The sequence below is a fragment of the Brevundimonas sp. AJA228-03 genome (assembly GCF_017795885.1).
In the GTDB taxonomy this organism is placed as follows: domain Bacteria; phylum Pseudomonadota; class Alphaproteobacteria; order Caulobacterales; family Caulobacteraceae; genus Brevundimonas.
This window is the reverse complement of sequence record NZ_CP059297.1, coordinates 951517-1007562: the sequence shown is the minus strand read 5'-3', so window position 1 is coordinate 1007562 and position 56046 is coordinate 951517. Positions and strand designations below refer to the sequence as shown.

Sequence of the window (56046 nt, the reverse complement as noted above, 5' to 3'; positions counted from 1 at the left end):
ATCGGCATCCGTTCGGCGATGAAGGTCTCAAGCTCGCCCGACAGCTCATGCGGCTTCATGGCCCGCACGCGCCGCAGCCAGGGCCGCCACTTCGCCGCGCCGGCATCGGCGGCCAGCGCCGCCTCGATCTCGGCCTCCTCCAGCTGGTTGATCTCCAGCGTCAGCCAGACGGTCGGGGTGGCGATTGTGGTGATCTTCTCGCGCAGGTCCGCCTCGAATCCCTGCGCCCCGGCATCGTCGCGCGCGGTCGAGGCGGCCAGGAACGCATAAGCCCCGAGGGCTCCGAGACGCTCACTGGCCTGTTCATAAAGGGTGATCGCCCGGTTCAGGGTCGCCCCCAGCGCCCCCGGATCGCCGCGATTTTCGACGAACCGCCCTTGCAGCGCATTCATCTCGGCCACGCCCTGTCGTGCGGTCTCCAGATCGGCCGCGATCTTCGCGTCGGTGCGCGAGCCATAGAGGTCGGACAGGTCCCACAGCGGGGGCTCGGCGGGATCGGAAGGGGGCGGGGCTTTGAAGGGCGCGTTCATGCCCCTCGTTGTGGGGTCACGGGCGGCGCGGCGCAACGGCCGAAAGCCGCCAGACGAACGGCATGGATCGTCGCACGCTGGGCCATTCCCTCAGGAGTTTGCCCATGACCTATCGAATCGAAGCCCTGCCCGTCGCGCCGTTCGCGCCCTATTTCACCATGACGGAGGCCGATCTGGCCGCCGTCGGCGCGCGGCGCTGGATCGCCGACGCACCCGGCCGCGCCCCCTGCCGCGTCAGCCTGCGCGACGCCGCGGTCGGGGAACGGCTGGTTCTGGTCCATCACGCCCATATGACCGATCCGTCCTCGCCCTATCGCGCGTCCGGCCCCATCTTCGTTCGCGAGGCTGCCGTCCAGGCCGAGCCCGTCGAGGGGCCCGCGCCCGAGATGTTACGCAGACGCCCGTTGTCGCTACGCATCTACGATCGCCGGAACATGATGCTGGAAGGTCTCGTCATCGACGGCACCGAGCTGGATGCCCGTCTCGAGGAATGGTTCGGCCATCCGGCGACCGAACAGGTCCATATCCATTTCGCGCCCCGCGGCTGCTACCTCGCCCGGGCCGTTCGTCAGGAACCATCGCTTCCCTGACGGCCGCGCTTGAGGTCAGATAGGCCGCCCGGATGGGCAGGGGGCGAACCATGACGACAGAGACCACGGAACAACACGGCGCAGGCCGCGACACACTGGGCCAGACCGGAGATCGCCGGACCATCGGGCTGGCGCGACTGGTCATCGGGCTGATCCAGGGCGTGTTGCTCTACTGGCTGTTCCAGTCGACCGAGGGCGGCCCGCCCACCTGGCCCGCGACCGAGCCGGCCGTGTTCGGTCCATTGCTGATCGTGTCCCTCTACCTGCCGCTGGTCCTGCTCGCCGGCGTGGGTCGCCTGAGGCTGCGGACCCTCGGGATCTGGGCTGCCGTCGCCGCCATCATCCTGGCGCTGCTGGCGTTGCACGACATTTCCCGACAGACCGCCGGCCAGGGCACACAGCTGACCTTCGGCCTGATGGCCTTCGGGGCAACGGCCCTGTTCATCGCCCACCATCTGATCGTCCCGGCCGACCGTGAGCGGCGTCTGTTCGCCACCTATGCCACCTATTTCGACGTCGCCTGGATGGCCGGGGTCCAGCTGGCCCTGTCGGTCGCCTTCGCGGGGGCCTTCTGGTTGCTGCTGTTCCTCGGGGCGGCTCTGTTCAACATCATCGGCCTGAGCTTCCTCGGCGATCTTCTGAAAGAGGCCTGGTTCTCGCTGCCGCTGACGGGCCTCGCCTTCGCCATGGCCGTCCAGCTGACGGATGTCCGCGACGGCCTGATCCGGGGCGTGCGCACCGTCGCCCTGATGCTGCTGTCCTGGCTGCTGCTGGTCCTGACCGTGCTGGTCGGGGGATTCCTGGCTGCCCTGCCCTTCACCGGCCTGGACGGCCTCTGGGAGACCGGCAGCGCCACGGCCCTGGTCCTGGCCGCCGCCGGTGCCCTGATCATCCTGATCAACGCCGCCTATCAGGATGGCCGTGCGGATAACCTGCCGCCGTCCGTGCTCCGGATCGCCGTCCGCGTCGCCTCGGTCCTGCTGACGCCGCTGATCCTGATCGCCTTCTGGGGCCTGTCCTTGCGTATCGGTCAGCATGGCCTGACGCCCGACCGGATCATCGCCGTGGCCTGCGCCCTGGTCGGTCTGGCCTATGCGAGCGGTTACGGCTTCGCCGCGCTCAGGACCTTCTGGTCAAGGGGCGACTGGATGCAGCCGCTGGAGCGCACCAACATCGCCACCGCCGTGCTGGAGGTCGCCATCATACTGGCCCTGTTCAGCCCGCTGGCAGACCCCGCCCGGCTGTCGGTCGCCGATCAGGTCGCACGGCTGCAGGCGGGCAAGGTCACGCCTCAGGCTTTCGACTACGCGTTTCTTGCCTTCAGCAGCGGTCGCGTCGGCACCGCAGCGCTGGATCGCCTGATCGCCTCACCGGATGCAGAGATCGCCAAACGCGCCCGTGCGGCGAAGGACGGACTTACGTCCGATGATCTGGCGACTGAGACCTTCACCCCTTCCATCGAGACCCTGCCGGGCGAGGCCCGCCTGCCGGACGCCTTCCTGGCGACGCCGGCGTTGGACGACCCCAGACGCGCCTGTACCCTCCCCGGCCTTTGTCTCGCCACCCAGCGCGACATGAATGGACAGCCACCGCTGGAAATCCTGCTCGTGCAGGTGGACCGCATCACGCTGTTCGCGCGCCAGGACGGCGATGCCTTCGTGCCTGTCGGCGACTACCCCATCCCGACCTGCGCCGGGTCGCCACCCGGCGATGCCCGGCAGCTGCTCCGGGACGGCCACCTGGTCCCGGTTGCGCCGGGCGGCTGGAAGGATCTGGCGGTCAAGGGACGCGGGTCATCGACCCTGTCGACCAACGCATTCCCGCCACCCTGTTAACCGCCCGCACACCACGCCCTCTCACCCGATCTTCACCGCGCAGGACCTAAATCCGTGCCGAAACGAGCCAGTCGCGCTTGCCTGTGCGACGGCCGATCCGGTTGATGAGGGTGCCCAATGGCCAAGACCGTTCTGGTGGTCGATGACGATCCGACCCAGCGCCGCCTGGTTCAGGCTGTGCTGGACCGCGAAGGCTATGTCGTCGTGCACGCCGAGTCCGGCGGCGAGGCCATCGACCGCCTGACAAAGGGCGGCGGGGCCGACGTCGTCCTGCTGGACCTCGTCATGCCGGGCATGAGCGGCATGGAGGCCCTGGCAGAGATCCGCACCGCCGGCGTGACTGCGCCCGTCATCGTCCTGACCGCCAATGGCGGGATTGAAACCGTGGTCAAGGCGATGCAGGCCGGGGCCCAGGACTTCTTCATCAAGCCAGCCAGCCCGGAACGCATTCTGGTCGGCATCAGGAACGCGCTTCAGCTGACCCAGCTGACCGCCGAGGTCGGTCGGCTGAAAAAACACGTGGCCGGCCGCGTCACCTTCGCCGATCTGGTCGGCGACAGCCGTCCAATGCAGATCGTCAAGCAGCTCGGTGCGCGCGCCGCCAGATCGTCCATCCCCGTGCTGATCACGGGCGAAAGCGGTGTCGGTAAAGAAGTCATCGCCCGCGCCCTGCACGGTGCCTCCGAACGCGCCGGCAAGCCGTTCGTGGCCGTCAACTGTGGTGCCCTGCCCGCCAACCTGGTCGAGTCGATCCTGTTCGGCCACGAGAAGGGCGCGTTCACCGGGGCCTCGGACAAGCACCTCGGCAAGTTCATGGAGGCCAACGGCGGCACCCTGTTCCTGGACGAGATCGGCGAACTGCCGCTGGATATGCAGGTGAAACTGCTGCGTGCGCTGCAGGAAGGCGAGATCGACCCGGTCGGCGCCAAGCGTTCGGTCAAGGTCGATGTCAGAATCGTCTCGGCCACCAACCGCGACCTCTCGACGGCCGTGGCCGAGGGCCATTTTCGCGAGGACCTCTTCTATCGCCTGAACGTCTTCCCCATCGAGGCCCCGGCCCTGCGCGAACGCCGCGAGGACATCCCGGCCCTGATCGATCACTTCATCGGGCGTTTCAACGTCGAGGAGGGCAAGCGGATCGCCGGCGCCGCGCCCGAGACCCTCGCCCTGCTGACCGCCTTCGACTGGCCCGGCAATGTACGCCAGCTGGAGAACACCATTTATCGCGCCATCGTCCTCGCCGATGCGCCGTTCCTGCAACCGCATGACTTCCCGGCCATCTCGGGGATCGCCATGCCGCTGGAACCACCGTCCCGGCCCTCGGCCGCGATCGCAGCGAGCTACGCCGACCTGCCCCCTCTGCCTGAACAGCCCATCCGGATCCTCGACGAACGGGGACATCTGCGCACGCTGGAAGACATCGAGCGCGACCTGATCCAACACGCCATCGAGGTCTATGCGGGCCATATGTCCGAGATCGCGCGTCGTCTCGGCATCGGCCGCTCGACCCTGTATCGAAAGGTTCGCGAGCAGGGGCTGGAAGGCGGGCTGAAGGAAGCCTCCTGAACGCACTGTGGCTTCAAAGCCGCACGCTTCAACCCGGACGTGTCGCCGACACAATCGGCCTCATTGACGCCGCGACGGATACAGATAGCAGAGTCGTGTAACAACGACCGCCGGACAGGGCCGCATCGCGCAGGCCTCAAAACGTCGGGCCATTTCCTCGTTCTGTCCGGACCGTTTCATGACAATCTCTTCAGCCCTGCTTTACGCGCTTGCCTCCGGCACCCTTCAGACGGCGCCCGTGCAGACCGTTCCGCCCCGGACCGCGCCGGCGACCGAGGCGCGGGACGAACAGGACGCTCAGCCCACAGGCGCGCCGGTCTCCAGCGCGGATGGGGACGTCGTGGACGACGTCCTCGTGTCGGGACCCAGGCCGCGCGGCAGCGTCCGCGGCGATATCGAACCTGACATCACCCTGACCTCCGAACAGCTGGCGGCCTATGGCGCGACGAACGTCGCAGAGCTGTTGGCGGCGGTCGAACCCTTGACCCGCAGCGGGCGCGGACGCGGCGACGGCGGTCCTATCGTGCTGCTGAACGGGCGCCGCACCTCGGGCTTCCAGGAGATTCGGGGCATCCCGTTCGAGGCGATCGAGCGGTTCGAGATCCTGCCGGAAGAGGTTGCCCTGACCTATGGCTTCGCGGCTGACCAGCGAGTCGTCAACATCATCCTGAAGTCCGACTTCCGCCAGGGCTCGCTGCAAGGCCGCGCCAGCGGACCGGCGCAGGGTGGCAGGACAACCACCGGCGCCCAGCTCAGCGCGTTTCAGGTCAACGTCCGCAACCGCTGGAACTTCGAGCTGGAGCAGACCCACAATACCGCCCTGTGGGAAGACGAGCGCGACATCACCCGCTCGCCGGGCTCGCAACCTTTCGATCTTATCGGCAACGTCGCGGGTATTCCCTACGGCAGCCAGATTGATCCGGCCCTGACGACGCTGGCGGGCACGCCGGTCACGGTCGCCGCCAACCCCGGCGTATCCAACCCGACGCTGGCACAGTTCGCGGCCGGAGCGAACGCGCCTCGCACAGGCGATCTCGGTGCCTATCGCACCCTGCTGCCGCGCGGAGACGCCACCCGTCTGACCACATCCTGGGCCCGCGACCTGAACGAGACCATCAAGGGCACCGTCAGCCTGACCCTGAACGACACCGCCAGCTTCAGCTACCTGGGCCTGCCGGGTGTGACGCTTCAGGCCCCCGCAGGGCGGAACGGGTCGCCCTTCTCGCGTGACGTGAACGTCTATCGCTACATCGCCGACCCGGGTGCCGTGACCCGCGATAACGAGACCCTGACCGGCAATCTGGGTCTGCTTCTGGACGGATACGTCGGCGACTATCGCTGGACCCTGTCCGGTGCCTATGACCGGGTCGAGACCGACACCGTCACGGGTCGCGGGCTCGACGCCACCGCCGCCCGGGCCGCAGTGACCGCCGGAACGCTGAACCCCTTCGGAGCCCTGGCCGCCTCCAGCTTCACCCGCCGGGTGGACACTGCCAACGCCGTTGCCAGCGGCGGCAACCTTGAGGCCGTCCTCACCGGCGACCTGTTCGACGCCCCCGCGGGTGGCGTGAACGCGACCATCAAGCTGGGCGGCGACACCCGCACCCTGGACGCCGAAAGCTCGCGCTATAACGACGCCACCAGGACCAGCGTCTTCAGCAGCCGCTCGATCGGCCGCGACCGCGCCTATGGCACTGTCAACTTCACCCTGCCGGTCTCGGACCCCAGCCGCGAGATCCTGGGCTTTCTCGGTGACCTGTCGGTCAACGTCAACGCCGGTTACGATCACGCCTCCGACTTCGGAGGCCTGACGACCCTGGGGGCCGGGTTCAATTGGGTGCCGGCCGATCCCTTCAGCGTCATCGTCAGCTATACGGACGAAGAGGGCGCGCCTACGATCCAGCAGCTGAACGACCCGGTCATCACCACGCCCAATTCTCCTGTGTTCGACTACCGCACCAACAAATCGGTGCTGATCAACCGGATCGACGGCGGCAATGCCGGGCTCAGCGCCGACAATCGCCACGTCTGGAAGGTCGGTCTGAACTTCAAGCCCTGGTCGGCCACGGACTTCAGCGTCAGCACCAACTACACCAACACCGTGATCGAGAATGCCATCAGTGCCTTCCCGACGATCACGGCCGATCTGGAGGCCGCCCTGCCGTCGCGCTTTACGCGGGTCGCCGGAGAGCTGGTTTCGATCGATGCCCGCCCGCTGAACTATGCGGAGACACGGCGCGAGGAACTGCGCACCGGTTTCAACTACTCGCGCGCCTTTGGAACGCCGACACCTCCGGCCGCCGGCGCGCCGGGAGCGCCCGGCGCGGGCGGCATGCCCGGTCTGGGCGGAGGTCGTCCCGGTGGCGCGGGCGGCCCGCCTCCGGGAGCCGGTGGCGGCCAGGGACGGGCCGGCTTCGGTGCGATGATGTTCGGCGGAGGCGGCCGTGGCGGCTTCGGCGGCGGACAGCCGGGCCAGGGGCGTTTCATCTTTTCCGTCTATCACACCTACCGGTTCGCAGATCAGATCACGATCGCGGACACCCTGCCGGTCCTCGACCTGCTGGACGGTGCCGCGACCGGCGCGCGCGGCGGCTCCCCGCGTAACGAGATCCAGGTCCAGGGCGGGGTGTTCAAGAGCGGTCTGGGTGCCTTCATGAACGCCAACTGGCTGGAGGGGACCGAGGTCGACGGCGGCGTCGGTGGATCGGACCTGACCTTCGGGTCGCAGACCACCGTAAACCTGAACATGTTCGCCGACCTGGCGTCGCGCCCGACCTGGGTGGCCAAATTCCCCTGGCTGAAGGGATCGCGGATCAATCTGGGCATCCAGAACCTGTTCGACAGCCGCCAGGACGTCCGGTCCTCGACCGGCGACATCGCCCTGAACTACCAGCCCGACTACCTCGACCCGCAGGGCCGGATCATCAGCCTGACGTTCCGCAAGATCCTGTACTGATCAGTCGGTCGGGGGCGGCTTGCGCTGCCCCCACCGGCGCTTCGGGGCCTCGCCGTTCGCCTTCAGGGTGATTTCCTTCAGCTTGCGGCCCTGCATGGCCGACAGGGCCTGGCCCGGCGCGCCCTTTTCCGGGTCACCGAAGGCCCGGCCATAGGTCTTGATGCGGTCCGTGACGCCCTCGATGAACTCGCCCTCCCATTCCGAGAGCGCGATCCCGGCCTTGTCGGCCGCTCGCTTCGCGCGCTTGAGGGCATTCAGGGCCTTGCGGCGCGCCGCCTCGCGCTCGGCCTCGAACGAGCTGGGCGCGGGCTTGTCCTTCTTTTGAAATCCGGAGCCGGGCTTGAGGCCGGTCGAACGCTTCAGGGACCCGCCCCCCGTGTTTCGGGGCTGGGTCTTCGGACCGCCCGATAGGGGCGTCCGCTTCAGGATCAGATCTCGCCGAGCGCCGACAGATACAGGTCCAGGATCGCGTCCTCTTCCTGGCGCTTGGCCTTGTCCTGCTTGCGGATGCGGATGACCTTGCGCAGGATCTTGACGTCATAGCCTTCGCCCTTGGCCTCGGCGAAGACCTCCTTCTGGTCGGCCATGATCGCGGCCTTGTCCTCTTCCAGGCGCTCGATCCGCTCGATGATGCTGCGCAGCCGACCCTGGGCGGCCGAGTTCAGAACGTCGGGCGATGCGTCGAACGAGGCGTCGTCGGCCATAGGCAAAGGTCCTTCGGGCGCTATCGCTCGGTGCGCGGCACCTCGCTGCTTGAGCGCGTTGTGAAAACGAGCCGCGACGCTAACCATGGACCGGCCACGGGCTCAACGCCGGACACGAAAAAGGCCGCGGACAAGGTCCGCAGCCTGTGGATAGACCATCCGGCGCTCAAGCAGCGCGCGACCGTGTCGCACGCGTTGGCAACAGGGCGTCAGCCCTGCTTCGCCTTGAAGCGCGGGTCGGTCTTGTTGATCACGAAGACGACGCCCTTGCGGCGCACGACCTTGCAGTCACGGTGGCGGGTCTTGAGCGACTTGAGCGAGCTGCGGACCTTCATGGTCGGAAATCCTTGGTGGCGCCAACGCTCGCCCCTCGTCCCCGCCTGCGCGGGGATGACGTGGCTCGCTGCTTCAGCGCAGGCTAGAAGCGAATGCGAAAACAGAAAAGCCGCAAGGAAGCCCCGGCGGCGGAGGCGTGCGTATACCCACGCCCCCCCGTTGCGTCAACCCGGTGTCCGGAGTCGCTGCCCATGAGACGGAGCGCGCGCTTCGGCCATGGGTCGGCAGGCAGCGAGGACAGGAACGACGGTCAGTCGCCGACGAAGTCCTGGGCAAACTCGGGGGCATCTCCCTCCTCGACAGGATCCTCGTCCTCCGAACCGGACCGCGACGGATCCGGCACCTCGAACCCGGTCGGCAGCGACAGGTCCAGCAGACCCGCCGCCTTCATCTCGGCCACGCCCGGCAGATCGTACAGGCTGGACAGACCGAAATGCTCCATGAAGCGGTCGGCGGTGGCATAGGTGACCGGTCGCCCCGGGGTCCGCCTGCGTCCCCGCAGCCGCACGAACCCCATCTCTAGCAGCAGGTCCAGCGTTCCACGAGAGATCGACACCCCCCGCACGCTCTCGATCTCGGCCCGGGTGATCGGCTGATGATAGGCGATGATGGCCAGGGTCTCGAACGCGGCCTTGGACAGGCGGCGCGGCTCCTCGCGCTCTTCCGTCATCAGGAACGACAGGTCGGCCGCCGTTCGGAAGGCCCAGCGATCGGCGACGCAGGCCAGCTCGACGCCCCGGCCCTCGTAGCGCGCCCTCAGCGCCGAGATGGCCCGCCCGGCATCTGCGCCATCCGGCAGGCGGCGCGCGATGTCGGCGGCGGACAGCGGGCCGGCGGCGGCGAACAGCAGGGCCTCGACCCGTCGCTCGATCTCGGCCTCATCGGGGGCAAAGGTCAGGTCAGTCACGGCGTCAGCTCCAGACCATGGCCGAGGCCTCGCTGCTTCAGCCACACCTCGTCGAAAGCCTTCTGCTGGCGGAATTCCATGGCCCCCTCCTTGACCAGCTCCAGGCCGGCGGAGAGGGTGGAGGCGGTCAACGACGCCTGCGACGGACCCACCCCGTCGCGGACGGGGGCCACCCACGCCAGCGGAGTCCAGTCTGACAGCCGGGGCAGGATGTCACGCAGCCAGTCGCGGGCCTCCTCAAGCGGATAGGCCTCGACCCTCTGGCCGGGATTGTAGTGACGCGCCTGTTCCCGGCGGCGTTGCCCCACATAGGCGGCCATCAGCTCGTACAGGCTGGCATCGATCCGGTCGGAGGGCACGATCACCGTCGCCTGGGGATCGCCGCGCATGAAGACGTCGCGCTTCAGCTGCGGCCGGGCCTGCAGGGCCTCCGCGGCCTTGCGCATGGCCTCCAGCTTCTGCAGCCGGAAGGCCAGGGCCGCCGCCATCTCCTCGGCGGGCGGTTCGTCGCCCTTGCCCTTTTCGGTGCGGGGCAGCAGCAGGCGCGACTTCAGATAGGCCAGCCACGACGCCATCACCAGATAATCGGCCGCCAGCGAGAAATTCCGCCGCCGCGCCTCGTGGACGAAGGCCAGATACTGTTCCGCCAGCCGGGTGATCGACAGTTTCAGCAGGTCGACCTTCTGGTTCCGCGCCAGGGCCAGCAGGACGTGCAGAGGCCCTTCATAGCCGTCCAGATCGACCACGAAGGCGTCGCGGTCATCGACCTCGGCCACGGCCGTGAAATCCAGATTGGGCTGGAAGGTCTCAGGCATCCCGGTGCAGCCTGACGCGCAGTCGCGTTCCTTGAGGCGGGTTCATGCCTGGGCCTCGCCGACGTCCGGACCCTTCGCCGCGGTCAACCGTCCGGCCAGCAGGGCGTCGAACCGGCCGCGCGCCTCGGACACGTCCAGCGGCTCGGGCGTGTGAACGATCCGGGCCAGGGCCGCCGCCGCACGCCGGGCTGCCTCGCCCTTCAGCCGACCCACGCCCTCCGCCACCTCACGCATCTGGGCCATGTCCCCGTTCCAGTGGATGACCAGATCGCATCCGGCCTTCAGCGACTTTTCCGCCCGCTCCTTCAGGGTACCGGACAGGGCGTTCATCACCAGATCGTCCGACAGCAAAAGGCCGCTGAAGCCCAGATGCTCGCGGATCATCCGGATCGCCTTGCGGGACTGGGTCGCGGGGCGCTTCCTGTCGATGGCGGTGAAGACGATGTGGGCCGTCATCCCGATGGGCATGTCCGACATCGCCTTGAACGGCGCGAAGTCCCAGGCATCCAGCGCCTCCAGCCCGGCGTTGACCGTGGGCAGCTCCTTGTGGCTGTCGGCGAAGGCGCGGCCGTGGCCGGGCATATGTTTGATGACGGGCAGGACGCCGCCCGCCAGCAGACCCTCGGCCACAGCGCGGCCCAGCCGGGTCACCGTGGCCGGATCCTGGGCATAGGCGCGGTCGCCGATGATGTCGTGGGCACCCGCCGTCGGGACGTCCAGAACAGGCGCGCAGTCTATATTGATGCCGACCGCCTTCAGGTCATGGGCCATAAGCCGCCCGCCCAGCCGGGCCAGTTCGCGGGCTGTCAGGGGATCGTTGGTGGCCTTCAGATAGGCATCGCCCGGCGGATATTTCGGCCAGTGCGGCGGGCCCAGACGCTGGACCCGTCCGCCCTCCTGATCGACCAGAACGGGCGCGTCCCAGCCGACGCTGTGGCGCAGGGCATCTGTCAGTCGCAGGACCTGTTCGGGGCTGTCCACATTGCGTCGGAACAGAATGAAGCCCCACGGCCTGGCGTCGGCGAAGAAGGCGCGTTCTTCCCCGGTCAGCACCAGCCCGGAACAGCCGTAGATCGCGGCGGTGGTCAACGCCCTATCGCACCAGGCAGTCGCCGCCGCCGGCCTTGATCGCCGAGCAGAGGCTGCGGGCATCCTCGGCGCTCAGGCCAGTGAAGGTGGTGCGATAGACGGTCGAGCCGTTGGACGCCGTCACCTCCTGCACCCGCTTGGTGGCGTTCCGCGCGAACTGCGGGAAGCGCGCGGCCATGGCGGCGTACTCGCGGTCAGCGATGACCGTCGAGGAAAACGCTCCGATCTGCACGGCGGCCGATCCACCCGCGCCATCGACGGCGGCGGGCGGGGTCGTCGTGGTCGTCGGGACGCGGCGGGTCGGGGCGGGGCTGGTGGCCGGGCGCGTCACAGGCGGGGTCACGGACCCGGCCGCCTCGATCGGGCGCGGCAGTGGACGGGGACGGGGCGTCTCGGGCGGCGGAACGAAGGCGGGAGCGGTGGTCGGGTCCTCGGCCTGGTCGTACAGGCCGACGCCCGCTTCCGGGTCGATAGGCTGGGCGTCCTCGGTCGGGGCGATCCGGATCTGGGCCACCGGCGTGCCGATCGCGGGCGGGGCATCGTTCGAGGACCGCAAGCCCGAGCGATAGAACAGCACGACCGCGATGATCAGAACCAGCAGAACCCCGGCGCTTACGATCAGGGTGACGGGAGGAGCCTTGGCCGGCGGACCACGGCGTGCATCAAAGCCACCCCGGTTGAACGGCAGGTCGTCGTCGGTGGGGGGCGTATAGGCCCCGCGTTCCCGCGGGCGGTGATCGTCGTCGTGGGACATGGGGTTTCGTCTCCGTCGGACCGGGCGCGAATCGTTGCGGCGGACACCCAGTCTAGCCCGTCCCGATCCCTCGTAGAATCAGAGATCGAGGCCGATGTCGAGGTTGAACAGCCTGGAATGTTCCTCGATCGCATAGCGGTCCGTCATACCCGCGATGTAGTCGCAGACGGCACGGGCGCGGCGGGCCTCCGGACCCTCGGCGGCGAAGGCCCATTCGGTCGGCAGGACGTCCGGCTCGGCCATGAACAGGGTGAACATCTCCGCCAGGATGCGCCTGGCCTGGCTGCGGGTCCGGTTGACGCGGTAGTGGCGATACATCCGCTCGTACAGGAACCGTCGAAGCACCCCCAGGTCGGCCATCATGCCGGGCGAGAATTGCACCAGGGCACGCGGCGCGGTCCGCACATCCTGAACCGAGCCGATGCGGTACTCGGCCAGTAGCCGGGTGGTCTCGGCCAGCACGTCGTCAACCATCACGCCGATCATCCGCCGCACGGCTTCCAGCCGGATCATCCGCTCGTCGACATAGGGCCAGTCGCGGCGGGTGTGGTGCAGCACCGGTCCGATGAGGGGCACATCGGCCAGGTCGGCCAGGGTGAACAGGCCGGCCTGAACCCCGTCGTCCACATCGTGGTTGTTGTAGGCGATGTCATCGGCGATGGCGGCGCACTGGGCCTCCAGCGAGGCGAAGCCGTCCAGCGACAGGTCCCAGCCCCGGCCGTAGTCGGCGATGGCCTTCCATGCCGGATCGTCCAGCCGTTGGGAGACGGGGCCGTTGTGCTTGATGACGCCCTCCAGCGTCTCCCAGGTCAGGTTAAGGCCGCGCCAGGCCGGATAGCGGACCTCCAGGTCGGTGACGACGCGGAAGGTCTGGACGTTGTGATCGAATCCGCCCCAGGCCACCATCCGGGCCTGCAGTTCGTCCTCGCCCGCATGGCCGAACGGCGGATGCCCCAGGTCGTGGGCCAGGGCGATGGTCTCGGCCAGATCCTGATCCAGCCCGAGCGCATGGGCGAGGGACCGGGCGATCTGGCTGACCTCCAGACTGTGGGTCAGGCGGGTCCGGTAGTGGTCGCCCTCGTGCGCCACGAAGACCTGGGTCTTCTCCTTCAGCCGACGAAAGGCGGTGCAGTGGATGATCCGGTCGCGATCGCGGGCGAAGGCGCTGCGCGTCCGGCTGGGGGTCTCGGGGATCAGCCGCCCGCGCGAGGCCTCGGGCGTCTCGGCATAGGGGCTGGGCAGGCGATTGTGGCTCACGGTGTCAGGCTTCATCCGTCCGGCCTTTGCGAACCGGCCTTTGCGGTCTCATATAGGGCACCATGACCAGCGTCCAATCCGAGGCCCCGACCTTTACCCTGTCGACACGCGCGCCCGAGGGCATCGTGCTGGCCGACAGCGCGGCCAGGCGTCTGGCCAGACTGGCCGAGGTCGAGGGCCACCCCGTCCTGCTCCGTGTCGCGGTCGAGGGCGGCGGCTGTTCAGGCTTCCAGTACCGGCTCGATCTGGTGGAAACGGGCGAGGCCGACGACATCCGCATCGAGACCGCGGGTCAGGCAGCCCTGGTCGATCCGGTCTCGGTGCCATTCCTGAAGGGTTCGGAGATCGCCTGGGTCGACGAACTGGCCGGTGCCCAGTTCGTGATCCGAAATCCGAATGCGGCCACCAGCTGTGGCTGCGGGGTCAGCTTCTCGATCTAGCCGCGGTCGGCCCTAGATCGGCATCCGCATGATTTCCTGATAGGCTTGGATCACCTGGTCGCGGACGGCGATGACGGTTTCCAGCGATGCCTCGGCGCTCGAGACGGCTGTAACCATGTCGATCATCGATCCCTGGCCCTGAACCGCCTGGGTCATCTGGGTCTCGGCCGCCCGGGTCTGGTTCGTCAGGTCGCCCATGACCCCCTTGAGCATCTGCGAGAAGTCGGGGCCGCCCGTGACGGCAGCCCCGGCGCTGGTTTCGCCGGCGCCCTGGGTGGCCGCATAGGCCCGCGCCGCCATCAAGGGATTCATCGTTCAGCCTCGCCTAGCGTTTCAGGATATCGAGGGTGCGGCTTGCCATCGTCCGCGCCGTCTCGATGACGTTCAGATTGGCTTCGTAGGCCCGCTGGGCCTCGCGCATGTCCATGCCCTCGATCAGGGTGTCGACATTGGGTCGCAGCACATAGCCGTCGGCGTCGGCGGCCGGGTGCGAGGGGTCGTATTCGCGGCGGAAGTCGCTCTGGTCGGGGCGGACCTCGGCCAGGGAGACGCCGGTCGCGCCGTCGATCTGGCGCGCCTCGAACACGGGAATTTGGCGGCGATAGGGCTGGCCGCCTGCCGTGCGGGCAGTGGATTCGGCGTTGGCGATGTTCTCGGCGATGATCCGCATGCGCGACTGCTGCGCCGTGAGGGCGGAGGCCGCAACGGCCATGGCGCTGTTGCGGGACGCATCGTTCCGGCCGTTGACAGGATCGCTCATCTACCGGGCACCTTGGCGGCGAGGCGCATCATCGACATCGACTTCTGATACAGACTGATGGCGGCGTCATAGGCCATCCGGCTCTCGGCCATCTTCAGCATCTGCTCCTCGACCACGACCGAGTTGCCATCCAGCGTCGTCTCCGAGTCGGGAGACGCCGATGAGGTGAACCGGGGGACCGGCGTTCCGCTCGTCAGGTGGGCGGCATTGGTCCGCGACATGCTCAGACCACCACCGTTCCGCAGCGCCGCCGCGAAATCGGTCGGGACCTTCAGGTCTTTTGCAACGTAGCCGGGGGTGTCGGAGTTGGCGACGTTCTGGGCGACGACCCGCTGACGCTCGTCGAGCCACGACATTCGGCCCTTGAGCTGGCCCAGAAGAGGTATGTCGGCGACGCCCATCGGGATCGTCCTCGTGTTCGATAGGCAATAAATGCCGTCTGTGTGGTTAACGGAGGGTTATCTAAACGCGGCGTTAACCCTGATCGTTAAATCTCGGCGAGGTTTCCGGGGCCGCACAGCATGAACTTCCTCGATCTCGCGCGCGCCATCTTTGGTCTCGCCTTCACTCTCGGCCTGATCGGCCTCGCCGCCTGGGCGGCGCGCCGCTATGCGCCCCAGATCATGGCCAGGTTGAGCGCCGAGCGCGGCGAGCGGCGGATGACTGTGGTCGAGACCCTGGTTCTGGATCCGGCGCGACGGCTGGTCCTGGTCAAGATCGACGAGGAGGAACGGCTGATCCTGCTGGGCGAAGGTCGCGAGCTGATCGAGCCGCGGGGCCCGGGAGCCGCGTCGTGAAACTCAAGGACATCTTCACCGTTCCTACCCGCGCCGAGCTGAAGAACGCGCTCAAGCTTTCCCTGCTGACCACCCTGATCTGCCTGGCCTGGCCCATCGCCGCCTTCGCCCAGGATGCGGCAGCGGCGGCGCAGTCCGGCGCGGCGATCAACCTGGACCTCGGCACCGGTGCCGGCCTGACCGAACGGGTCGTTCAGCTGATCGGGCTGATGACCGTCCTGTCGCTGGCCCCGTCGATCGTCATCATGACCACCAGCTTCGTGCGAATCATCATCGTGCTTTCGTTGCTACGGACCGCTCTGGGCATGCAGCAGTCGCCGCCGAACTCGGTTCTGGTGGCCCTGGCCCTGTTCCTGAGCGCCATTGTCATGGCCCCGACCTGGCAGGACGCCTATGATTCGGGCATCCGGCCGCTGATGGATCAGCAGATGGAACTGCCCCAGGCGTTCGATCTGGCGTCGGAACCAGTGAAGACTTTCATGCTGGCCCAGGTGGACCAGGGAGACCTGGCGCTGTTCACCCGATTGAGCCGGATCGAGGTTCCCACCCAGGCCGCCGACCTGCCCCTGCGCGTGGTCACCCCCGCCTTCATGATCTCGGAGCTGAAGAAGGCCTTCCAAATCGGATTTCTCCTTTTCGTTCCGTTCCTTGTGATCGATCTGGTGGTCGCCAGCGTGCTGATGTCCATGGGCATGATGATGCTGCCGCCAGTGGTGATTTCCCTGCCGTTCAAACTGATCTTCTTCGTGCTTGTGGACGGGTGGAGACTGGTCGCCGGAAGCCTGGTGGAAAGCTTCCGACAGGCCTCCGGGGCGGGGTGAATCCCCACCCTCAAAGGCTTTCCGCTCCGATGGCGCTTGCAAAGTCGCGCAAAAGGCGTGTTGATCCCCCCGTCATCGCTCGGGAATCGAGCGAGCTTTTCGGGAAACGACCCTTATGACCACCCAAGCTGAACTCATCGCCGCCGTCGCCAAGGACGCTGGTGTCTCGCAGGCCGACGCCGGCCGCGTTCTGGAAGCCATCGTCAAGAACATCCATTCGTCGCTGATCGGCGGCGGCGACGTTCGCATCTCCAACCTGGGTGTGTTCGACACCGCGGCCCGCGCTGCCCGCGAAGGCCGCAACCCGGCCACCGGCGCGACCATCAAGATCGCCGCCTCCAAGGCCGTCCGTTTCCGCGTGTCGAAGCCGCTGAAGGATGCGGTCAACAAGTAAGGATTGATCCTCCCAGGGCATGATTCACGCTTTCGGCCGGACCTGCGACGTGGGTCCACCTCAAACGATCAGGCCCTGGGGGGAGAATTTTTCCCGCCGGCTCTTTCCTTGAGCTGTGCCTTCATCTGGGTGACCCAGCCGGTGAAGGTGTCGGCCGCAGCGGTCAATCCGGCGAAATCCTGGGCGCTCGCCACGCCCTCCATTCCATCCAGTCCATCCAGCGCGATACGCAGCGCCGGCCCCGATCGTGACCCGGCCTCGAACGGCCCATAGTTGCGCGACAGCCGGGCCAGAGAGGCCGCGTCACGCGCCAGGGAATAGCCGACGCCCGCCCGGATCACCCGGCTTTCCTCATCGGCGGTCAGGGCTGTGGCTGTGTCCCTGAACCGTTCGCCGAGGCGGGCCTCGTACAGGGCGGCGGCCCCTGCCCAGTTTTCCTGCTTCCAGAAAATCTCGGCGCGAACATCCCTGGCCGCCGGGCTCTGGTCGTCGGCCAGGGTCTCCAGCGCGTGATCATAGCGTCCCAGATCCATCAGGGCGCGCGCCTCCAGCGCCCGCCGCTCGGCGTTGAGGGCCGTCGGCAAAAGCGTTGTGCGCGAGGCCCAGATGGCCTGCAGCGCCTTCTCGGCCTGGCGGTCCATCAAATAGACGGTGGCCAGGTTTGTGGCCACCTGGGCCTTGGCCACGCCCTCCAGCCGTTCGTCGACCTGGTGCTTCAGAAGCTCGGCCGCCTGGTCCAGAAGGTCGACATCGATCAGGCGTCGCGCCAGACGCCGAACCATTTCGTCGCCGTCGGCACCGACCGGCGTCAGGTCGCGGAAGTCGTAAAAGAGCGCCAGGGCCTGAATCGGTTGAAGGCCGTCGGCGGCCCCGTCGAGGAACATGGCCCGGAAGGCGTTCTGCAAGTCGGACTGCAGCTCAACCGCACCCGGCAGGTTGCCCAGCCGCTTGCCCGCGCCGCGCAGTGTGTCCAGCGCTTCGCGGTAATGTCCCTGGGACAGGTAGAGGTCACCCAGGGTGCGGATGACCGCCAGTTCGGTTGAGTCGCCGCGCCAGCGCCACTTCAGCTGTTCCAGCTGGGCCGCCGCATCGACCGGCGTCATCGTGCCCTTGGCCAGTTCGATCTTGATGACACCCAGCTTGGCCGGGGTAGCGATGCCGTCCAGCGGCGCGCGGCCGATGGCGCGATACACGGCCAGCGCGCGGTCGGTCTGACCGTCCAGTTCGAACAGCCGCGCCTGGACCAACCTGGCCGTCAGCTGGTCGGCAGCGGGGGCGTTCTGGGAGAAACTGTAATCCAGAAGCGCACGTGCGGCGGCTAGGTCGCCGGTCTCGAGCGCGGCCATCGCATGGGCGGCACCGAACCGGGCACGCCACACGGGCGGGAACTGATCGATCACCGGAGCCCCGGCTGCGAAGGCCGTGCGCGCGGCTGCCCAGTCGCCCTGTTCGGAGGCCAGATACCCCTGCCAGACCCGGGTCGCGGGATCGCCAGCCAGGGATCCGGCGGAAAAATCGATGATCGCCTCTTCCACACGACCGATGGAAGCGCGGGCCGCACCGCGCAGACCGCGCACCTCGGGCTCGCCTTGCATCGCCGGGGTCCGGGCGATCAGGGCATTGACCACGCCGATGGCCTCGAAGCCCAGACCGTTCCCGACCAGGAACCGCGTCAGGGCCATCCGCGCCTCAATGGGCGTGCGCGGATTGTCGGTGGAGGCTATGGTTTCCCGAGCCGCCGCATCCTGCAGCTTGCGATAACGGACAGCGAAGCCTTCTGGCCCTGCATCGCCCCAGTCGGCCAGAATCAGAGACGGGAACGGTGCCTTGACGGGTCCGGGGTCCTCGGCGGGCGCTGCGGGGTCCAGCACGTTGGACGGCGGCGACAGCAACAGGCCGCCGGGCCGGGTCAGGGTGACCAGATCGCCCTCGACACCGATCGTCAGGTCGTCGGTGGGCGTCTCGACCGCGAGCCCCTGGGCTGTGGGCAACAGGGTGACGTCGATGCTGGACCGGCGGTCGCCGACGCCCTTGCCTGGAGCCAGGGCCGTGACGGCCGCGAACCGGTCGCCGACCATCGGATCGGTCAGCCAGATGGACTTGGTCGCCCCGGCCATGCGGGCGACGATCGAGGCGTCGGTGGCGTCATCGCGGCTCACGTCCACGCCGGTCGCGGCACCCGGCGCGCCGCCGATGGTGACGCTCCAGCCGACCCCTGCACCTGCCGCCGTGACGGCCTGGCCCTCGGGGACCGAGATCCGCATGGCAGTATAGTCCGGCCCGACCGCCCAGCGCACCTCGCGGCCGGTGCCCAGATCGGTGGCCTTGCGCAGGTCCATACGCGCGGCTGTGTCGAACACGATCCAGACCGCCGTACCCCTCCGGAAGATCGCAGCGCCAACGGGGGCCGCCCAGTCGAACTTCAGCGTGACCTGCTGGTCGGTCCTGGTCGCCGTCACGGGGACCGCACCACCGGCGGGAACAGGACTGACCTGGGTCACGGCGGCGGCCGTCGAACCGGCCGGATACAGATTCAGCCAGACCGCCCCGTCGGCCGAGCCGGACCGTGCCTCCGCCCCCTCGGCCAGGGTGACGACGAGCTCGGTGGCGTCGAGGGCAGAGCGGGTCTCGACCTTCTCGACCCCGGGTGGGGGGTCGACTTTCAGACGGCTGACATCCGGGGCGGCGGTGGAGCCGATGCGGACGATGACGCTCTGTCCCTCGCGGCGCACCCGGGCGCGCGAGCCGACGATCCCGGCGAACTCTACCCGGGTGAAACCTTGATTGGCCCCGATGCGGATCGTGACGGGGTCCAGCGCCGCGCTGGCCTCCTGAGCGATCACAGGCAGAGCGCCCGCGATCGGGGCGAACGCGATCGTCCCGGCCGCGCCCAGCGCCACCGTGGTTCGTCCGATCGCGGTTCTCCTGCGGGCTCCGGCCATACGCGCGCACACTCGCGCGAGCGCCCTTTCGACGCGGTTAACGGGGTGTGACCGATCGCGTCTTGATGCGTTGCGAGAAAAGGCCGACCCGGTGTGGGTCAGGAGTCCAGAATGTCAGCCCCCGCCACCCCCGAATATCCAAGACTGTCCACCCTCTCGACCGGCCTGCGCTGCCGCTGTCCACGCTGTGGCAAGGGGCCGCTGCTGCAGGGATACCTGACCATCCGCCCCGCCTGCCCGGCCTGTGGTCTGGACTACGGTTTCGCGGAGCCGGCCGACGGCCCGGCCTTCTTCGCCATGTCTGCGATCGGCGTCCTCGGCATGGTGGCGTTCATGAGCTTCGAGTTCACCGTCCACCCGCCGATCTGGGTGCATTTCGCCTTCACCTTCCCCCTGATCGCGGCGGCCTGTCTTCTGGTGCTTAGGCCGTTCAAGGGCTGGCTGGTGTCGGAGCAGTACGTCCACAAGGCCGCGCCGCCCGAATGGGAAAGCGTCGGTGGCCACGGCGAGGGGTCGAAGTGGAAATGAGGGTGCCGGGGGCTATCGAAACGCGGCGGGGCGCAGGCCGTGGCGTCGAAACTTGTCGTAGAGCGTCTTGCGAGGAATCCGGAGCGCCTGGGTGATCATGCCCACGTCCCCGTGATGTCGTCGCAGCGAGTCCTCGATCAACTCGCGCTCGAACCGATCCATGCGGTCGGCAAGGCTGCCATCATCCGCGATGGTCTCGTCGTTCGTGGCCGCCTCAAGCCCGAGACAGACCCGTTCGGCGAAATGGGCCAGTTCCCGGACGTTTCCTGGCCAGTCGTGATCCATGAGCACACGACGGACACGCGGCGTCATCGCCGGGGGCGTCAACTGACGCGCGGCAGCGGTGCGCGAAAGAAAGAAAGAAAACAGCAGACTGACATCTTCGCGGCGCTCGCGCAGCGGCGGTACGACCAGCTTCAGGACGTTCAGCCGATAGAACAGGTCGTCACGAAAGGCCCCGCGGGCGACGGCGTCCTCGAGGTCCGTTTTCGAGGACGCCAGAATGCGCAGGTCCAGCGACCGGGGGCGCTCGGCACCGAGGGGCTGGATCTCGCGCTGCTCGACGACACGCAGCAGCTTGATCTGCGCTTGCTCCGGCATGCTCTCGATCTCGTCGAGGAACAGCGTCCCGCGATGGCTCTGCTCAACCAGCCCGATCCGCCGGCGCAGGGCCCCGTGGAAGGCACCGGGCTCATGACCGAACAGTTCGGTCTCGATCAGGCCCTCCGGCAGCGCGCCGCAGTTGACGGCGACGAACGGATGAACCCGACGACGGCCGCTGTTGTGCAGGGCGCGGGCGACGACCTCCTTGCCCACGCCGGTCTCACCTTCGATCAGGACGTCCATTCCCGCATCGGCGATCTGGTCGATGACCCCCCGAAGCCGGACGATCGACGGGCTCTCGCCGAGCAGGGCCAGCGAGGCTTCCGGAGGCGGCAGCGCGGCTGCGAGCGCCCGGTTGTCGAGGACGAGGCCACGCTTTTCCAGCGCGCGGTTCAGGCTGGTCGCGAGGCGCTCGAACGCGAAAGGCTTGGCGACGAAGTCGTAGGCACCCTGGGCCAAGGCATCGACCGCCTCGGCTATGTCACCATGCCCCGTGATCATCACGACCGGCAGACCCTCGTCGATCGCCTGCAGGCGCGAGAGCAGTGCACGGCCATCGATGCCCGGCATGCGCAGATCGGTGACGACGACGCCGGGAAAGTCGGGGCTGATCTGCTTCAGCGCCGCTTCGGCCGAGCCGAAGGCCTGGACCTCGTACGCCTCGAGCGCCAGACGCTCGTGCAGCGCTTCGCGAAAGTCGCTGTCGTCATCGATCAGCGCGACGGCGCGGGGGCGGCAGAATTTCATCAGGCCGGCCTCAAGGCGATAACGAAGTCTGCGCCGGTCTTGCCGGCCCGCAGGTTCAGTTCGCCGCCGAACCCGGCGATGATATCGCGACAGATCACCAGACCCAGGCCCAATCCCTTGGTCTTTGTCGTCACGAACGGGGTGAACAGGGCGTCTGCGACCGATGGATGGACGCCCGGTCCATTGTCGGAAATCGAGATCTCGACCCATTGGTCGCGTCGGGCCACGTCGATCACGACCTGCGGGCTCTTCACGGCGTGGTCGACCATGGCCTCGAAGGCATTCTGCACGAGATTGACGATGACCTGCTCCAGCCTGATCGGCTCGGCCAGCACGCGGACATCACGCAAGCCGGTCCGAACAAGATCGACCATCCCCGCGCGGAGACCGGCACCCATCAGGAGCAGGGCACCATCGATCGCCTCGCAGGGATTGACCGGCGACACGCCTTGGCTGGACTTGCGCGAAAAGGCGCGCAGTTCGTCCGTGATCGTGCCGATCCGCTCGGTGAGATCGGCGACGCGCCCCAGGTTGCGTCGAACCCCCTCGACATCGCCCCGGTCCGAATAGGCGACTGCGGTTTCCGCATGGGTGCGGATCGCCGCGACGGGCTGATTGATCTCGTGAGCGACGCCGGCGGCGATCTGTCCAAGGGTGGCCAGTTTGTTGGCCTGGACCAGTTCCTCGCGCAGGATCTCGCGGCTGGCTTCGGCCCGCTGTCGCTCGTCGATCTCCTCGCTGAGCCGCGCGTTGGCGGCCCGCAACTCGGTGGTACGTTCGTCGATACGGCTTTCGAGTTCCGCGCGGGCAGCCTCCTCGGCCAGGGCTCTCGCCATGGCTTGCCGCCGACGGCGTAGCAGCACGCCCGCGCCAACCGCCAGCAAGGTCACCAGAAGACCGGCGACGGCCCGGGCGCTGGCCACATTGGCGACGATCGTCCCGCCCACCGGGCTTAGAAGATGCAGGGTCCAGCCGGGGGTATCGGTGGCGGCCCGAACCGCCATCCAGTCTTCGACTGGACCGTCGACGGCAGCGCGAACCATCGCGCGATCATCGACAGCGGGCAAGTCGAACGGCAGGGGTGCCAGCGATTGTCCGCCCAGGGTCTGGTCCGCCATGATCGATCGCCGTTCGGCCTCCGTCAGCGGTCGGCTGCGGCGAAAACGCCATTCCGGGATACTGGTGACCAGCACCACGCCACGCGCGTCCGTGACATAGGCCGGCTCCCCCGACCCTCGCCATTCCGCCTCCAGCGTATCGAACTCGACCTTGACGACCACCACACCCGATGGAGCCGATGCCGACCCGATCCGGCGCGCCAGATAGAGGCCGGGCCGACCGCTGACGGTGCCGAGGGCAAAGAACTCGGCCGAGCCATTGCGCATGGCCCCGCTGAAGTAGGGCCGGAAACTGTAGTCGGAACCGACAAAACTGGTGGGCTCGCGCCAATTGCTCGCCGCGCGGGCGACGCCACGATGGTCCAGTACGTAGATGGCGGCAGCGCGCGCCTGCCGGGCGAGGCTCTGCAGCTTCGCGCTCACCGCATCCGCCCTTTCGCGATCGGGGCTATCCAGCATGGCGATCACAGCGGGATCCTGTGACAGCACCAGGGGAAACGACCGATGCTTCTCCAGTTCGCTGCGCAGGACGGCTGCATGGAGCGCGGCACCGGCCTCGGCCTGACGGGCCAGATCGGTCTGGGCCCCCCGCCTTGCCACCTCGCCGGCGACCGTCATCGCAAGGCCGGTGGCGATCAACCACACCAGAACCAGCCCGATCCAGATGGGCGAATACCGCGCGCGCCACACAAAACCCTGGGAAACCATGCCCGACCTCGCCATGAGCAAGGTATGCGGTTTTCCGCACAAACAAGCCAGATACTCACGCGAAAAGCCGCACGGATCGTGACGAGTCCAGAAATAATATCTTTTTTTACCGTGACTTGACCTGATCTCGGCCCGGGCTGTTTATGCGGCGAATTTGTGGCCACACTGGTTTCAAGACACGGCGTCAGACCGTGAAGGAAACGGCAGCCATGGTTGCGGGGGAGTTCGGGTGATCCACGCCAGTGATCGAGTTCATGCGACCGGCGTTCAACGCGCCTGGTACCGCCATCTGTATGTGCAGGTTCTGGGTGCGATCCTGCTGGGCGGTCTGATCGGCCATTTCTTTCCGAGCTTCGGCGAGAGCCTGAAGCCTCTGGGCGACGGCTTCATCAAGCTGGTCAAGATGGTGATTGCCCCGGTGATCTTCCTGACCATCGTGACGGGCATTGCCGGCATGCGGGACCTGGGCCGGATCGGGCGCGTGGCGGCCAAGGCGTTCGCCTATTTCCTGGTGTTCTCGACCCTGGCCCTGATCGTGGGGCTGGTCGTCGGCAATCTGGTTCAGCCAGGCCGCGGCCTGAACATCGATCCGGCCAGCCTGGATCCGGCGGCCGTGGCCCAGTATTCGACCGCCGCGCACGAGACGACGGTGATCGGCTTTTTGCTGGGCGTCATTCCCGACACCTTCGTCAGTGCCTTTTCGACCGGCAACATCCTGCAGGTGCTGTTCGTCTCGGTGATCTTCGGCATCGCCCTGGCCGGCGTCGGGGACGCCGGCAGGCCGGTGTTGACCTTCCTCGAGGCCGTGTCCGCCGCCTTCTTCAAGCTGGTGGCCATCGTGATGAAGGCCGCGCCGATCGGGGCGTTCGGGGCCTTTGCCTTCACCATCGGGGCCTATGGCATCGGCGCGGTGGCCAACCTGATCGCGCTGGTAGCCACCTTCTATCTGACCTCCGCCATCTTCGTCATCGGGGTGCTGGGCCTGGTCGGGATCGCCAATGGCTTTTCGATCTTCAAGCTGATCCGCTATCTGAAGGAAGAGCTGCTGCTGGTTCTGGGCACCTCGTCGTCCGAGGCGGCCCTGCCCAGCCTGCTGCAGAAGATGGAGCAGGCGGGCGCCTCCAAGTCCGTGGTCGGTCTGGTCGTGCCGACGGGCTATTCGTTCAATCTGGACGGCACCAACATCTACATGACCATGGCGGCCCTGTTCATCGCCCAGGCGCTGAACATCGACCTGAGCCTGCAGGACCAGATCCTGCTGCTGCTCGTGGCGATGCTGAGTTCCAAGGGGGCGGCGGGCATCACCGGGGCGGGCTTCATCACCCTGGCGGCGACGCTCGCCGTCGTGCCCTCCGTGCCCATCGCGGGCATGGCGCTGATCCTCGGCATCGACCGGTTCATGAGCGAATGCCGGGCCCTGACCAACTTCATCGGCAATGCGGTGGCCACGATCGTCGTGGCGCGCTGGGAGGGCGAGCTGGACCGGGACGCCCTGCGCGACGCGCTCGACGGAGCGCCCCGCCCACTGGCCGCCGCCGCCGATCCGGCCGCCGGGCCCGGGGACGATCTTGTGTTGGCGAAAGACTGAACCTTTCGCGTGCCTGAAAACAAAAAAGACTTTGGGAGGATGAACATGAACACCAACAAGACAGCGATGCTGGCGACCACCGCAGCCGCCGCCCTGCTGGGCCTGGCCCCGGCGGCCTGGGCACAGACGACCCCGCAGACGGCCGCGCCCGTGCCCTCGACGACCCAGCTGTCGCAGGCGGCGCAGTCGATCGCCGATCAGGCCGAGGACAATGGCCAGTCTGGTGACTCGGTCGGCGATATCGTCGTCGTCGGCTCCCAGATCCGGGGTGCCGACGTCACGGCCGCCCTGCCGGTGACCGTGCTGAGCGAGGAACAGATCCTCGCGACCGGCGCGGTCAATGGCGATGACCTTCTGCGCTCCATCCCCCAGATGGGCGACGTGCTTTTCAGCGCAGCGAACAACCCCCAGACGTCCAACGCGGCGCGTGGTGATGTGAACTCGGTCAACCTGCGCTCGCTCGGCGTCGGCAATACCCTGGTGCTTCTGAATGGTCGCCGGATCGTGCAGCACCCGACAAGCCAGGGCACCTCCGACACCGGCACGGTGCCGGTGCTGTCCTACAACTCCAACGCCATCCCCGTGACGGGTCTGGAGCGGCTGGAAGTTCTGCTGGACGGGGCGGCCGCGATCTACGGTGCCGACGCCGTGGCCGGCGTGGTCAACACCGTGCTGCAGGACGACTTCGACGGACTGAAGATCAACACCCAGTACGGCGGGGCCGAGGGCACCCATCTGCGCGAGTTCAACATCGGCATCTTCGCCGGCAAGGACTTCGAGCGCGGCAACATCTCGGCCTTCATCGACTATACCGACCGCACGGCCCTGCGCGCAGAGGACCAGCAGTTCACGGCCACCGACAACCTGCGTTTCCTGTTCGCCAATGATCCGGCCTTCGCCTCCAGCCTGACTCCCGACGCTCGCAACACGCGGGGCGCCTGGGCCAACCTGGCGGTGGTCGGGGCGACGACGGCGATCCGGCGTGGCACCACCGCCCTGACCACGGCAGCCGGTGCCTTCCACATCCAGCCCACCGCACTGACCGGATGCCTGGTGCCCAATGGCGATATCTGCCTCGGCTCGGGTGCCCTGACCTTCAACGGGGTCCAGCGCGACCTGCGATTCGATACGGCACCGGGAACCACGATCCTGCCGGACACCCAGCGGCTGAACCTGTTCCTGACCGGTCACTACGATCTGACCGACACCATCACGGCTTTCGGTGAGCTGGGCTACTACACGGCCGACACCCGGCGGATCCAGCCGCCGGTGATCAACCTGAACACCCTGACCATCCCGACAACCAACTACTGGAATCCCTTCGGCCCGGTGACCTTCGCCGATGGCCGCGCGAATCCAAACCGCATCACGGGCCTGACCAATGTTCCCGTCCAGGGGCTGGCCATCACCCTGAACCAGTACCGTTTCGTCGATGCCGGCTATCAGCAGGTCGACGTCAGCAACTACCAGGCCCGGGCCCTGGCCGGTCTGCGCGGCGAATGGCGCGGCTTTAACTGGGAGACGGCGCTGGTCTATTCGGAGGCCGAGGCCGTCGATGAATCCGACGCGGTCAATACGACGGCGCTGCAGGCCTCGCTCGCCCTGTCCACACCCGACGCCTACAATCCGTTCAGCGGTGGCTGCGTGAACCAGCCCAGCTTCGGCGACTGTTCGCCCAGTTCGCAGACAGCCCTTGATGCCATCACCTTCCGCCTGAAACGGAAATCGCGCACGACCCTGACGATGTACGACTTCAAGGTCTCGCGCGCGGACCTGTTCAGCTTGCCCGCCGGCGACATCGGCGTCGCCTTCGGCTTCGAGGCCCGGAAGGAAACCCAGAACGACAATCGGGACGCCAATCTGGACGGCACGAACCCGTTCCGGGATGCCGTCACCGGCGCGGTCCAGCAGTCGAACGTCATCGCCGTCAGCCAGAACCCGGATACGCACGGCGAGCGGACCGTGACCTCGGCCTATATCGAGTTCGCCGTGCCGGTCGTCTCGCCCGGGATGAACATCCCGCTGGTCCATAACCTGGAGGTCCAGATCGCAGGGCGCGCCGAGCACTATTCGGACTTCGGTGACGTGGCCAAGCCCAAGGTCGCTGCCGCCTGGGACATTTTCGACGGCCTGCGCCTGCGGGGGTCCTACTCAGAGGGCTTCCGCGCGCCGAACCTGGAACAGGTCAACACGGCCACCTATGGCCGCCTCTCGACCAATCCGGACTATATCCGATGCGAGGCTGATCTGCGGGCCCGGAGGATCGCCACCTTCGGAGCCTGTTCGCGGTCGATCGGGGCGTCGCTGCTCGTCTCGGGCAATCCGGACCTCGAGCCGGAAGAGAGCAAGAACCAGTCCTATGGCGTCGTCTTCCAGCCGCAGTTCCTGCCCGCCGAATGGGGCAGTTTCACCTTCACCGTCGATCGCTGGCGGATCCAGCAGGAGAAGATCGTCGGCCTGTTCGGCGGCCCGAATGCGGTCGTCCTGGACTATGCCGAACGGGTGCAGGGACGGTCCAATCCGCTCGTGACGCGCGCGCCGGTCAACGCCGACGACATTGCCCTGTTTGCGGGAACCGGCATCACGCCGGCAGGTCAGATCATCTCGATCAGCGACCGGTTCGTGAACCTGCTACCCCAGGACGTGGAAGGCCTGGACATCGGCTTCAACTGGCGTCTGCGCGGCACGCCCTGGGGTGACTTCAGGGTCAATGTCGACGCCGCCAAACTGATCAAGTTCGGCCGCGAGGCTGGTCCTGCGGTCGACGAGCTCTACGCAGCTCGCACGGCAGGGATCATTAATGCGGCGACGCCCCTGCCGGACTCCAGCGACCTGCTGGCCCAGAACGGTCGACCGGAATGGCGTCTGTCGGGCTCTCTGACCTGGAGCCAGGGCCCCTGGCAGTTCGGGGCCTTTACCCAGTACATTTCGGCTGTTGACGAGACGGGCTTCCTCGACGCCGCCGGCAACGCCTGGGAGGTCGAAAGCCAGGTCACCGGCAACCTGTACGGCCAGTATGAGTGGGAAGACGACGCAGGCATCGTTTCCAACAGCCGCATTCGCTGGGGGGTACGCAACATCACCAACGAGGCCCCGCCCCTGGCCTCGTCCGGTTATCTCGGCTCGCTCTATCGTCCCTATGGCCGCTACTGGTACGCCAGCCTGGCCAAGGAGTTCTGAGTCCATGCCGCGACGGCCGGGAACGATGCGTGCCGTTCTTTCGATCCTGGCCGTCGCGGGCCTGACAGGGGCGGGTGTGCTGACACCCGCCTCGGCCCAGGCGGTTGATCCCGAGCCCGCACCCTGTCCGGCCAGCCTGCCGGAGGGGACGAACTGCTCGTCCGGTCGGTCGGTCGACGGTGCCTGGTACTGGGTCGCCTATCCCCGTGACTGGAACGGGACCCTGATCGTCCACGCCCATGGCGGCCCGCGAACAGGCGAGCCCCAGCCTAACGATCCGGTCGAGGACCTGGACCGGTTTTCGATGATGGTCGGCGAAGGCTATGCATGGGCCGGGTCCGCCTACCGCCGGGGCGGCTATGGCGTCCGGATGGCGGCGCGGGACACCGATGACCTTCGCCAGATCGTGTGGGACCATTTCGGCAAGCCCCGGCGCACAATCCTTCATGGCCAGTCCTGGGGCGGCAATGTCGCGGCGAAGGCGGCCGAACTGTATGCCGTCGCACCGGACGGAAGCCGGAACTACGACGGCGTCATCCTGACCAGCGGCCTGCTGGCCGGGGGCACGCGGGGCTATACGTTCCGCGCCGACCTGCGCGCCGTCTACCAGTTCTACTGCCAAAACCACCCGCGCCCGACGGAGGCCCGGTACCCGTTGTGGCAGGGATTGCCCGAGGGGGCTTCCATGTCACGAGCAGACCTGTCGGCCCGGGTCGAGGAATGCACCGGGCTCAGCATCTCCCCCGAGGCACGCACACCGGCGCAGGCGATGGCCTTGCGCAACATCCTGTCGGTGACGGGGGTGACGGCCGACACCCTGGTGGCTCATCTGGCCTGGGCCACCAACCTGTTTCAGGACATCGTCTGGAAGCGGCTGGGCGGAGCCAATCCCTTTTCCAACTCAGGTACGACCTATGTTGGGTCGGACAACGACGTCGCCCTGAATCAGGGAGTCGAACGGTTTGAGGCAGACCCTGCCGCGGTCGCGGCGCTCGCCTATGATGCCGACCTGACTGGCAATATCGTCCTGCCGACCCTGACGCTGCACGCGCGTTATGATCCGACCGTGTCAGTGTCCCACGAAGCCATCTATGCCCAGACAGTCGCCACGGCCGGTCGATCCGACCTCCTGGGCCAGGTATTCACCACTGAAGCCCTGCATAGTCGTCTGAGCACCCCGCAATACCTTGCGATCCTGGCGGCCATGAAGAACTGGCTGGACACCGGGCAACGACCGTCCGCTTCGGACGTCGCCGCACTTTGCGTGACCTTCCTTGACCGCTCTGCCGAGCCTTGCCTGATCGATACCGGTTTCCGGCCTCGGCTGGACACCCGGTAAGGGAGCCCTCCCGTTCAGGATGTCGTCAATCGGGCGCTTGCGAGCAGGACGGTCGCGTGGGGCGAACGGTGTCGGTCGGCAGGGTGGCGAATGCCGTCCTGAGGATTCTGGCCGACGCCACCAAGGCGGCCGTCTCATCCGGATCGAGGTCGGGAGCCAGAATCCTCTCCACGCCGTCTGCGCCCAGAACACAGGGCAGGCTCAGGCAAACATCTGACAGCCCGTATTGCCCGGTCAGCAGGGTCGAGACCGGGAGGACGGCCCGCTCGTCGCGAATCATGGCCTCGCAGATCCGCACGATCGCGGTCGCAACGCCCCAGGAGGTGTAGCCCTTGCCCTTGACGATTTCATAGCCAGCGACCCGGACCTGGCGCGCGATCGCGGTCTGGTCCAGCGCATTGGAACCGGCGCGGAACGGCGCGAGCGTCTGACCGCCGATTCGGGCCGTGGAAAAGGCCACGACCTCGCTGTCCCCGTGTTCTCCCAGCACGAAGGTTTCCACGGATGACGGAGAGACCTTCAAGACCTCGGACAAGGTCTGTTTCAGGCGGCTGGTGTCGAGCAGAGTGCCCGTGCCGATAACCTGCGTCGGCGCAAGGCCGGATCGGCGCGCGGCCACGAGCGTCATCAGATCGACGGGGTTGGACGACACCACGATCACGCCATGGAAGCCGGCCGCCATCAACCGGTCCACGCAATCTGACACGATCGCCGCGCTTTCGGTCGCCACTGACAGGCGGGTCTGCGCCCCGTGTGTCAGACCACCGGCAGTGATGACGGCAATGGCCGCGCTCGCCGCATCGGCATAGTCGCCCGCCCAAACGCGGGTGGGTCGCGCGAGGGCGTTGGCGTCAGCGATGTCCGCGGCCTCGGCCTCTGCCAGGGGGCGATTGGTGTCGATCAGGACGATCTCCCTGAAGAGTGCGCGGAGCATGAGCGCATAGGCCGCGGTCGCTCCGACATGGCCTGCGCCCACAATGGCGATGCGGTCGTGGGCGGGGGCCGTCAGGTCAGGACACATGTGGCTGGATTCGGAGCTGCGGAGGACTGCACACGATCGAAACCCGCACGCCGGGTCTGGCGTCCGCGATGTCGATCACAGCGCCGAGCTGACTGGCGAGCGCCTGGACGATGCCCGAGCCGAGCCCCGGCCTGGCGTCGTTCGGTTCGTCCGGTATGCCCACGCCGTCGTCGCGGACCGTCAGGGTCCAGCTGTCGCCGTCGGCGCTGTAATCGACGTCGATCCGGCCATGTCGGTCGTTGGGAAACGCATGCTTGAGGGCGTTGATCACCAGTTCGGTGACGATCAGGCCCAGGCTGACGGACGTGCCCGATGTGCCGATGCTGTCGTCGACGGTGACATTCACACTGATCCGGGTGTCATCGCGAATCATCGAGTCGCCGATGCTGCGACACAGGTCGGTGAGATAGCCGCGCAGTTCGACATCGCCGAGTTCCGAGCGGGCGAGCTGGTGCTGGACGGCGGCGACCGACATGATCCGATGATGGGCATCGCGGAGATGCGCACAGCCGTGATGATGGGCACAGCTCCCGCCTTCGCCGACCTGTCGCATGCCCTGCAGCAGGACGCTGGCGATGATCTGCAGACTGTTGGCCGTCCGGTGCTGGACTTCCTGCACCAGCATGGCCTTTTCCTGGATCAGTTCGTCGGTCTGCCGCGCCTTCGCGCGCGCTTCGGTGACGTCCTGAATGGACAGAAGCAATCGGACGCCGTCGCCGTTCCGGTGATCGAGCCGCTGAATGTCCAGGATCAAATGGCGCGTTCCGTCGCTCGTTTTCAGGTCCATCTCGCAAGCGCGGATTGAGGCCTGGCCGCGGGCCGTCGCCTTCAACAACGACCGGAGTTGGGGCACATTCCATTCGCCCCCGCCCAGGTCAGCCAGCTGCGCGCCAGGAATGTCCTCAGGTGCGACGTCGAATGCGTCTGTAAAGCTCTGGCTGGCGGCCACGATCGACAGAGCGCCGTCCAGCAGCAGCGCCGGCGCAACCGAGGCGGAGATCAGCGAGAGCGCCAGATTCAGGGCGATGTCGGACGGCGGAGCGAGCGATGTCGTCGTCATGGATGGTCCACCCCGGGGGACTGCATCGTCGAACCATAGAGGGCATGCAATCCGCCGGCCTTGATCCAGATCACCGACTTCGCCCGGCCAATCGGCCTGGATGGGGCGTCATCCAAAGGAACCTGTCCATGACCCAGGCGACCCCGAAAGGCCTGAGCCACGAGGCCGGAAGCTCGGCGGCGACAACGCGCGCCCGGGTGTCGGAGACCGTCCGCGCCTGTCCGGTCGGCACCAGCGTCGTCGCCGACGCGATCGTGGCTCTGCTCGCGGCCTTCGCTCTGGTCCGTCTATCGCAGTCCTGATCAGAACAGGCGGGCCTCGGCGCTGACTGCGTCGGGGCCTTGCGATGGCCGCTCAGAGCTCGCCCGAGGCGTGCTGGCGCAGGCGTTCCGGTCGCTCGACGATGAGTTCATTCTGCGACGGGATCGAGATCAGCCCCTTGACCTTCATCCGCGTCAGCACGCGGCTGACCGTCTCTATCGTCAGGCCCAGATAATCGGCGATCTCGCCACGCTTCATGGGCAGCCGCACATGGCCGGGCGCGCTTGGACGGGTGGGGTCGTGACCCGGCAGGTCGAGGAGAAAAGACGCCATCCGTTCGATCGCGGTCTTTCGACCCAGCAGCAACATCTGGTTCTGCGCAGCCGCCAGTTCATGAGAGGTGCGGTCAAGCAGCATGTGTTCCAGCGGTGGCGAGTTCGCCACCAGGACGCGGAACGGACCCTTCCGGAAGCGACAGACGGTTGAGGCCTCCATCGCCTCGGCCGAGAAGACATAGGTCTCACCGATCGCCAGGCCGAGGAAATCTCCGGCGAAGAGGAATCCGGTGATCTGCCTGCGCCCGTCCGGAAGCAGCTTGTAGACCCGGAGCGAGCCGCTTGTGATGTTGAAGATGTGGGGGGCGGGCTCGCCCTCGCGTATCAGGGCAGCGCCGGATTTAAGCCTGATGACTTCAGCCAGATCGCCGAGGCGTTGAAGGTCGGGATCGTCTGCGGCCCCGCAGACGCTCAGAGCCCGGGCACCGCAGGTGTCGCAGTCGCTGCTTTCCAGTCGGTCGACACCCCCCGACTGAGGCGGCGGTCGCGGCGCAAACGCAGGCTTCAGGGCAACGGCCATTCGACAGTGTGCGCCCAAAAGGGGCAATTACCGAGTCGGTTTATTGATCTGGCTCAAATCAGGGCGAAATGCGATCAGGACGAAAACTACGAGAGCGGCCGGTTCATTCAGTTCCGGAAGGCTGAATGCTTTTGAGATAGGCGACAAGATCTGAGTTTTCTTCCGTCGACAGGACGAATTCGGGCATCTCTGCGTGGCCAGTATTGATGCCCTCGGCGAAGGCCTCGGCCAGGTTCTCGACAGGATAGCGCAGACCAAGGTCGCGGAAATGCGGGGCGGCGGCCAGAGGGCTGTCGCCCGTCGTACCGACCGCGTGGCAGCCGGCGCAGTTCGCCCTGGCGTAGGTCGCCCCGCGCTGCTGCGCGGCGACGTTCGAAAGCGAGGTGCCGACCCATGCCCGTTGGGCAAGGGGGGCGGTCGGCTGAACCGCGCAGCCCGTCAGTCCGACAAGCATGGCGAGGGCGACAAAGTGTTTCATGGGCAGCCTCCTGACGCTGCCAACCTCCCACGGCAGTCCTTTCAGATCTTTGATCCGCATCAAGGCAATGATCGCTGCAACGCGGCTTTATGAGGGCGAACGGGATAGATGACATGCGCTTCGCCAGCCTGCTGGTCTATGTGGACGAAGGTCCGGAGGCGACGGCGCGGGTCGCGCTGGCCTGCCAGATCGCAGGGCTTTCCCAGGCCCATGTGATCGGTCTGGCCGCCAGTATGCCCGACGTTCCGCAGGTCGATCCCTATGCGGGCGGGGCCATGCTGGGCGAGATGCTCGGCCTGTTCCGCGACATCGCCGAGGCGGACGTCGGTCGGGCCAGGACCCTGTTCTGGGATGCCATGTTCGGATATGCCGACCATGCGGAGTGGCGGGGCGAGGTGGGTTACCCCTCTGACCTGGTCGTGCAGGCGCTCAGGGCCGCCGACATTGCCGTCCTTGGCCGCCGCGATCCTGTCCGCTCGCCGACGCGCTCGCCCGACCCTGCGGACGTCCTGATGGCCGCCGGTCGTGCCATTCTCGTCGTGCCGCCCCGGTGTCCGACAGGTCCGATCGGCACCCCGGCCGTGGTCGCCTGGAAGGACTGTCGCGAAGCCCAGCGCGCGGTATCGTCGGCCCTGCCGATCCTGGCCGCATCGTCGATCGTTCATGTGGTTGAGGTCTGCGGGGCTGAGCAAACCGACGAAGCCCGTATTCGCGCCGACGATGTCGCGGTGTTTCTGGGCCGCCACGGCATTGTCGCCAAGGCCCGGATCGTGGAAGGCGACGGCAGGCCCCGTTCAGACCAGATCATCGCGCTCGCCGGAGAATATGGCGCCGGCCTGATCGTGGCGGGTGGATATGGCCACGCGCGGTTGCGGGAATGGGTAATGGGCGGGGTGACCCATGGCCTTCTGGACCGCTCGCCCGTCTGCCTGTTGCTGAGCCATTGACCCGTCCTTCAGAAGTGATGGGACGTCGCGTCGTCCTTGTCGGCGGCGCGACCGTGGTGGCAGGCGGGGCCGGCGCGGCCTGGCTCGGCGTGCGCGGCATGGGGTCGATGGATGACTACGACGCGACGGTCGCGCAGCGGCGTTCAGTCCTTTCCGTCCAGCCGGAACTCGCTGATCTTGTGCGCTACGCGACCCTGGCCCCCAATGGACACAACGCCCAGCCCTGGATCTTTCGTCTCGGGGACGGCCGGATCGATATCCTGCCGGACGTCGCCCGCCGGACGCCGGTCGTTGATCCGGACGACCACCACCTTTTCGTCAGTCTGGGCGGGGCCGCCGAGAACCTCGCGCTGGCGGGCGCGGCGCGGGGTCGACGGGGCGAGATCGCTTTCGATCCGGGCGGTCCGGGCGGACTCGCCTTCTCACATGACGCGGGTCCTCCGGTCGGGTCCGTTCTGTTCGACGTCATCCCTTTCAGACAATCGACCCGCGCCGACTATGACGGACGCCCGGCCAGCGCGGCCGAGCTGGCGTCGCTCGCCGCCGCTGCGCGGATGCCTGGCGTGGACGTCATCCTGATCACCGACCGACCGCGGATCGACCGCCTGCGGGATCTGGTGATCGAGGGAAACACGGCCCAACTGGCGGACCTCGCGTTTGTGCGCGAGCTCAAGTCCTGGATTCGTTTCAATCCGCGCCAGGCCCTGAAAACCGGCGACGGCCTGTTCAGCGTGGCGAGCGGCAATCCGCCCCTGCCGACCTGGCTGGGCTCGGCGATGTTCGACGCCACGTTCAAGCCGAAGGCCGAGAATGACAAATATGCTCGCCAGATCGACACCTCCGCCGGTGTCGCCGTCTTCGTCGGCGCGCGCGAGGACAAGGATCACTGGACCCGCGTCGGACGATCCAGCCAGCGGTTCGCGCTTCAGGCCACGGCACTGGGGTTGAAATGCTCCCACATCAACCAGCCGGTGGAGGTCGCGGCCCTGAGGCCGGAACTGGCGGCGCTGGTCGGCGTCGCGGGCCGCCGCCCGGACCTCGTCATGCGGTTCGGGTATGGCCCGACCCTGCCGTACGCCGCCCGTCGTCCAGCACGCCTGGTATCGGCATGACGGATCATCCGCTGGCCCTGTCCGCTGCGCGCGGCCTGCATACGCTGATCTACGGCGTCATGGCTTTGGCCACGATCGGACTGCTCTATGTCGGTGTGACGGGCCGCTTCCTGGCAACCCTCTGGCTTTTGGTACCGCTGCTCTCGGTCGAGATCGTGGTGTTTGCCGGGAGCGGCCTGCGATGTCCCCTGACGGCGGTGGTCGATCGGTTCGCGGGCAAAGGAGTCCATGTCGCCGACACCTACCTGCCCGAGACGCTGACGCGCCACACTCTGGCGATCTTCGGGCCGATCCTGCCCATCGCCTTCATGCTGCTGGCGGCCCGATGGGTGGGCGTGATCGCCGAGGGGTCAGGGCGATGACGGCCGCCATGGAGTGGGGTCAGGAGCCCGATGACGGCCGTCGGACGTTGCCGGCGGCCGTGATCGCGCTGGCGGACCGACTGGGCGCGCGCGCGAACAGCGGCGCAACCGTCGCCCTGTCGCAGACAGGGCGAATTCGGACCTCCGCAGACGCGCGCTGGCAGTCCTTCAAGGCCGTACAGTCGATCAGCCTGACCCACTGTGCGTTCGACTGGAGAGCCCGGAGCGGGCCGCTCGGGATCATACGCATCCAGGACGCCCTGATCGACGGAGTCGGTCGGCTGGACGTGCGCGCCCTGGGGCTGGTCCGGCTGGCCCGGGTCGCACCCTCCGACGCGCTGACACGGGGCGAGTTGATCCGCTATCTGGCCGAGATCGCCCTGGCCCCCGACGCCCTCCTGCGGAATCCCGCCATCCGCTGGCGGGACGAAGGCGGTGGCCGGTTGATCGCCGCCGCGGGGTCCGGCGCGACATCCGCCGAAGTGGTCCTCACGCTCGATGGCGAGGGTCGGATCGGAGAGGCCTTTGTCCCGGATCGCGGGGCCCTCGTCGACGGCGTCACCGTGCCGAAACCCTGGCGTGGGGTCTTCTCGGACTATCGACATCACAACGGTGTCTGGCTGCCGTTCTACGGCGAGGTCTCCTGGGGAGGGCCTGACGGCGAATGGGTCTACTGGCAGGGCGACATGAAGACGTGGTCCCGACGTGGATAGGTCCCGCATCGCCAGCATGGGCCACAAGGCCAAAATCATGCCCGCAGAGGACGCCGCCCTCCTGATCGCGCCGGACACGACTGTGGGGCTGAGCGGCTTCACGGCCTCGGGCTATCCGACCGCCGTGCCCCTGGCCCTGGCCGCCCGGATCGAGGCCGAGCATGCGGCGGGCCGACCGTTCAAGCTGCGCATCTGGACCGGCGCCTCGACCGGGCCCGAACTGGACGGCGCCCTGGCCAGGGCGGACGGGATCGAGTTCCGGCTGCCCTACAACTCCGACCCCACCTGTCGCGACAGGATCAATCGCGGCCAGATGGAGTATTTCGACATGCACCTCAGCCAGGTCGCGCCGGCCGCCTGGCAGGGCATCCTGGGACCGCTTGACACTGCGATCATCCAGGTCACCGGCATTCGCGAGGACGGCGCACTGATCCCGGCGTCATCGGTCGGCAACAACAAGACCTGGCTGGACCGGGCCAGCCAGGTGATCCTGGAGGTCAACCGCTGGCAGAGCCCCGACCTGCTGGGCATGCACGATATCTACTATGGCGCGGCCCTGCCGCCGAACCGGGTGCCGATCCCGCTGATCCATCCGGGCGACCGGATCGGCGAGCCCTGCTTCCACTGCGACCCTGAAAAGATCGTGGCCATCGTCGAGACCGACCGGCCGGATCGCAATGCCGGCTTTGCGACGCCCGGCGCTGACGATCTGGCGATTGCCGGACACCTGCTGGCGTTCCTCGAACACGAGGTGAAGAGGGGCCGGCTGCCGCCTTCGCTGCTGCCGATCCAGTCCGGCGTGGGCAACACAGCCAATGCCGTGCTGACGGGCCTGATCGACGCGCCGTTCGACGACCTGACCGCCTATACGGAGGTGATCCAGGACGGGATGATGGCCCTGCTGGACAGCGGCAAGCTGAGGATGGCGTCCTCGACCGCACTCAGCCTCAGCCCTGACCTCAGCGAGAGCGTCAACCGACGGATGGGCGAATACCGCGACCGGATCATCCTGCGCTCGCAGGAGATCAGCAATCACCCGGAGTTGATCCGACGTCTGGGCGTCATCGCCATGAACGGCATGATCGAGGCCGACATCTACGGCAATGTGAACTCGACCCACGTCATGGGTTCACGCATCCAGAACGGGATCGGCGGCTCCGGGGACTTTGCGCGGAACGCCTATATCTCGATCTTCATGAGCGCCTCGACGGCCAAAGGCGGCGCGATCTCGACCATCGTGCCCTGCGTCTCTCACGTCGATCACATCAACCAGGACGTCCAGGTCATCGTCACCGAGCAAGGGCTCGCCGACCTGCGTGGCTTGTCGCCCAAGCAGCGGGCGAAGGTGGTGATCGAAACCTGCGCCCACCCCGATTACCGACCGATGCTGGCGGACTACCACGCGCGCGCGCTCAAGGGGTCCTGGGGACTCCAGACGCCCATGCTCCTCGACGAGGCCCTGTCCTGGCATACCCGGTTCGTGCGCTCGGGCTCCATGCGGCCCGGCTGATGTCAGGCTGACGTCAGACTTCGCGCCCGGCACCCCATCAAACGGAGGTTTCCATGACCAGCACGACCCCACAGACGATCAGGACCATCAAGACCTGGGACTGGGGCGTCCGCCTGTTCCACTGGCTCCTCGTGGCCGCGATCGCGGTCGCCTTTCTGTCGTCCGAGGAGGGCAGCGCCCTGTCGCCGTGGCATGTCCCTGCGGGCTGGGTGGCGGCCATCCTGATCGCCTTCCGCCTGCTTTGGGGTTTCGTGGGGGGCGAGCATGCCCGCTTCGTCAACCTGATCCGTCCGTCGCGCATCGCGGGCCATGTGAGGGGTCTGTTCGCGGGGCGCGTCCATGCCTCGCTGGGCCACAATCCGCTCGGCGGCATCGCGGTGATTGTGCTTCTGTCCCTCGTCGCCGTGACGACCTTCACCGGGATCACGGGCGGAGAGGATGGGCACGAAGCCATAGCCTACATGCTGCTCGCGATGATCGCCCTGCACGTGGTCGCGGTCGTGGCGATGTCATTCCTGACCCGCGACAATCTGATCGGGGCCATGATCACCGGCCGCAAGAAGGCGACGCATTTCCCGAACGCCCGGGATGCGGCTCCGCCGGCACGCGTGGCCGTTCCCCTCGCCGTCCTGGTCGTGGCGGGATCCGCCTATGCCGCGACCCGCATCGACCCGCAGGCCTTCACACCCGGTGCCCACGCCGAAGCCGACGAAGGGGGTGAGGCCGAAGACGTCGATGAGGACTGAACGGGCTTTGGGCAACGCCGGGCTGGATGGCGGTGCAGAACCGATAGCCGACACCGGCGTTCAGATGTCCGATCGTGTCTCGATCCGCCGCCTGGCCAAGGGCCCCAGCATTTACCAGCCGACGGTAAAGCCCGAACCAGCGACGCGTCGTCGCGCAGCGTCGCCCTGAAGAAATCTGCATGCAAGCCCCTTCCAGACCCATCCTTGTCCTTGCCGCAGTCGCCCTGACCATCTGTGTGGTGGCGGGGGTCATCATCTGGCGACGGCCTGCCGAGGTCGCGGTTCTGGAAATCCGGCCGCAGACGGTCGAGCAGGCCCTGTCGGTGGTCGGCCGCGCCCGTCCAACCGAGCTGATCCAGGTCGCCTCGCCCAATCCTGGCCAGGTGGTTCGTCTGTTTCACGACGAGGGGGGCCGGGTCGCGGCCGGAGACCCGTTGGCGGTTATCCTTGCCGCGGTAGAACAGGCCCAGACCGCCGTCGATGTCGCGCGGTCCCTTGCCGCGCGGGCCCAGGCGACCGAGGCGAGGTTGAGCTACCAGAGGACGCGAACCCTGCATGCGCGGGGTTTTGCCTCAACCGCGGCGCTGGATGCCGCGCGCGCCTCTCTCGATACGGCAGAGGCCAATGCGACGGCCGCCTCGGCCTCTGTGCGGGCCTCGGCCGAGCGTGCGCGGGAATTCACCATCCGCGCACCGATGGCCGGGGTGTTGCTGGTTCGGCCGATCGACAATGGACAGGTGGTCCTGGCCGGCCAAACCCTGTTCGAGTTGGGGTCGGCGACCGGCGTCGAGATCCGTGTCGAGGTCGAGGAAGCCTACGCCGATGCCATCCGCCCCGGTCAGGCGGCCCGCGCCGCCCTGTCCGGCTCGCCGGGGATTTTTGCGGCCCGGGTGACCGAGGTCTCGCCCCGGATCGATTCCGGCACCGGCGGGCGCACGGTCCGGCTGTCGCCAGCCGACGCCGGGGGCCTGGCAGCAGGTCGCTCGGTCGATGTGACCATCGTCGTTGCCCAGCTGCCAGGGGCGATTGTCGTGCCGCGCCGCGCCGTGGTCGATGCCACCGCGGCCCCCAAGGTCTATGTGGTGGACGCCGACGGCATCGTCCGCGCCCGGGCCATCACCGTGGCACGCTGGCCCTCGGTCAACGCCATTGTCGAAAGCGGGCTGGCCGCAGGCGACAGGGTCGTGCTGGAGCCCGCCACGACCCGCCCCGGGGCTCGCGTTCGCCCCGTGGCGCAGACCTCGGGCGGCTAGGCCGTGTTCGCCCTTTACGTCGCGCGGCGCTACATGCTGTCGAATCCCTCGCAAACCCTGCTGTTGATCGCGGGGGTCGCCGTGGGCGTGACGGTCTTCGTCTTCATCACGGCCCTGATTGCCGGCCTCGCCGTCCGTCTGACCGAGCAGGTGACGGGAAACGGGGCCCACATCAGCCTGCTGCCGCCGACGCGTGTGGCGCGGGTCCTGGCCGGGCCGGACCTGCCGGTGGAATCCGTTGCCCTGGTCTCCACCTTCCAGCGCAAGCAGATCCGCAACTGGCCGATGATCGTCGAGCTGTTGCGCGCCAATCCATCGGTTTCCGCCATCAGCGCACAGATTTCCGGAAGCGCCGTCCTGGTGAAGAGCGAGGCTGTGACCTCGGTCTCGATCATTGGGGTCGAGCCACAGGGAATCGATGCCATTTCGGAAATCACCCCGAAAATCATCCAGGGCGACGGTGCTCTTGGTGCGGACGGCCTGTTGGTCGGTGTGCGGATGGCCGAGGACCTGGGGCTGAGTGCGGGCCAGTCGGTCCTGCTGCGCACCGACCGGGGGGTGGAGCGGCAACTGACCGTCAAGGGCGTGTTCCGCACCGGCCTGCAGAGTTTCGACGAACGCGTCGGCTTTCTCTCCCTGCAGACGGCCCGTCCGCTGTTCGTCCTGCCGGAAGGGGTGACGAACATCGAGATCAAGCTGAAGGACCCCGAAGATGCGCGCGCCATGGCGCGCTTTCTGGCCGATGCCACCGGCCTGCGCGCCACGCCCTGGCAGGAGAAGAACCTCAATCTGGAAGATGCCCTGGTCGCCCAGGGACGGACCGGCACGATGATCCAGCTGTTTTCGCTGGTCTCCATCATCATCGGCATCTCCAGCGCCCTGGTTCTGTCCGCCTACCGGCGACGCAGCGAGATCGGGATCATGCGCGCCTTCGGTGTGCCAGGTGGCTTTATCCTTTGGGTCTTCCTGCTGCAGGGCTTGTTGATCGGCTTGATCGGCGCCCTGATCGGCTGCGCCAGCGGCTATGGTCTGTGCGTGTTGCTGGAGGGGATCACCAACGCCGAAGGCCTACCGATCCTGCCGATCGCGCCAGATCAGGGCGGCTATGTCGCTGCCCTGGTCCTGACCACGCTGGGCGCGGCGATCGCCTCGATCCTGCCAGCGCGCTCTGCCTCAAAGGTCGATCCGCTTGAGGCGATCCAGCAATGATTCCGGTTCTGGAGGCGCAAGGGATCGAAAAGGTCTTCCTCAACGGCGACGAGGAAACGCGGGTGCTCAAGGGCATCGACCTGACGCTCGACAAGGGCGAACTGGCGGCGCTGCTGGGGGCGTCGGGATCAGGCAAGTCGACCCTGCTGTCGATCGTCGGCCTGCTGCTGCGGCCCACGGCGGGACGCCTGACCATCAGCGGCGAACCCGTTTACGAATACACAGAGCAGAAGCGGGCCCAGTTTCGTAATCGCCGTCTGGGCTTTGTCTTCCAGTTCCACCATCTGCTGCCCGACTTCACGGCGATGGAGAATGTTGCCTTCCCGGCTGCCGCCCCGGCCGGCGGCATATCGCACGATATGCGCGACCGCGCGCGGGACCTGCTGACGCGGGTCGGGCTGGAGGACCGCATCGACTTCCCGGCGACCCGACTGTCGGGGGGACAGAAGCAGCGCGTCGCCATCGCCCGTGCCCTGATGAACCGGCCGGATCTGATTATCGCCGATGAGCCGACTGGCAACCTGGATCGAACATCTGCCGACCAGGTGCTGGACCTGATGCGCGAAGTGAACCGGCAGGACGGCGCGACCTTCCTGATCTGCACCCACGATGAAGGTGTTGCGGCAAAGTGCAGTCGTCGCCTGACACTGGAGGATGGGCTGCTGGCTTCGAATGTCGCCATTTCTCCGGATCGGTGATTTCCGGTCCGGGCGCATGTCACAAGTAGCGCCGTCATTAGGGAGTGGCGGCCCCGGAGGGACTCCAACCCCCGACCTCGGCTTTAGGAAAGCCTTGCTCTATGCAGCTGAGCTACGGAGCCGTTGGCCGCGTCCTAGCGGGTCGCGCCGCAAGGGGAAAGATGGGCTCGCGATTTCTCCATCTGGACGTGATCGCAGACCCTGCGGCCGACTTTTTTTGTTTGTGGTTAATCAGCGTTAAGATACAATATGTTGGGGTGAACAAATCCCGAATCGGACAGTGTCACTGATTCGGTCCTGATTCGTTTCGCCCCTGTTCCGTACCGCCGCGCCGGTCTGTTAAGCTCCACGGCAAGGAGCCCCCGATGACCCTGGATGCGCTATTCAACATCGCCAATACCGTCGCCCTGGTCGGCTGGATCATCCTGGCGCTCGCCCCGCTACGACGAGACCTGGTGATCGCGGCGGCACGCTGCATCGCGATCGCCCTGGCCGTCACCTACACCGTGCTGCTGGTCCGGGCGGTCGCGGGCGGCGGGCTGGGCGGCGACCTGACCACCCTGTCGGGCCTGACCGAGGGGTTCAGCAAGCCGGAGGCCGTGCTGGTCGGCTGGGTCCACTATCTGGCCTTCGATCTGTGGGTCGGGTCCTGGGCGATCGAGGATGCAGGCAAGCGGGGCGTGCCCCACTGGGCGATGATCCCGGTCCTGTTCCTGACGCTGATGGCGGGGCCGATCGGGCTGCTGGTCTATCTCGTCGTCCGCGCCGGGGCTGGACGTCACAAGCGCCCGCGTTGACGACTTAGTTTTGATATGAAACGGTCTCTCTTCCACGGGAGACCGCCATGCCGCTGAAGCCGTCCTGTCTGATCGTCGGTGCCGGAGACGGCGTGGGGTCCGCCATCGCCCGCGCCTTTGCCCGTGAGGGTCTGGCGGTCTGCATCACCCGACGGCCGCGCAACCTGGATCAGCTGGAAGCCGTCGCCGCCTCCATCCGCAGCGAGGGCGGCGAGGCCCACGCATTCGGGGTCGATGCTCGCGTCGAAGCCGAGATGATCGCCCTGATCGACAGGATCGAGGCCGAGATCGGCCCGTTGCAGGTGGTGGTCTTCAACATCGGCGCGAACGTGCGTTTTTCCGTGATCGACACGACAGCCCAGGTCTATTCCAAGGTGTGGGAGATGGCGGCCCTGTCCGGCTTCTTTACGGGACGGGAAGCGGCGCGCGTCATGGCCCCGCGCGGCAAAGGGACGATCCTGTTCACAGGGGCGACGGCCTCGATGCGCGGCGGTGCGGGATTTTCGGCCTTTGCCGGGGCCAAGGCGGCGCTGCGTCAGCTGGCCCAGAGCCTGGCCCGCGAGATGGGGCCCCGAGGCATCCATGTCGCCCACGTCGTGGTCGATGGTATGATCGATGGCGTCTTCGCCCGCTCCATCGCGCCGGACATCCAGACCCTGCTGGACGAGGACGCGATCCTGAAGCCCGACGAGATCGCAAGGAATTACGTCTGGCTGCACAATCAGCAACGCAGCGCCTGGACGTTCGAGCTGGACCTGCGCCCGTGGAAGGAAACCTGGTGACCAAGACCGTCGACTTCATCTTCGATTTCGCCAGCCCCAACGGCTATTTCGCGCTCAAGGCCCTGAGGGGTGTCACGGAACGGACGGGAGCCCGGATCAATCTGATCCCGTGCCTGCTGGGTGGATTGTTCAAGGCCACCGGCAACCAGGCACCGATGGTCGCGTTCGGCGGAATCAAGGGCAAGATGGACTATGAGATGCTGGAGATCCGGCGTTTCATCGCCCGGCATGCCCTGACCGCGTTCCGCATGAACCCGCACTTTCCGATCAACAGCCTGCTGGCCATGCGCGGCCTGTGCGCGGTCGAGGGAAGCCCGGACTTCGAACCCTATGTCGAGGCGGTCTCGGCCGGCTTCTGGGAGCAAAGCCTGGCGATGGGCGATCCGGCCGTCCTGGCCAGCGTCCTGACCGGGGCAGGCCTCGATGCCGAGGCGATCCTGACGGCTGCCCAGACCGATCCGGTCAAGGCGAGGCTGGCGGACAACACCGCCGCCGCTGTCGAACGCGGAGCCTTCGGTGTTCCCACCTTCTTCGTCGGCGACGAGATGTTCTTCGGCAAGGAACGGCTGGGGCAGGTGGAGGAGTTGCTGACGCAAGAGCCCGTTTGAGAGCCTCTGCCCTTTGACCCAGCTACCGAGTGACTTTCGCATGTTGACTTGTTTGGCGGGCCGGACCGAATTTCAGCGGTACAGGGCCTGTCGGTAAGGAATCGGACCATGCTCGTTTCTTGGCTGATCGCGATGTCCGTTTGGATCGCTACGGCGCTGCCCGGGACGGCGACGGACTGGACCGGAGACTGGGTCTGGAGCGTCGAAGGTAAGCCGGCCATGGTGTTTCACCTCGACCCGTTGGGCGGTGGCCAGATGATCCGACCGCGTCACCTGACGATGGACGCCAATGCCGGCTACTGGCGCATGATCGATGCCACCGCGGAGCAGTCCATCCTGCCGGTGACGCCGCTTCATGTGACTGACGACGAGGTTCTGTTCTCGATCTTCGATGCCGACAGCGGCGAAACCACGCGTTACCGCATGATGCGTGAGAGCTCGGACGAGGCGACCTTGAGCCTGGCCGACACACCGGCGGCCCCAGCTTTTCCGCTACGACGCGCGACTACGCCGACCTTGGTCGCCACAGACTGGATTCCCGGACGTGCTTATGGACGGCCGCCATTCGTCCCCGACAATACCGAACTGGCGCGGCTGTTTTCGGACGACCAGGCGGTCAGGCAAGACAACAAAGCCTTGGGCCTGGCAGCGTCGCTAGAGGATGCCGAGCGCCGCGCCGCCGTGCGTCGTCTGCTGGATACGGGTCAGGTGCGCAGCGCCGCCGACCACTATCACGCGGCCTTCATCTTCCAGCATGGTGACCAGCCCGACGACTATCTGCTGGCCCATGCCCTGGCGATGGCCGCCGTGGCGCGCGGCCGCGACGACGCCGCATGGATAGCGGCAGCGACGCTCGATCGCTACCTCCAGTCAATAGGCCGCGCCCAGATCTATGGCACCCAGTTCCAGATCCCGGGGAACGGCAGCAGCGCGACCCAGGGTGCCTACAATCGCACCCTGGTGCCGGACAGCCTGAGGACCACCAGCGGCGTCCCGCCTCTCGCAGCCCAGGCGGACCAACTGCGCGGATACGACCGGGCCGAATAAGTCCAGACCGCTTGAGGAACCCGAAGCGAATCGCCACCTTGTTCAGATCATGAGCGACCGCCCTACCGGCCTCGCCCCCTCCCGCGTCGTCGCGGTACTGGGGCCGACCAATACCGGGAAGACCCATCTGGCGGTCGAGCGGATGCTGGGTCATGCCTCGGGCATGATCGGTCTGCCGCTGCGGCTGCTGGCGCGCGAGATCTATGAGCGGATCGTCAGGCAGCGAGGGACGAACGCCGTCGCCCTGATCACCGGCGAGGAAAAGATCATCCCGCCCCGGCCCCATTTCTGGGTCTGCACGGTCGAGGCCATGCCGCTGGAGCGCGAGGTCGAGTTCCTGGCCATCGACGAGATCCAGCTGGCCGCCGACCCGGAGCGCGGCCACGTCTTCACCAGTCGCCTGTTGCACGCCCGAGGCCGGTTCGAGACCATGTTCCTCGGGGCCGCGACCATGGGCCCCCTGATGCGGCGGCTGATCCCCGATCTGGAGATCGTCACCCGCGAGCGACTGTCGAACCTGACCTGGGCCGGATCGAAAAAATTGACCCGCCTGCCCCGGCGCAGCGCCATCGTCGCCTTCTCTACCGAGCAGGTCTATGCCATCGCCGAACTGATCCGGCGCCAGCGCGGAGGCGCGGCCGTGGTCATGGGCAGCTTGAGTCCCCGTACCCGCAACGCCCAGGTGTCCCTGTTCCAGTCCGGCGAGGTTGATTTCCTGGTCGCCACCGATGCCATCGGCATGGGGCTGAACATGGACGTGGATCATGTCGCCTTCGCCGGAATGCGAAAGTTCGACGGACGGCGCACCCGCTGGCTGCACGCCCACGAGATCGCCCAGATCGCCGGCCGCGCCGGACGCCACATCCGCGACGGGACCTTCGGGGTGACGGGCGAGGCCGAGGAGCTGGACGAGGACCTGGTCGAACAGGTGGTCGAGCACCGCTTCGACCCCGTCCAGGCTATCGAGTGGCGGAACGCCCGGCTGGATTTCGACACCCTGCCCGACCTGCTGCGATCGCTGGTCCAGACGCCGGGCGTGCCCGGGCTGAAGCTGACCGGACAGGCGCTGGACGAGACTTTGCTGCGCCGCGCCATGCAGGACGACGCAGTCAAGCGCATCGGACGATCGCGCGGGACGATCATGCGCCTTTGGGAAGCGTGCCAGCTGCCGGACTTCCAGAAGACGACGATCGAGGAGCACGCCCGTCTGTCGCGCGACGTCTTCCAGGCCCTGACCGGCAGGCGCGGCCGGCTGACCGAGGACTGGTTCGCGCCGCGTTTCGCCGAGGTCGATCGGGATGACGGGCAGATCGATCAGCTGTCGGCTCGGCTCGCAGGGGTGCGCACGCTGAGCTATATCGCCAACCGGCCCGACTGGCTGGACGGGATGAAAGGCTGGCGCGAGCGAACGCGCGCGCTGGAGGACCGGCTGTCGGACGTGCTGCACGAACGGCTCACGGCCCGGTTCGTCGATCGCAAGACCACCGCCCTGATGCGGTCCCTGCACGACCGGCAGGACACGATGGCCGAGGTGGCCGACGACGGCGTCGTCACCGTCGACGGCGAGGCGGTCGGGCATCTGGAGGGCGTGCGGTTCGCGGTGGCGGCCGGAGGCTCGGCCCTTGCCGACCGGACGCTCAAGACCGCCGCCTTGCGCGCCGTCGGCCCGGAGATCGCCCGGCGACTGGGCAGGCTGGCGTCTGATGGCGACGAGGCCTTCACCGTTACGCCGGAGGGCGAGGTTCTGTGGGCGAGCGCCCTGGCGGCGAAGATCGTGAACACCGAACCGTTCAGCCCGCGCGTCCGCCTGATCGGCGACCTCGGACCCCAGGCCGCCCGGGACCGGGCCCAGCGACGCATCGAGGCCTGGCTGGCGTCCGAGGCGGGACGTGCGCTGCGGGACCTGCGTCGGCTCAAGACCGCGATCGAGAGCGGCGCGCTGAAAGGGCTGCCGCGCGGCATCGCCTTCCGCCTGCTGGAGGCTGGCGGCGTCATCGACCGACGCGACGTCGAACGCGATCTCGCCGCGCTCAGCCAGGTCGAGCGCCGCACGATCAAGACCTTCGCCATCCGCGTCGGCACCCATTCGGTCTGGCTACCCGGCGTGCTGAAGCCCCGCGCCCGCACCTTGGCCCAGGCGTTCGCCGCCGCCGAGCCGTTCCGGGCCAAGCCGGACGGCCTGACCCTGTTACCGATCCCCGCCCCGTCCGCCCGTGCGCTGGCGGCCTTCGGCGTGCGCGCCGCAGGGCGCTGGGCCGTGCCGGTCGAGGACCTTGAGCGGGCTGCCGATCTGAGGCGCGAAGGCAGGGGCCGGCTGTCGGATGAGGCGCTGAAGACGCTGGGCTGGAGTGGCGAGGCGGCCAGGGCGATCTGGGCCGCGCTGAAGGTCGTGCGGGCCCAGATGCCGGATCGGGACGGCAAGGCGCCTGCGGTGGTGAAGGATTCGCCCTTCGCCAGACTGGCCGAACTGTCCCGGACCCAGGCCCCGGCGCGACGCGCGCGCAAGCGACCGCGCAAGGCCGTGGCGACATCCGCCTGATGGAGTCCGCCGCCGGAATGCGTCCGTTCCATCATCTGCTGGTCAACAATCTGGTGGCCAACGTCACCAATTTCACCGTCTGGTTCGCCCTGACCTTCTGGGTCTATCTGGAGACCCGGTCGGTGTTCGCCACGGGCATGATCGCGGGACTGTATCTGGCGCTGACGGCCGGGCTGGCCTTCTGGCTCGGCAGCCTGGTCGATCACCATCGCAAGAAGCGGGTCATGCTGGGGTCCAGCGTCGCTTCGGCCGGATTCTATGCGTTGGCCCTGATCCCGCTGGCCCTGACACCGGATGCCGCGCTGCGGTCGGTGTCGGGGCCGTTCCTGTGGGTCTTCATCGGTCTGATCATGCTGGGCGTCATCGCCGGCAATATCCGCACCATCGCCCTGCCGACGCTGGTGACCGTGCTGGTGGACGAGGATCGGCGCGACCGGGCCAACGGGCTGGTCGGCATGGTCACAGGGATCGGGTTCCTGACCACCTCGGTGATCTCGGGGTTTCTGGTGGCGTGGGGTGGCATGGTCGCGACCCTGGCGATCGCCCTGGTCCTGACCGCCCTGGTCTTCCTGCATCTGATCCTGGTGCCGGTGCCGGAGCCAGCCCCGCCGTCCGAAGCCGGCGAGAGGACCGCGCCGCGCCGAGTCGATCTGAGGGGGACGATCCGGATCGTGGGAGCGGTGCCGGGCCTGTTCGCCCTGATCCTGTTCGCCACTTTCAACAACTTCCTGGGCGGGGTCTTCATGGCGCTGATGGACGCCTACGGCCTGTCGATGATGCCGGTCCGGCAATGGGGCCTGTTGTGGGGCGGCGTCTCGATCGCCTTCATCCTGTCGGGGATCCTGATCTCGCGCGTGGGTCTGGGGAGCCGTCCGTTGCAAACCCTGATGATCGTCAATCTGGTGGCCTGGGCGACGGCGGCGGTCTTCACGATCCAGCCCTCCATTCCGCTACTGGCGGCGGGGTGTTTCATCTGGATGTTCCTGGGCCCCTATGCGGAGGCGGCGGAACAGACGACGCTACAGAAGGTCGTGCCATTCGAGCGTCAGGGCCGGGTGTTCGGCTTCGCCCAGTCGGTGGAACAGGCCGCCTCCCCCCTGACCGCCTTCCTGATCGGCCCCCTGACCCAGTTCCTGGTCATCCCCTTCATGACCGACGGCGCGGGAGCGGAGGCGATCGGGGACTGGTTCGGGCGCGGCCCGGCCCGGGGCATGGCCCTGGTCTTTACGGTGGCGGGGATGCTGGGGCTGATCGCCACGATCGTGGCCTTCAACTCGCGCTTCTATCGCCGACTGTCGGCCGCCTATGCGACGTCGGCACCGGAGACGGGCACCCCCGCATGACCCCGGTCGAGTCCGTCCGCATCGATGTCTGGCTGTGGCGGGCGCGGTTCGCGAAAACGCGGTCGCTGGCCGCTTCGATGGTTGAAGCCGGTGCCGTGCGCCTGACCCGCAACGGCGTCCAGACCCGGCTCGACAAGCCCAGCCGCAGTGTTCATCCGGGCGACGTGCTGGTGTTCGCAACCGGCGGCCGGGTCACCGAACTGCGCGTCCTTGCCATGGGCCAGCGCCGCGGTCCTGCCCAGGAGGCGAGAGCGCTCTATGACCTGCCGAATTCCAGCGCCCCGGACGATCCGGCGACGCACCATGGTTGACAGCTTCGATGGCTGAGGTCATCTGCCCGACCGGGTTCAACATCACCGACAGCTGCCGCCGCCCATGACCTACATCGTCACCGACGCCTGCGTGAAGTGTAAGTTCATGGACTGCATCGAGGTCTGTCCGGTGGACTGCTTCTACGAAGGCGAAAACTTCCTCGCCATCGCCCCCGACGAATGCATCGATTGCGGCGTCTGCGAACCCGAATGCCCGGTCGATGCCATCAAGCCGGACACCGAGGACGAGCCGGACGGCAAGTGGCTGCAGATCAATGCCCAGTATGCACGGGTCTGGCCCAACATCACGGTCAAGGGCACTCCGCCGGCCGACCGCGAGCAGTTCGAGCGCGAGACGGGCAAGTTCGAGAAATACTTCAGCCCCGAGCCCGGCAAGGGCTCTTGAGCCCCTCGGTCGTATTGCGGTCATAATGTGCGGTGCCCGGAGCATCTCGCGCGTGACGTTTTGAAATTGCCTCGTTTTGTGATATGTTCCTTCACATTGGGTCGGGCGGATCGCGTTTTCTACGCGCCGCCTGCGTTTGCGACAGAACCCCGTCCATGAAGGCGGGGTCGGCCAGAGGTTCGGTGATCCGTTTCCACGACTGACGAATGATGCTCTTTCCACTGGCGATCCCCGTCGCCGGTCGATGGAGCCGTTTTCGCCGTCGCGTATTCGTCTCGCCAAGCCCTGCGTCCGGGAAAGGAATGACATGACCACCAAGAGCGTTCTGGAATTCAAGGTTGGCGACGCGGTCGTCTATCCGGCGCATGGCGTCGGCAAGGTCGCGGCCGTCGAGGTCCAGGAAGTCGCCGGCATGTCGCTGGAGGTCTATGTCGTGACCTTCGACCACGAGAAAATGACCCTGCGTGTCCCGACCCGGAAGGCCAAGACCGCCGGCCTGCGGTCGCTGGCGTCGGAAGACGTGGTGACCAAGGCCCTGACGACGCTGAAGGGCCGCGCCCGCATCAAGCGTACGATGTGGAGCCGCCGCGCCCAGGAATATGAAGCCAAGATCAACTCGGGCGATCTGGTCTGCATCGCCGAGGTGGTTCGCGACCTGCACCGCGCCGATTCGCAGCCGGAACAGTCGTATTCGGAGCGCCAGCTGTACGAATCGGCTCTGGACCGGATGGCCCGCGAAGTCGCCGCCGCCAACCGCATCGACAAGGACGCCGCCGTCCAGCTGCTGTCCAGGTCGCTGAGCGCCAAGAAGGCCAACGCCCCCGTCGCCGAAGTGGTCGACGAAGACGCGGAAGCCGAAGCGGCCTGATCCTTCGGGTCGTGCGGACAAGACCAGGCCCGGCGGAAACGCCGGGCCTTTTCCTTGGCTAGCCCCGCAGCTCCTGCTTGACCCGTTCGGCGAGGGTCTTGATGTCCAGCGGCTTGGGCAGGAAAGACACCCCGACCTCGTCCTGTAGCAGGTCCGAGAAGTCGCTCTCCGCATAGCCGGAGATGAACATGACCGGGGCGTCGCCCAGGTATTGGCGCGCCTTCTTCAGCAGGCTGGGCCCATCCAGGCCCGGCATGATGACGTCCGAGATCAACATGTCGATCTGGCCGGCCCATTCCTCGGCGAGGATCAGGGCCTCCTCGCCGTCGGCGGCCTCGATGACCTCATAGCCGCGCTGACGCAGCAGCTTGGCGGCGATGCTTCGGACGGCCGCCTCGTCCTCGACGAACAGGATGCGGCCGTTGCCGGACAGGTCGCGCGGCGCGGCCTTCTTGACTTCGACCGGAGCGACCTCAGTCAGTTCCTGTTCGGTCGCGGCGGGCAGGAAGATGCGGAAGGCCGCGCCCCCTACACCGGAATCGGCCCCGTCGAGGTTCGTCACGCCGATATGGCCGCCCGCCTGCTGGACGATACCGTAGACGGTCGCCAGCCCCATGCCGGTGCCCTCGTTGACGGCCTTGGTGGTGAAGAAGGGTTCGAAAATCTTGTCCAGCAGCTCGGGCGGCACGCCGGGTCCGGTGTCGGACACCTCGATCAGGGCGCTGTCGCCGGCCGGAGCCTCTCGCCAGCCCAGAGTCCGCGCCTGCTCCTGCGAAAGGCGCAGGGTGCGGATCGTCACCACCCCGGCCCCGGGCTCGACCACGCCGCGCATGGCGTCGCGGGCATTGACGGCCAGATTCATCACCGCGGTCTCCAGCTGTGACTTGTCGGCCAGGACGATCGGCAGATCACGGCCGTAGTCGGTCTCCAGCCGCACATCCTCGCGCAGCAGGCGGCGCAGCAGGACCGCGAACTCTCCGACCAATTCGCCGAGATCCAGCCGTTCGCGCCGCACGGTCGATTTCCGCGAGAAGGCCAGCAGCTTCCTCACCAGGTCGGCGGCGCGGATTCCGGTCTGACGGATCTGGTTCAGGCCGTCGTAGGAAGGATCGCCGACCGGGTGGCGTTCCAGAAGCTCGGAAAGCTGCAGCTGGATGGCGGTCAGCAGGTTGTTGAAGTCGTGGGCCACGCCGCCGGCCAGCTGGCCCACGGCCTGCATCTTCTGGGCCTGCGACAGCTGCAGCTCCATCGACTTCTGGGCCGAGACGTCGAACAGCCAGACCCGCCGCTTGTCGCCTTCGGGCGCGACATACAGGTGCAGCATCCGGTCGGGGTGGGCGCGCGCGACCAGCTCGATCGGGCCGGTCGATCCCGCCGCCATCCGTTCGCGTGCCTCCATCACACCTGTCGGATCGAACAGATGGCCGAAGGCGGCATCGCGCGCCGCGGCCGGGCCGGTGAGGACCGCAAGCGCCGGGTTGGCATCCTCGGCCCGCCCGGCGAACAGGTCGTCCCCACCGATGATTGCCGATCCGAACGGAGCCCCTGCCGCCATGGCCCGCCCCTCGCCCGCCTGGGCCACATAGGCATTACCTGCCACCGGCGGGGGCGCGGCGGTCAAGGTCGCTTCGGGAGCCTCCCGGACCAGAAACCGACCCTCCCCGGCCTGGCCGATCAGGACCTCGATCTCGCGCGTACCTATGGTGACGATGGCGCGGCCCTGGTGACCGGACCGGGCCTGGGCGAAGGCCATGTAGAGGGCCTGGGCCGACTGGGCTTTCGGCAGGGCGACGGTCGCGCCGTTCTGCGACACCCAGGCTCCATTGAAGGCCAGGATCTGGCCGCTGGCCGTGATCAGGGCCGCCGGTTCCGCCATCGCATCCAGCATCTCGACCGCGACGTCGCCGTCGGGACGCGCGGGCTTGCGGGTCTCGATCCGTCCGAAGGCAAACAGGCCCAGCAGGGCGATGCCCGCGACGGCGATCATGAGCATCATGTGCGGCGTCGCGATCGGCCCCGCGCGAAACATCGGCCAGGCGACGGCGGCGACGGCGACCGTGAATCCCACCACCATCAGGATCAGGGTGATGTCGACCGGCGGCCTGGAACGGGTCGGTCCGGTTGTCGTCATGGGGTCGCTCCCGCGAATCGCAGGGCGTAAGCATACGCGCGATCCAGCGGCCTGGCGAAATCGCCCGTCGCGCCATCGGCCGCAGCCCGGAGGCGACGGGGCTGCGCTATGGCTCGGGTCATGCCTGACCCCCTTGATCGCTTTCCCCCCTCGCGTGCCGCCGGCCTGCGACGGCTGGCCGACTTCGTGCCGCATGCGGGAGAGGCCTATGGCATGGGACGCAACACCGATGCCGGGCCGGAGGGACAGCAGGCAGTATCGGGCCTGTCGCCCTGGCTGCGGCACAGGCTGGTGACCGAACACGAGGTCATCGCGAGCGTGCTGGGGTACCACGATCCGCACGCGGCCCGGCGGTTCGTCCAGGAAGTGCTGTGGCGGAGCTACTGGAAGGGCTGGCTGCAGATGAACCCGGAGGTCTGGACCCGTTTCCTGACCGAGCGGGATGCGCCGCTTTCGTCAGACCTGGCCCGGGCGGTCGCGGCAGCCGAGGCGGGCGCAACCGGAATCGAGGGCCTCGACGACTGGGCGCAGGAACTCGTGCAGACCGGCTATCTGCACAATCACGCGCGGATGTGGTTCGCCTCCATCTGGATCTTCACCCTGGGCCTGCCATGGGCCCTGGGTGCCGAATTCTTTCTGCGCCATCTGCTGGACGGCGATCCGGCCTCGAACACCCTGTCCTGGCGATGGGTGGCCGGCCTGCAGACCGTGGGCAAGACCTATCTGGCGACGACGGAGAATATCGAGCGGTTCACCAATGACCGGTTCCGCCCGCAGGGTCTGGCGACCCGCGCCCTGCCGCTGGTCGAGGCCCCTCTGCCGGCAGCCAGGCCGCTCGCGCCCTTGAAGCAGTCACCCTCGCCGGGCCGAAGCCTGCTGCTGGTGACAGGGGAAGACCTCAGTCCCGAGAGCGCCCTGCCGGCCGGGTGGCGACCCGAGGTCGTGGTGATCGCAGTGAGCGGCGATCCACAATCACCCTGGCCCAAGGGCAAGGCGGCAGCACGGTTCGCCGCCGCTGCAGTGGAGGACGCGGCGACCCGCTGCGCGGCCCATTTCGACCGCCCCTGTGTCGTCGCCTCGTCGCTGATGTCCGATGCCGTGCTGAAGATGGCCCGGGACGCGGAGACCGATCAGGTGGTCGTGCTGGAAGCGCCGGTGGGTCCGGTCGCCGATGCCGTCGTTCAGCTTGAGACTGTGCTGATGGGACAGGGCATCGCCCTGACCCGGGTCCGCCGATCGTGGGACGACCGGCTCTGGCCGCTGGCGACGAAGGGGTTCTTCAAATTCAAGGAGCGCGCGCCCGCCGCCCTGATCGCCGAAGGCCTGCGGATCTGATCGATAACCGGAAGCGTCAACCCGCCGCCCGGCGCATCCCCGGCTGGCGCTTCTTCATCACGAAGCCGATGACCTTGGCGGCGGCTTCGAAATGCTCGCGCGGAATGGTCTCGTCGATGTCCACGGCAGCGTAGAGGGCGCGAGCCAGGGGTACGTTCTCCACGATCGGCACATCGTGCTCGCGCGCGATCTCGCGAATACGCATGGCGACCGCGTCCACGCCCTTGGCCACACAGACGGGGGCGGCATCGCCGGCCTCATAGCGCAGGGCGACGGAATAGTGGGTCGGGTTCGTCACGATCACAGTGGCCTTGGGCACGTTCTGCATCATCCGCTGACGGCTGCGCTGCATGCGGACCTGCTTCAGCTTCGCCTTGATGTGCGGGTCGCCTTCGGACTGCCTGAACTCCTCCTTCAGCTCTTCCTTTGTCATCCGCATCCGCTTGGCGAAGCGCATCTTCTGCCAGATGAAGTCGCCCCCGGCGGCCAGAACCTGAAAGACCAGGGCCGCGCTCATCAACGCGATCATCATGTCTCGCGCCAGGGGCAGGATGGTCAGGGGCGACATGGCCGCCATGATTTCGAACTGGCGGGCGTGGGGCTTCAAAACCATCCAGCAGATCACGCCGACCGCGATCAGCTTCAACAACGTCTGGGCGAACTGCATCAGGCCGTCGGGGCCGAACATGCGCTTTAACCCGGCCATGGGGCTGACCTTGTCCCATTTGGGCATTATCTTCTCGGCCGAGATGGACATACCCGACTGGGCGACGTTGCCGCCAACCCCACCCAGGATCGCCGCCAGCATCACGGCTCCCATGAAGGGCGCGACCACCCAAAGGGCACGGGCACCGATCTCCACCCCGCCGCCCGCCTCAAATCCGCCCAGCATGGAATGGGGCGCGGCGATAAAGGGCAGGAAGCCTTGCGCCATATTGGTCGCGAAATAGCCGCCACCCATGATGAGGACGGCGGTCACGCCCAGCAGGCTGAGGGCCGGGGCGACGTCGGCGGATTTCGCGACGTCGCCCTTTTTTCGCGCATCCTCAAGTTTCTGAGGTGACGCCTCTTCTGTCTTGGACTCTGGATCGGTGTCGTCAGCCAACGACGCCTCCCGAGACGAACAGACTGGCAAGAGCGCGGTAGCGGTCGATGAAGACCGTGCCCATCACCCCCAGCGCCAGGGCGAAGATCGACAGCCCCAGGATCACACTCAGCGGGGCGACGGCGAAGAAGACCTGGAATTGAGGCATCACCCGCGCCACCAGCCCCGAGGCCAGGTTGAAGACCAGGGCAAAGACGATGACGGGCGCGGCCAGTTGTATCCCCAGCATGAAACTGTCGCCGATGGTGCGAATGGCCAGTTCCGTGAAGTCGCCCATGACCAGCGGTCGGGCGGGCGCGATCAGCTCATAGGACCCGACCAGCCCGGCGATGAACAGGTGATGGGTGTTGGTGGCGAACACCAGCACGGTCCCGAGGATCATCAGGAAGGCCGAAATGGTCGCGGCTGGCGCGGCCTGAAGCGGATTGGCGGTCTGGGCGAAGGCGAGCGTCGTTTGCAGGGAGACGATCTCGCCCGCCGTGGCCAGCGCACCGGTGAAAGCCCGCAGGATCGCGCCGATCATCAGGCCGGTGACGACCTCGCGAATGATCCAGCCGACCATGCCGCCGATCGTCTCGGGCAGGGCGGGGAGCGCGTTGCCGACCACCGGCCACAGGGCCAGCGACACCACCAGCGCCAGCGACAGGCGGATGCGTGGCGGCACATAGCTTTCGCCGATGCCCGGCAGGCTGAGCAGGATCGCGCCGATGCGGGCGAAGATCAGCCCGCCGGCCCAGACCTGATCGGCGGTGGCATAGGGGTCCACGCGGGTCCTACATCCCGGCGATGCGCGCCGCGATCGTGCGCATGAAGGCCCCGAGCAGCCCGCCCATCAGCGGCAGGAACAGCAGCAGGGACACGAAGATGGCGATGATCTTGGGCGCATAGACCAGGGTCTGTTCCTGGATCTGGGTCAGGGCCTGAAACAGGCCGATTCCAACGCCGATGATCAGGCCCACGATCAGGATCGGCGCGCACAGCTGCACCGTCAGCCAGATGGCATCGCGGCCCACATCCAGAACTTCTGCGCCGCTCATCGTCATGACCCCAAAGCTTACCGGGCAGAAAATGCCGGGAGCGTGGTTAACGGGAGGTTAGGAGGATGGGCGGAGTGTGATGATGCGGCCGAGAAAGCGAACACCGCCGTCCCGGTCACATCCGATAATCTGGACGCTCCGCGTTCAACAGTCGCTTGTGCGCCTCCCACGCGACATCCGCGATCGGTCCGCCGAGAGCGGTTTCAGT

The 56046-nt window shown here is 67.2% G+C and carries 56 protein-coding genes and 1 tRNA gene (2 of these 57 cut by a window edge); 32 read left to right on the top strand and 25 right to left on the bottom strand.

Features of this window, described 5'->3' with window-relative positions; genetic code table 11:
* Positions 1-530 carry the beginning of a M3 family oligoendopeptidase gene (locus HZ989_RS05000; RefSeq protein ID WP_209322530.1) on the bottom strand. The gene continues 1279 nt to the left of window position 1, outside the view, so the window shows 530 of its 1809 coding nt (coding positions 1-530); it begins with the start codon at positions 528-530; its stop codon lies off the left edge, out of view.
* A 104-nt stretch (positions 531-634) separates the two neighbouring features.
* On the opposite strand from HZ989_RS05000, the gene HZ989_RS04995 reads away from it, so the two are divergent.
* From HZ989_RS04995 to HZ989_RS04980, 4 genes are all read left to right on the top strand, one after another.
* Positions 635-1120 (top strand): DUF1203 domain-containing protein, encoded by a 486-nt coding sequence (locus tag HZ989_RS04995; RefSeq protein WP_209322529.1) that lies wholly within the window; start codon positions 635-637, stop codon positions 1118-1120.
* A 50-nt stretch (positions 1121-1170) separates the two neighbouring features.
* Positions 1171-2955, top strand: coding sequence for a DUF4153 domain-containing protein (locus HZ989_RS04990; RefSeq protein WP_245162458.1), 1785 nt, complete (start codon positions 1171-1173; stop codon positions 2953-2955).
* A gap of 117 nt (positions 2956-3072) precedes the next feature.
* Positions 3073-4521, top strand: a complete 1449-nt coding sequence (locus HZ989_RS04985; protein ID WP_209322527.1) for a sigma-54 dependent transcriptional regulator — start codon at positions 3073-3075, stop codon at positions 4519-4521.
* Between the two features lie 178 nt (positions 4522-4699).
* Positions 4700-7477, top strand: a complete 2778-nt coding sequence (locus tag HZ989_RS04980) for a TonB-dependent receptor (RefSeq protein ID WP_209322526.1) — start codon at positions 4700-4702, stop codon at positions 7475-7477.
* Here the strand turns inward: HZ989_RS04980 and HZ989_RS04975 are convergent, their stop codons facing one another.
* From HZ989_RS04975 to HZ989_RS04940, 8 genes are all read right to left on the bottom strand, one after another.
* Positions 7478-7735, bottom strand: a complete 258-nt coding sequence (locus tag HZ989_RS04975; protein ID WP_209323043.1) for a hypothetical protein — start codon at positions 7733-7735, stop codon at positions 7478-7480.
* A 170-nt stretch (positions 7736-7905) separates the two neighbouring features.
* Positions 7906-8181 (bottom strand): DUF2312 domain-containing protein, encoded by a 276-nt coding sequence (locus HZ989_RS04970; RefSeq protein ID WP_209322525.1) that lies wholly within the window; start codon positions 8179-8181, stop codon positions 7906-7908.
* A 209-nt stretch (positions 8182-8390) separates the two neighbouring features.
* On the bottom strand, positions 8391-8516 hold the full coding sequence (gene ykgO, locus HZ989_RS04965; RefSeq protein ID WP_008263184.1) for a type B 50S ribosomal protein L36: 126 nt from the start codon (positions 8514-8516) through the stop codon (positions 8391-8393).
* 251 nt (positions 8517-8767) lie between these two features.
* Positions 8768-9424 carry an SMC-Scp complex subunit ScpB gene (gene scpB / locus HZ989_RS04960; RefSeq protein ID WP_209322524.1) on the bottom strand — a complete coding sequence of 219 codons (657 nt, stop codon included), beginning with the start codon at positions 9422-9424 and terminating at the stop codon, positions 8768-8770.
* On the bottom strand, positions 9421-10239 hold the full coding sequence (locus HZ989_RS04955) for a ScpA family protein (RefSeq protein ID WP_209322523.1): 819 nt from the start codon (positions 10237-10239) through the stop codon (positions 9421-9423). The genes scpB and HZ989_RS04955 overlap by 4 nt, the downstream gene beginning before the upstream one ends.
* Positions 10240-10281: 42 nt before the next feature.
* A complete protein-coding gene (gene nagZ / locus HZ989_RS04950; RefSeq protein WP_209322522.1) occupies positions 10282-11328 on the bottom strand; it encodes a beta-N-acetylhexosaminidase in 1047 nt (348 codons plus the stop codon).
* A gap of 4 nt (positions 11329-11332) precedes the next feature.
* A complete protein-coding gene (locus HZ989_RS04945; RefSeq protein ID WP_209322521.1) occupies positions 11333-12082 on the bottom strand; it encodes an SPOR domain-containing protein in 750 nt (249 codons plus the stop codon).
* Positions 12083-12160: 78 nt separating this feature from the next.
* Positions 12161-13339: a deoxyguanosinetriphosphate triphosphohydrolase gene (locus HZ989_RS04940; RefSeq protein ID WP_371812980.1), complete on the bottom strand. Its 1179-nt coding sequence runs from the start codon at positions 13337-13339 to the stop codon at positions 12161-12163.
* 62 nt (positions 13340-13401) lie between these two features.
* Between HZ989_RS04940 and HZ989_RS04935 the strand changes: the two genes are divergently transcribed.
* Positions 13402-13779, top strand: coding sequence for an iron-sulfur cluster assembly accessory protein (locus HZ989_RS04935; protein WP_209322519.1), 378 nt, complete (start codon positions 13402-13404; stop codon positions 13777-13779).
* Positions 13780-13791: 12 nt separating this feature from the next.
* Here HZ989_RS04935 and HZ989_RS04930 read toward each other — a convergent pair whose 3' ends face one another.
* Genes HZ989_RS04930 through HZ989_RS04920 form a run of 3 tightly spaced genes read right to left on the bottom strand, consistent with a single transcriptional unit; the run spans position 13792 to position 14940 of the window.
* Positions 13792-14091, bottom strand: a complete 300-nt coding sequence (locus HZ989_RS04930) for a flagellar hook-basal body complex protein FliE (RefSeq protein WP_209322518.1) — start codon at positions 14089-14091, stop codon at positions 13792-13794.
* A 13-nt stretch (positions 14092-14104) separates the two neighbouring features.
* Positions 14105-14539, bottom strand: coding sequence for a flagellar basal body rod protein FlgC (gene flgC / locus HZ989_RS04925; protein ID WP_245162457.1), 435 nt, complete (start codon positions 14537-14539; stop codon positions 14105-14107).
* Positions 14536-14940 carry a flagellar basal body protein gene (locus HZ989_RS04920; RefSeq protein ID WP_209322517.1) on the bottom strand — a complete coding sequence of 135 codons (405 nt, stop codon included), beginning with the start codon at positions 14938-14940 and terminating at the stop codon, positions 14536-14538. Before HZ989_RS04920 ends, flgC begins: the two co-directional genes overlap by 4 nt.
* A gap of 120 nt (positions 14941-15060) precedes the next feature.
* Here HZ989_RS04920 and HZ989_RS04915 point away from each other — a divergent pair, with 120 nt between their 5' ends.
* The 3 genes from HZ989_RS04915 (at position 15061) to HZ989_RS04905 (ending at position 16551) form a co-directional block, all read left to right on the top strand.
* Positions 15061-15336, top strand: a complete 276-nt coding sequence (locus HZ989_RS04915) for a flagellar biosynthetic protein FliO (protein ID WP_209322516.1) — start codon at positions 15061-15063, stop codon at positions 15334-15336.
* Positions 15333-16157, top strand: a complete 825-nt coding sequence (gene fliP, locus HZ989_RS04910; protein ID WP_245162456.1) for a flagellar type III secretion system pore protein FliP — start codon at positions 15333-15335, stop codon at positions 16155-16157. Before HZ989_RS04915 ends, fliP begins: the two co-directional genes overlap by 4 nt.
* Before the next feature lie 115 nt (positions 16158-16272).
* Positions 16273-16551, top strand: a complete 279-nt coding sequence (locus HZ989_RS04905; RefSeq protein WP_209322515.1) for an HU family DNA-binding protein — start codon at positions 16273-16275, stop codon at positions 16549-16551.
* Between the two features lie 68 nt (positions 16552-16619).
* On the opposite strand, the gene HZ989_RS04900 is transcribed toward HZ989_RS04905, so the two are convergent.
* Positions 16620-19493: a lipopolysaccharide assembly protein LapB gene (locus HZ989_RS04900; RefSeq protein WP_245162455.1), complete on the bottom strand. Its 2874-nt coding sequence runs from the start codon at positions 19491-19493 to the stop codon at positions 16620-16622.
* 111 nt (positions 19494-19604) lie between these two features.
* Between HZ989_RS04900 and HZ989_RS04895 the strand changes: the two genes are divergently transcribed.
* On the top strand, positions 19605-20021 hold the full coding sequence (locus tag HZ989_RS04895) for a DUF983 domain-containing protein (protein WP_209322514.1): 417 nt from the start codon (positions 19605-19607) through the stop codon (positions 20019-20021).
* 12 nt (positions 20022-20033) lie between these two features.
* On the opposite strand, the gene HZ989_RS04890 is transcribed toward HZ989_RS04895, so the two are convergent.
* A complete protein-coding gene (locus HZ989_RS04890) occupies positions 20034-21371 on the bottom strand; it encodes a sigma-54 dependent transcriptional regulator (RefSeq protein ID WP_209322513.1) in 1338 nt (445 codons plus the stop codon).
* Entirely contained in the window at positions 21371-23197 is a 1827-nt protein-coding gene (locus HZ989_RS04885; RefSeq protein ID WP_209322512.1) for an ATP-binding protein, read from the bottom strand. Before HZ989_RS04885 ends, HZ989_RS04890 begins: the two co-directional genes overlap by 1 nt.
* Positions 23198-23426: 229 nt before the next feature.
* Between HZ989_RS04885 and HZ989_RS04880 the strand changes: the two genes are divergently transcribed.
* The 3 genes from HZ989_RS04880 to HZ989_RS04870 are packed head-to-tail and all read left to right on the top strand — an operon-like array spanning position 23427 to position 29304.
* Positions 23427-24785 carry a dicarboxylate/amino acid:cation symporter gene (locus HZ989_RS04880; protein WP_209322511.1) on the top strand — a complete coding sequence of 453 codons (1359 nt, stop codon included), beginning with the start codon at positions 23427-23429 and terminating at the stop codon, positions 24783-24785.
* A gap of 45 nt (positions 24786-24830) precedes the next feature.
* A complete protein-coding gene (locus HZ989_RS04875) occupies positions 24831-27965 on the top strand; it encodes a TonB-dependent receptor domain-containing protein (RefSeq protein WP_209322510.1) in 3135 nt (1044 codons plus the stop codon).
* A gap of 25 nt (positions 27966-27990) precedes the next feature.
* Positions 27991-29304: a S9 family peptidase gene (locus HZ989_RS04870; protein ID WP_245162454.1), complete on the top strand. Its 1314-nt coding sequence runs from the start codon at positions 27991-27993 to the stop codon at positions 29302-29304.
* A gap of 25 nt (positions 29305-29329) precedes the next feature.
* Here HZ989_RS04870 and HZ989_RS04865 read toward each other — a convergent pair whose 3' ends face one another.
* Together HZ989_RS04865 and HZ989_RS04860 are read right to left on the bottom strand one after the other, a co-directional pair.
* The gene (locus HZ989_RS04865) at positions 29330-30325 is read right to left on the bottom strand and encodes an L-lactate dehydrogenase (RefSeq protein ID WP_209322508.1); all 996 of its coding nucleotides are present in this window, start codon (positions 30323-30325) and stop codon (positions 29330-29332) included.
* Positions 30315-31385 carry a sensor histidine kinase gene (locus HZ989_RS04860; protein ID WP_209322507.1) on the bottom strand — a complete coding sequence of 357 codons (1071 nt, stop codon included), beginning with the start codon at positions 31383-31385 and terminating at the stop codon, positions 30315-30317. Before HZ989_RS04860 ends, HZ989_RS04865 begins: the two co-directional genes overlap by 11 nt.
* 128 nt (positions 31386-31513) lie before the next feature.
* Here HZ989_RS04860 and HZ989_RS04855 point away from each other — a divergent pair, with 128 nt between their 5' ends.
* Complete coding sequence (locus tag HZ989_RS04855) at positions 31514-31687, top strand: hypothetical protein (RefSeq protein ID WP_209322506.1); 174 nt, start codon at positions 31514-31516, stop codon at positions 31685-31687.
* Positions 31688-31739: 52 nt separating this feature from the next.
* Here the strand turns inward: HZ989_RS04855 and HZ989_RS04850 are convergent, their stop codons facing one another.
* Together HZ989_RS04850 and HZ989_RS04845 are read right to left on the bottom strand one after the other, a co-directional pair.
* Positions 31740-32501 (bottom strand): helix-turn-helix domain-containing protein, encoded by a 762-nt coding sequence (locus tag HZ989_RS04850; protein WP_209322505.1) that lies wholly within the window; start codon positions 32499-32501, stop codon positions 31740-31742.
* Positions 32502-32604: 103 nt separating this feature from the next.
* Positions 32605-33039, bottom strand: coding sequence for a cytochrome c (locus HZ989_RS04845; RefSeq protein ID WP_209322504.1), 435 nt, complete (start codon positions 33037-33039; stop codon positions 32605-32607).
* A 53-nt stretch (positions 33040-33092) separates the two neighbouring features.
* On the opposite strand from HZ989_RS04845, the gene HZ989_RS04840 reads away from it, so the two are divergent.
* The 9 genes from HZ989_RS04840 to HZ989_RS04800 all read left to right on the top strand — a co-directional run bounded on the left by HZ989_RS04840 (position 33093) and on the right by HZ989_RS04800 (position 41529).
* On the top strand, positions 33093-33926 hold the full coding sequence (locus tag HZ989_RS04840; protein ID WP_209322503.1) for a universal stress protein: 834 nt from the start codon (positions 33093-33095) through the stop codon (positions 33924-33926).
* Between the two features lie 17 nt (positions 33927-33943).
* Positions 33944-35038 (top strand): nitroreductase family protein, encoded by a 1095-nt coding sequence (locus tag HZ989_RS04835; protein ID WP_209322502.1) that lies wholly within the window; start codon positions 33944-33946, stop codon positions 35036-35038.
* On the top strand, positions 35035-35400 hold the full coding sequence (locus HZ989_RS04830) for a hypothetical protein (RefSeq protein ID WP_209322501.1): 366 nt from the start codon (positions 35035-35037) through the stop codon (positions 35398-35400). Before HZ989_RS04835 ends, HZ989_RS04830 begins: the two co-directional genes overlap by 4 nt.
* Positions 35397-36113 carry a DUF6544 family protein gene (locus HZ989_RS04825; protein WP_209322500.1) on the top strand — a complete coding sequence of 239 codons (717 nt, stop codon included), beginning with the start codon at positions 35397-35399 and terminating at the stop codon, positions 36111-36113. Before HZ989_RS04830 ends, HZ989_RS04825 begins: the two co-directional genes overlap by 4 nt.
* Positions 36114-36129: 16 nt before the next feature.
* A complete protein-coding gene (locus HZ989_RS04820) occupies positions 36130-37623 on the top strand; it encodes an acetyl-CoA hydrolase/transferase family protein (protein ID WP_209323039.1) in 1494 nt (497 codons plus the stop codon).
* 53 nt (positions 37624-37676) lie between these two features.
* Positions 37677-38369 (top strand): cytochrome b/b6 domain-containing protein, encoded by a 693-nt coding sequence (locus HZ989_RS04815; protein WP_209322499.1) that lies wholly within the window; start codon positions 37677-37679, stop codon positions 38367-38369.
* A 179-nt stretch (positions 38370-38548) separates the two neighbouring features.
* Positions 38549-39622, top strand: a complete 1074-nt coding sequence (locus HZ989_RS04810; protein WP_209322498.1) for an efflux RND transporter periplasmic adaptor subunit — start codon at positions 38549-38551, stop codon at positions 39620-39622.
* Positions 39623-39625: 3 nt separating this feature from the next.
* A complete protein-coding gene (locus HZ989_RS04805; protein WP_209322497.1) occupies positions 39626-40831 on the top strand; it encodes an ABC transporter permease in 1206 nt (401 codons plus the stop codon).
* A complete protein-coding gene (locus HZ989_RS04800; RefSeq protein ID WP_209322496.1) occupies positions 40828-41529 on the top strand; it encodes an ABC transporter ATP-binding protein in 702 nt (233 codons plus the stop codon). The genes HZ989_RS04805 and HZ989_RS04800 overlap by 4 nt, the downstream gene beginning before the upstream one ends.
* 45 nt (positions 41530-41574) lie before the next feature.
* Here the strand turns inward: HZ989_RS04800 and HZ989_RS04795 are convergent.
* Positions 41575-41651: transfer RNA gene (locus HZ989_RS04795), tRNA-Arg, on the bottom strand.
* A 243-nt stretch (positions 41652-41894) separates the two neighbouring features.
* Between HZ989_RS04795 and HZ989_RS04790 the strand changes: the two genes are divergently transcribed.
* The 9 genes from HZ989_RS04790 (at position 41895) to HZ989_RS04750 (ending at position 50230) form a co-directional block, all read left to right on the top strand.
* Entirely contained in the window at positions 41895-42326 is a 432-nt protein-coding gene (locus tag HZ989_RS04790; RefSeq protein WP_209322495.1) for an ABA4-like family protein, read from the top strand.
* 47 nt (positions 42327-42373) lie between these two features.
* On the top strand, positions 42374-43108 hold the full coding sequence (locus HZ989_RS04785; protein WP_209322494.1) for an SDR family NAD(P)-dependent oxidoreductase: 735 nt from the start codon (positions 42374-42376) through the stop codon (positions 43106-43108).
* Entirely contained in the window at positions 43105-43716 is a 612-nt protein-coding gene (locus HZ989_RS04780) for a 2-hydroxychromene-2-carboxylate isomerase (RefSeq protein WP_209322493.1), read from the top strand. Before HZ989_RS04785 ends, HZ989_RS04780 begins: the two co-directional genes overlap by 4 nt.
* A 108-nt stretch (positions 43717-43824) precedes the next feature.
* The gene (locus HZ989_RS04775) at positions 43825-44763 is read left to right on the top strand and encodes a hypothetical protein (protein WP_209322492.1); all 939 of its coding nucleotides are present in this window, start codon (positions 43825-43827) and stop codon (positions 44761-44763) included.
* 49 nt (positions 44764-44812) lie between these two features.
* Entirely contained in the window at positions 44813-47302 is a 2490-nt protein-coding gene (locus HZ989_RS04770; protein ID WP_209322491.1) for a helicase-related protein, read from the top strand.
* A 17-nt stretch (positions 47303-47319) separates the two neighbouring features.
* Positions 47320-48645: an MFS transporter gene (locus HZ989_RS04765; protein ID WP_245162453.1), complete on the top strand. Its 1326-nt coding sequence runs from the start codon at positions 47320-47322 to the stop codon at positions 48643-48645.
* Positions 48642-48956, top strand: coding sequence for an RNA-binding S4 domain-containing protein (locus HZ989_RS04760; protein ID WP_209322489.1), 315 nt, complete (start codon positions 48642-48644; stop codon positions 48954-48956). Before HZ989_RS04765 ends, HZ989_RS04760 begins: the two co-directional genes overlap by 4 nt.
* Before the next feature lie 64 nt (positions 48957-49020).
* On the top strand, positions 49021-49362 hold the full coding sequence (fdxA, locus tag HZ989_RS04755; protein ID WP_209322488.1) for a ferredoxin FdxA: 342 nt from the start codon (positions 49021-49023) through the stop codon (positions 49360-49362).
* A gap of 307 nt (positions 49363-49669) precedes the next feature.
* Positions 49670-50230 carry a CarD family transcriptional regulator gene (locus HZ989_RS04750; protein WP_209322487.1) on the top strand — a complete coding sequence of 187 codons (561 nt, stop codon included), beginning with the start codon at positions 49670-49672 and terminating at the stop codon, positions 50228-50230.
* Between the two features lie 58 nt (positions 50231-50288).
* On the opposite strand, the gene cckA is transcribed toward HZ989_RS04750, so the two are convergent.
* Positions 50289-52361 carry a cell cycle histidine kinase CckA gene (gene cckA / locus HZ989_RS04745; RefSeq protein WP_209322486.1) on the bottom strand — a complete coding sequence of 691 codons (2073 nt, stop codon included), beginning with the start codon at positions 52359-52361 and terminating at the stop codon, positions 50289-50291.
* 120 nt (positions 52362-52481) lie between these two features.
* Between cckA and HZ989_RS04740 the strand changes: the two genes are divergently transcribed.
* The gene (locus HZ989_RS04740; RefSeq protein WP_209322485.1) at positions 52482-53696 is read left to right on the top strand and encodes an FAD-binding domain-containing protein; all 1215 of its coding nucleotides are present in this window, start codon (positions 52482-52484) and stop codon (positions 53694-53696) included.
* A 16-nt stretch (positions 53697-53712) separates the two neighbouring features.
* Here HZ989_RS04740 and flhB read toward each other — a convergent pair whose 3' ends face one another.
* From flhB to HZ989_RS04720, 4 genes are all read right to left on the bottom strand, one after another.
* Entirely contained in the window at positions 53713-54801 is a 1089-nt protein-coding gene (gene flhB, locus HZ989_RS04735) for a flagellar biosynthesis protein FlhB (RefSeq protein WP_209322484.1), read from the bottom strand.
* Positions 54794-55567 (bottom strand): flagellar biosynthetic protein FliR, encoded by a 774-nt coding sequence (fliR, locus tag HZ989_RS04730; RefSeq protein ID WP_209322483.1) that lies wholly within the window; start codon positions 55565-55567, stop codon positions 54794-54796. Before fliR ends, flhB begins: the two co-directional genes overlap by 8 nt.
* A 7-nt stretch (positions 55568-55574) precedes the next feature.
* The gene (gene fliQ, locus HZ989_RS04725) at positions 55575-55838 is read right to left on the bottom strand and encodes a flagellar biosynthesis protein FliQ (RefSeq protein WP_209322482.1); all 264 of its coding nucleotides are present in this window, start codon (positions 55836-55838) and stop codon (positions 55575-55577) included.
* Positions 55839-55953: 115 nt separating this feature from the next.
* Positions 55954-56046, bottom strand: partial view of a class II aldolase/adducin family protein gene (locus HZ989_RS04720; RefSeq protein WP_371812978.1) — the final stretch only. Its footprint extends 606 nt past the window's final position; 93 of the gene's 699 nt are visible here — the last part of the coding sequence; its start codon lies beyond the right edge, outside the window; it ends in the stop codon at positions 55954-55956.

Bases quoted from the DNA above. Each gene is read 5' to 3' on its own strand.
- ykgO (WP_008263184.1), bottom strand. From the start codon at position 8,516: ATGAAGGTCCGCAGCTCGCTCAAGTCGCTCAAGACCCGCCACCGTGAC.
- HZ989_RS04900 (WP_245162455.1), bottom strand. From the start codon at position 19,493: ATGGCCGGAGCCCGCAGGAGAACCGCGATCGGACGAACCACGGTGGCG.
- flgC (WP_245162457.1), bottom strand. From the start codon at position 14,539: ATGAGCGATCCTGTCAACGGCCGGAACGATGCGTCCCGCAACAGCGCC.
- HZ989_RS04785 (WP_209322494.1), top strand. From the start codon at position 42,374: ATGCCGCTGAAGCCGTCCTGTCTGATCGTCGGTGCCGGAGACGGCGTG.
- HZ989_RS04990 (WP_245162458.1), top strand. From the start codon at position 1,171: ATGACGACAGAGACCACGGAACAACACGGCGCAGGCCGCGACACACTG.
- HZ989_RS04810 (WP_209322498.1), top strand. From the start codon at position 38,549: ATGCAAGCCCCTTCCAGACCCATCCTTGTCCTTGCCGCAGTCGCCCTG.
- cckA (WP_209322486.1), bottom strand. From the start codon at position 52,361: ATGACGACAACCGGACCGACCCGTTCCAGGCCGCCGGTCGACATCACC.
- HZ989_RS04760 (WP_209322489.1), top strand. From the start codon at position 48,642: ATGACCCCGGTCGAGTCCGTCCGCATCGATGTCTGGCTGTGGCGGGCG.
- HZ989_RS04835 (WP_209322502.1), top strand. From the start codon at position 33,944: ATGGGACGTCGCGTCGTCCTTGTCGGCGGCGCGACCGTGGTGGCAGGC.
- HZ989_RS04790 (WP_209322495.1), top strand. From the start codon at position 41,895: ATGACCCTGGATGCGCTATTCAACATCGCCAATACCGTCGCCCTGGTC.
- HZ989_RS04775 (WP_209322492.1), top strand. From the start codon at position 43,825: ATGCTCGTTTCTTGGCTGATCGCGATGTCCGTTTGGATCGCTACGGCG.
- HZ989_RS04750 (WP_209322487.1), top strand. From the start codon at position 49,670: ATGACCACCAAGAGCGTTCTGGAATTCAAGGTTGGCGACGCGGTCGTC.
- HZ989_RS04980 (WP_209322526.1), top strand. From the start codon at position 4,700: ATGACAATCTCTTCAGCCCTGCTTTACGCGCTTGCCTCCGGCACCCTT.
- HZ989_RS04825 (WP_209322500.1), top strand. From the start codon at position 35,397: ATGACGGCCGCCATGGAGTGGGGTCAGGAGCCCGATGACGGCCGTCGG.
- HZ989_RS04815 (WP_209322499.1), top strand. From the start codon at position 37,677: ATGACCAGCACGACCCCACAGACGATCAGGACCATCAAGACCTGGGAC.
- HZ989_RS04800 (WP_209322496.1), top strand. From the start codon at position 40,828: ATGATTCCGGTTCTGGAGGCGCAAGGGATCGAAAAGGTCTTCCTCAAC.
- HZ989_RS04765 (WP_245162453.1), top strand. From the start codon at position 47,320: ATGCGTCCGTTCCATCATCTGCTGGTCAACAATCTGGTGGCCAACGTC.
- fliQ (WP_209322482.1), bottom strand. From the start codon at position 55,838: ATGAGCGGCGCAGAAGTTCTGGATGTGGGCCGCGATGCCATCTGGCTG.
- HZ989_RS04860 (WP_209322507.1), bottom strand. From the start codon at position 31,385: ATGACGACGACATCGCTCGCTCCGCCGTCCGACATCGCCCTGAATCTG.
- HZ989_RS04840 (WP_209322503.1), top strand. From the start codon at position 33,093: ATGCGCTTCGCCAGCCTGCTGGTCTATGTGGACGAAGGTCCGGAGGCG.
- HZ989_RS04985 (WP_209322527.1), top strand. From the start codon at position 3,073: ATGGCCAAGACCGTTCTGGTGGTCGATGACGATCCGACCCAGCGCCGC.
- HZ989_RS04870 (WP_245162454.1), top strand. From the start codon at position 27,991: ATGCGTGCCGTTCTTTCGATCCTGGCCGTCGCGGGCCTGACAGGGGCG.
- HZ989_RS04970 (WP_209322525.1), bottom strand. From the start codon at position 8,181: ATGGCCGACGACGCCTCGTTCGACGCATCGCCCGACGTTCTGAACTCG.
- HZ989_RS04955 (WP_209322523.1), bottom strand. From the start codon at position 10,239: ATGCCTGAGACCTTCCAGCCCAATCTGGATTTCACGGCCGTGGCCGAG.
- HZ989_RS04905 (WP_209322515.1), top strand. From the start codon at position 16,273: ATGACCACCCAAGCTGAACTCATCGCCGCCGTCGCCAAGGACGCTGGT.
- fdxA (WP_209322488.1), top strand. From the start codon at position 49,021: ATGACCTACATCGTCACCGACGCCTGCGTGAAGTGTAAGTTCATGGAC.
- HZ989_RS04920 (WP_209322517.1), bottom strand. From the start codon at position 14,940: ATGGGCGTCGCCGACATACCTCTTCTGGGCCAGCTCAAGGGCCGAATG.
- HZ989_RS04820 (WP_209323039.1), top strand. From the start codon at position 36,130: ATGGGCCACAAGGCCAAAATCATGCCCGCAGAGGACGCCGCCCTCCTG.
- HZ989_RS04850 (WP_209322505.1), bottom strand. From the start codon at position 32,501: ATGGCCGTTGCCCTGAAGCCTGCGTTTGCGCCGCGACCGCCGCCTCAG.
- HZ989_RS04855 (WP_209322506.1), top strand. From the start codon at position 31,514: ATGACCCAGGCGACCCCGAAAGGCCTGAGCCACGAGGCCGGAAGCTCG.
- HZ989_RS04885 (WP_209322512.1), bottom strand. From the start codon at position 23,197: ATGGTTTCCCAGGGTTTTGTGTGGCGCGCGCGGTATTCGCCCATCTGG.
- HZ989_RS04875 (WP_209322510.1), top strand. From the start codon at position 24,831: ATGAACACCAACAAGACAGCGATGCTGGCGACCACCGCAGCCGCCGCC.
- HZ989_RS04830 (WP_209322501.1), top strand. From the start codon at position 35,035: ATGACGGATCATCCGCTGGCCCTGTCCGCTGCGCGCGGCCTGCATACG.
- HZ989_RS04845 (WP_209322504.1), bottom strand. From the start codon at position 33,039: ATGCGGATCAAAGATCTGAAAGGACTGCCGTGGGAGGTTGGCAGCGTC.
- HZ989_RS04740 (WP_209322485.1), top strand. From the start codon at position 52,482: ATGCCTGACCCCCTTGATCGCTTTCCCCCCTCGCGTGCCGCCGGCCTG.
- HZ989_RS04945 (WP_209322521.1), bottom strand. From the start codon at position 12,082: ATGTCCCACGACGACGATCACCGCCCGCGGGAACGCGGGGCCTATACG.
- HZ989_RS04770 (WP_209322491.1), top strand. From the start codon at position 44,813: ATGAGCGACCGCCCTACCGGCCTCGCCCCCTCCCGCGTCGTCGCGGTA.
- HZ989_RS04935 (WP_209322519.1), top strand. From the start codon at position 13,402: ATGACCAGCGTCCAATCCGAGGCCCCGACCTTTACCCTGTCGACACGC.
- HZ989_RS04890 (WP_209322513.1), bottom strand. From the start codon at position 21,371: ATGAAATTCTGCCGCCCCCGCGCCGTCGCGCTGATCGATGACGACAGC.
- HZ989_RS04995 (WP_209322529.1), top strand. From the start codon at position 635: ATGACCTATCGAATCGAAGCCCTGCCCGTCGCGCCGTTCGCGCCCTAT.
- HZ989_RS04895 (WP_209322514.1), top strand. From the start codon at position 19,605: ATGTCAGCCCCCGCCACCCCCGAATATCCAAGACTGTCCACCCTCTCG.
- HZ989_RS04915 (WP_209322516.1), top strand. From the start codon at position 15,061: ATGAACTTCCTCGATCTCGCGCGCGCCATCTTTGGTCTCGCCTTCACT.
- HZ989_RS04930 (WP_209322518.1), bottom strand. From the start codon at position 14,091: ATGAATCCCTTGATGGCGGCGCGGGCCTATGCGGCCACCCAGGGCGCC.
- HZ989_RS04865 (WP_209322508.1), bottom strand. From the start codon at position 30,325: ATGTGTCCTGACCTGACGGCCCCCGCCCACGACCGCATCGCCATTGTG.